At 59.2% G+C, this 57,671-nt stretch carries 43 protein-coding genes and 2 pseudogenes (1 of these 45 running past the window's edge); 20 read left to right on the forward strand and 25 right to left on the reverse strand.

Annotation, left to right across the window (positions count from 1 at the left end):
* The 3 genes from GC165_05550 to GC165_05560 form a co-directional block, all read right to left on the reverse strand.
* Nucleotides 1–3,192 (reverse strand): hypothetical protein (locus tag GC165_05550; GenBank protein ID MBI1332325.1); only part of this gene is annotated, 3,192 nt, incomplete at its 3' end.
* 151 nt (nucleotides 3,193–3,343) lie between these two features.
* On the reverse strand, nucleotides 3,344–4,057 hold the full coding sequence (locus tag GC165_05555) for a hypothetical protein (GenBank protein MBI1332326.1): 714 nt from the start codon (nucleotides 4,055–4,057) through the stop codon (nucleotides 3,344–3,346).
* Nucleotides 4,058–4,218: 161 nt separating this feature from the next.
* A complete protein-coding gene (locus tag GC165_05560) occupies nucleotides 4,219–5,595 on the reverse strand; it encodes a DUF58 domain-containing protein (protein MBI1332327.1) in 1,377 nt (458 codons plus the stop codon).
* A 41-nt stretch (nucleotides 5,596–5,636) separates the two neighbouring features.
* Here GC165_05560 and GC165_05565 point away from each other — a divergent pair, with 41 nt between their 5' ends.
* The 4 genes from GC165_05565 to GC165_05580 all read left to right on the forward strand — a co-directional run bounded on the left by GC165_05565 (nucleotide 5,637) and on the right by GC165_05580 (nucleotide 10,033).
* On the forward strand, nucleotides 5,637–6,392 hold the full coding sequence (locus GC165_05565; GenBank protein MBI1332328.1) for a hypothetical protein: 756 nt from the start codon (nucleotides 5,637–5,639) through the stop codon (nucleotides 6,390–6,392).
* Between the two features lie 209 nt (nucleotides 6,393–6,601).
* Complete coding sequence (gene recF / locus GC165_05570; GenBank protein MBI1332329.1) at nucleotides 6,602–7,696, forward strand: DNA replication/repair protein RecF; 1,095 nt, start codon at nucleotides 6,602–6,604, stop codon at nucleotides 7,694–7,696.
* Nucleotides 7,693–8,103, forward strand: a complete 411-nt coding sequence (locus GC165_05575) for a DUF721 domain-containing protein (GenBank protein MBI1332330.1) — start codon at nucleotides 7,693–7,695, stop codon at nucleotides 8,101–8,103. Before recF ends, GC165_05575 begins: the two co-directional genes overlap by 4 nt.
* 190 nt (nucleotides 8,104–8,293) lie before the next feature.
* Nucleotides 8,294–10,033, forward strand: coding sequence for a hypothetical protein (locus GC165_05580; protein ID MBI1332331.1), 1,740 nt, complete (start codon nucleotides 8,294–8,296; stop codon nucleotides 10,031–10,033).
* Between the two features lie 65 nt (nucleotides 10,034–10,098).
* Here the strand turns inward: GC165_05580 and GC165_05585 are convergent, their stop codons facing one another.
* The 4 genes from GC165_05585 to GC165_05600 all read right to left on the reverse strand — a co-directional run bounded on the left by GC165_05585 (nucleotide 10,099) and on the right by GC165_05600 (nucleotide 13,959).
* Nucleotides 10,099–10,968, reverse strand: coding sequence for an ABC transporter permease subunit (locus tag GC165_05585; GenBank protein MBI1332332.1), 870 nt, complete (start codon nucleotides 10,966–10,968; stop codon nucleotides 10,099–10,101).
* Complete coding sequence (locus GC165_05590; protein ID MBI1332333.1) at nucleotides 10,914–11,807, reverse strand: ABC transporter permease subunit; 894 nt, start codon at nucleotides 11,805–11,807, stop codon at nucleotides 10,914–10,916. The genes GC165_05585 and GC165_05590 overlap by 55 nt, the downstream gene beginning before the upstream one ends.
* A complete protein-coding gene (locus GC165_05595) occupies nucleotides 11,804–12,787 on the reverse strand; it encodes a hypothetical protein (protein MBI1332334.1) in 984 nt (327 codons plus the stop codon). The genes GC165_05590 and GC165_05595 overlap by 4 nt, the downstream gene beginning before the upstream one ends.
* Nucleotides 12,788–12,855: 68 nt before the next feature.
* Nucleotides 12,856–13,959, reverse strand: coding sequence for a DUF4172 domain-containing protein (locus tag GC165_05600; protein MBI1332335.1), 1,104 nt, complete (start codon nucleotides 13,957–13,959; stop codon nucleotides 12,856–12,858).
* Between the two features lie 96 nt (nucleotides 13,960–14,055).
* On the opposite strand from GC165_05600, the gene GC165_05605 reads away from it, so the two are divergent.
* The 4 genes from GC165_05605 to GC165_05620 all read left to right on the forward strand — a co-directional run bounded on the left by GC165_05605 (nucleotide 14,056) and on the right by GC165_05620 (nucleotide 18,150).
* Nucleotides 14,056–14,508 carry a hypothetical protein gene (locus tag GC165_05605; protein ID MBI1332336.1) on the forward strand — a complete coding sequence of 151 codons (453 nt, stop codon included), beginning with the start codon at nucleotides 14,056–14,058 and terminating at the stop codon, nucleotides 14,506–14,508.
* Nucleotides 14,487–15,917, forward strand: coding sequence for an extracellular solute-binding protein (locus GC165_05610; GenBank protein MBI1332337.1), 1,431 nt, complete (start codon nucleotides 14,487–14,489; stop codon nucleotides 15,915–15,917). The genes GC165_05605 and GC165_05610 overlap by 22 nt, the downstream gene beginning before the upstream one ends.
* Before the next feature lie 158 nt (nucleotides 15,918–16,075).
* Entirely contained in the window at nucleotides 16,076–16,474 is a 399-nt protein-coding gene (locus tag GC165_05615; protein ID MBI1332338.1) for a hypothetical protein, read from the forward strand.
* Nucleotides 16,459–18,150: a hypothetical protein gene (locus GC165_05620; protein ID MBI1332339.1), complete on the forward strand. Its 1,692-nt coding sequence runs from the start codon at nucleotides 16,459–16,461 to the stop codon at nucleotides 18,148–18,150. Before GC165_05615 ends, GC165_05620 begins: the two co-directional genes overlap by 16 nt.
* A 32-nt stretch (nucleotides 18,151–18,182) precedes the next feature.
* Here the strand turns inward: GC165_05620 and GC165_05625 are convergent, their stop codons facing one another.
* The 6 genes from GC165_05625 to GC165_05650 all read right to left on the reverse strand — a co-directional run bounded on the left by GC165_05625 (nucleotide 18,183) and on the right by GC165_05650 (nucleotide 27,544).
* Nucleotides 18,183–19,331: a heavy metal-binding domain-containing protein gene (locus tag GC165_05625; protein ID MBI1332340.1), complete on the reverse strand. Its 1,149-nt coding sequence runs from the start codon at nucleotides 19,329–19,331 to the stop codon at nucleotides 18,183–18,185.
* 226 nt (nucleotides 19,332–19,557) lie between these two features.
* Nucleotides 19,558–20,262: a copper homeostasis protein CutC gene (locus GC165_05630; protein MBI1332341.1), complete on the reverse strand. Its 705-nt coding sequence runs from the start codon at nucleotides 20,260–20,262 to the stop codon at nucleotides 19,558–19,560.
* Nucleotides 20,252–23,263: a hypothetical protein gene (locus GC165_05635; GenBank protein MBI1332342.1), complete on the reverse strand. Its 3,012-nt coding sequence runs from the start codon at nucleotides 23,261–23,263 to the stop codon at nucleotides 20,252–20,254. Before GC165_05635 ends, GC165_05630 begins: the two co-directional genes overlap by 11 nt.
* Nucleotides 23,264–23,384: 121 nt before the next feature.
* Nucleotides 23,385–23,903 (reverse strand): hypothetical protein, encoded by a 519-nt coding sequence (locus GC165_05640; protein ID MBI1332343.1) that lies wholly within the window; start codon nucleotides 23,901–23,903, stop codon nucleotides 23,385–23,387.
* 195 nt (nucleotides 23,904–24,098) lie between these two features.
* Nucleotides 24,099–24,866: a DUF922 domain-containing protein gene (locus tag GC165_05645; GenBank protein MBI1332344.1), complete on the reverse strand. Its 768-nt coding sequence runs from the start codon at nucleotides 24,864–24,866 to the stop codon at nucleotides 24,099–24,101.
* Nucleotides 24,867–25,003: 137 nt separating this feature from the next.
* On the reverse strand, nucleotides 25,004–27,544 hold the full coding sequence (locus tag GC165_05650) for a hypothetical protein (GenBank protein ID MBI1332345.1): 2,541 nt from the start codon (nucleotides 27,542–27,544) through the stop codon (nucleotides 25,004–25,006).
* A 347-nt stretch (nucleotides 27,545–27,891) separates the two neighbouring features.
* Here GC165_05650 and GC165_05655 point away from each other — a divergent pair, with 347 nt between their 5' ends.
* A complete protein-coding gene (locus tag GC165_05655) occupies nucleotides 27,892–30,510 on the forward strand; it encodes a Bacterial alpha-L-rhamnosidase (GenBank protein MBI1332346.1) in 2,619 nt (872 codons plus the stop codon).
* A 10-nt stretch (nucleotides 30,511–30,520) separates the two neighbouring features.
* Nucleotides 30,521–31,435 carry a hypothetical protein gene (locus tag GC165_05660; GenBank protein MBI1332347.1) on the forward strand — a complete coding sequence of 305 codons (915 nt, stop codon included), beginning with the start codon at nucleotides 30,521–30,523 and terminating at the stop codon, nucleotides 31,433–31,435.
* A 136-nt stretch (nucleotides 31,436–31,571) separates the two neighbouring features.
* Here GC165_05660 and ruvA read toward each other — a convergent pair whose 3' ends face one another.
* From ruvA to GC165_05690, 6 genes are all read right to left on the reverse strand, one after another.
* Entirely contained in the window at nucleotides 31,572–32,294 is a 723-nt protein-coding gene (ruvA, locus tag GC165_05665) for a Holliday junction branch migration protein RuvA (GenBank protein MBI1332348.1), read from the reverse strand.
* Nucleotides 32,159–33,205, reverse strand: a complete 1,047-nt coding sequence (locus tag GC165_05670; protein MBI1332349.1) for a M20/M25/M40 family metallo-hydrolase — start codon at nucleotides 33,203–33,205, stop codon at nucleotides 32,159–32,161. The genes ruvA and GC165_05670 overlap by 136 nt, the downstream gene beginning before the upstream one ends.
* 341 nt (nucleotides 33,206–33,546) lie before the next feature.
* On the reverse strand, nucleotides 33,547–34,323 hold the full coding sequence (locus GC165_05675) for an ABC transporter permease subunit (protein MBI1332350.1): 777 nt from the start codon (nucleotides 34,321–34,323) through the stop codon (nucleotides 33,547–33,549).
* Nucleotides 34,320–35,237, reverse strand: coding sequence for an ATP-binding cassette domain-containing protein (locus tag GC165_05680; protein MBI1332351.1), 918 nt, complete (start codon nucleotides 35,235–35,237; stop codon nucleotides 34,320–34,322). Before GC165_05680 ends, GC165_05675 begins: the two co-directional genes overlap by 4 nt.
* On the reverse strand, nucleotides 35,238–36,248 hold the full coding sequence (locus GC165_05685; GenBank protein MBI1332352.1) for an ABC transporter permease subunit: 1,011 nt from the start codon (nucleotides 36,246–36,248) through the stop codon (nucleotides 35,238–35,240). It lies immediately after the preceding gene.
* A complete protein-coding gene (locus GC165_05690; protein MBI1332353.1) occupies nucleotides 36,245–37,174 on the reverse strand; it encodes an ATP-binding cassette domain-containing protein in 930 nt (309 codons plus the stop codon). The genes GC165_05685 and GC165_05690 overlap by 4 nt, the downstream gene beginning before the upstream one ends.
* Before the next feature lie 282 nt (nucleotides 37,175–37,456).
* Between GC165_05690 and GC165_05695 the strand changes: the two genes are divergently transcribed.
* On the forward strand, nucleotides 37,457–38,725 hold the full coding sequence (locus tag GC165_05695; GenBank protein MBI1332354.1) for a hypothetical protein: 1,269 nt from the start codon (nucleotides 37,457–37,459) through the stop codon (nucleotides 38,723–38,725).
* Between the two features lie 6 nt (nucleotides 38,726–38,731).
* On the opposite strand, the gene GC165_05700 is transcribed toward GC165_05695, so the two are convergent.
* Nucleotides 38,732–40,057: a hypothetical protein gene (locus GC165_05700; protein MBI1332355.1), complete on the reverse strand. Its 1,326-nt coding sequence runs from the start codon at nucleotides 40,055–40,057 to the stop codon at nucleotides 38,732–38,734.
* A 198-nt stretch (nucleotides 40,058–40,255) separates the two neighbouring features.
* On the opposite strand from GC165_05700, the gene GC165_05705 reads away from it, so the two are divergent.
* Entirely contained in the window at nucleotides 40,256–40,708 is a 453-nt protein-coding gene (locus GC165_05705; protein MBI1332356.1) for a hypothetical protein, read from the forward strand.
* A 92-nt stretch (nucleotides 40,709–40,800) separates the two neighbouring features.
* Nucleotides 40,801–41,586: a TIGR00282 family metallophosphoesterase gene (locus GC165_05710; GenBank protein MBI1332357.1), complete on the forward strand. Its 786-nt coding sequence runs from the start codon at nucleotides 40,801–40,803 to the stop codon at nucleotides 41,584–41,586.
* 376 nt (nucleotides 41,587–41,962) lie between these two features.
* Here GC165_05710 and GC165_05715 read toward each other — a convergent pair.
* Nucleotides 41,963–42,052, reverse strand: a pseudogene (locus GC165_05715) (energy transducer TonB).
* Nucleotides 42,053–42,191: 139 nt separating this feature from the next.
* Here GC165_05715 and GC165_05720 point away from each other — a divergent pair.
* The 3 genes from GC165_05720 to GC165_05730 all read left to right on the forward strand — a co-directional run bounded on the left by GC165_05720 (nucleotide 42,192) and on the right by GC165_05730 (nucleotide 44,485).
* A complete protein-coding gene (locus GC165_05720) occupies nucleotides 42,192–42,722 on the forward strand; it encodes a PKD domain-containing protein (protein ID MBI1332358.1) in 531 nt (176 codons plus the stop codon).
* A gap of 161 nt (nucleotides 42,723–42,883) precedes the next feature.
* Complete coding sequence (locus GC165_05725) at nucleotides 42,884–43,483, forward strand: hypothetical protein (protein MBI1332359.1); 600 nt, start codon at nucleotides 42,884–42,886, stop codon at nucleotides 43,481–43,483.
* A 228-nt stretch (nucleotides 43,484–43,711) separates the two neighbouring features.
* Entirely contained in the window at nucleotides 43,712–44,485 is a 774-nt protein-coding gene (locus GC165_05730; protein MBI1332360.1) for a hypothetical protein, read from the forward strand.
* Nucleotides 44,486–44,712: 227 nt separating this feature from the next.
* Here GC165_05730 and GC165_05735 read toward each other — a convergent pair whose 3' ends face one another.
* A complete protein-coding gene (locus GC165_05735) occupies nucleotides 44,713–47,355 on the reverse strand; it encodes a valine--tRNA ligase (protein ID MBI1332361.1) in 2,643 nt (880 codons plus the stop codon).
* A gap of 85 nt (nucleotides 47,356–47,440) precedes the next feature.
* On the opposite strand from GC165_05735, the pseudogene GC165_05740 reads away from it, so the two are divergent.
* Nucleotides 47,441–47,749, forward strand: a pseudogene (locus GC165_05740) (hypothetical protein).
* Here the strand turns inward: GC165_05740 and GC165_05745 are convergent.
* The 3 genes from GC165_05745 to GC165_05755 all read right to left on the reverse strand — a co-directional run bounded on the left by GC165_05745 (nucleotide 47,746) and on the right by GC165_05755 (nucleotide 49,616).
* The gene (locus GC165_05745) at nucleotides 47,746–48,744 is read right to left on the reverse strand and encodes an ATP-binding cassette domain-containing protein (protein ID MBI1332362.1); all 999 of its coding nucleotides are present in this window, start codon (nucleotides 48,742–48,744) and stop codon (nucleotides 47,746–47,748) included. The pseudogene GC165_05740 and the gene GC165_05745 overlap by 4 nt on opposite strands.
* A gap of 27 nt (nucleotides 48,745–48,771) precedes the next feature.
* Nucleotides 48,772–49,005, reverse strand: a complete 234-nt coding sequence (locus GC165_05750; GenBank protein ID MBI1332363.1) for a hypothetical protein — start codon at nucleotides 49,003–49,005, stop codon at nucleotides 48,772–48,774.
* Nucleotides 49,006–49,208: 203 nt separating this feature from the next.
* Complete coding sequence (locus GC165_05755; GenBank protein MBI1332364.1) at nucleotides 49,209–49,616, reverse strand: hypothetical protein; 408 nt, start codon at nucleotides 49,614–49,616, stop codon at nucleotides 49,209–49,211.
* A 405-nt stretch (nucleotides 49,617–50,021) separates the two neighbouring features.
* On the opposite strand from GC165_05755, the gene GC165_05760 reads away from it, so the two are divergent.
* The 3 genes from GC165_05760 to GC165_05770 form a co-directional block, all read left to right on the forward strand.
* On the forward strand, nucleotides 50,022–53,981 hold the full coding sequence (locus GC165_05760; GenBank protein ID MBI1332365.1) for a DUF4981 domain-containing protein: 3,960 nt from the start codon (nucleotides 50,022–50,024) through the stop codon (nucleotides 53,979–53,981).
* Entirely contained in the window at nucleotides 53,974–55,845 is a 1,872-nt protein-coding gene (locus GC165_05765) for a family 20 glycosylhydrolase (GenBank protein ID MBI1332366.1), read from the forward strand. The genes GC165_05760 and GC165_05765 overlap by 8 nt, the downstream gene beginning before the upstream one ends.
* Before the next feature lie 104 nt (nucleotides 55,846–55,949).
* Nucleotides 55,950–57,671, forward strand: the start of a protein-coding gene (locus tag GC165_05770) for a hypothetical protein (GenBank protein MBI1332367.1). The gene runs 3,045 nt beyond the window's last position; only the first 1,722 of its 4,767 coding nucleotides appear in the window; the start codon lies at nucleotides 55,950–55,952; the stop codon falls past the right edge of the window.

Raw genomic sequence — 57,671 nt, forward strand, 5'->3', positions numbered from 1 at the left:
GTCTCCCAAGCGCTGAATCAGCGCATCCACCACCGAAGCCGAGGCGGAGCCAAGCCGGCCAAGGCTCTGCGCCGCCACATAGCGAACGGTTGGATTCTCGTCTCCCAAGCGCTGAATCAGCGCATCCACCACCGAAGCCGAGGCGGAGCCAAGCCGGCCAAGGCTCTGCGCCGCCACATAGCGAACGGTTGGATTCTCGTCTCCCAAGCGCTGAATCAGCGCATCCACCACCGAAGTCGAGGCGGAGCCAAGCTGGCCAAGCGCCCCAATAGCTGAAGCGTTAGGTTTTTGCTTTAAGAGTTCAGTCGCAATCGCCTCTCCCGCCATCGTTGACCGTAGGAGCTGGACGAGGTTGGCCACAAAGTCATGGTCCGGGCTGGCCCCCCAGACCGAGACCGCTTGCTTGGCGATTTCATCTGCCAAGTCAGGCGCGATCGATGTGCAGTCGCTGACGCATTCGCACGCCAATTCAAAATCCCGATTCAGCTCGGCCTCCAGCCTAGATGGTACGTATCCAAACTCCTCGGCCTTCTCGGTTGGACACCAAATGGCGGAGCGGATGAGTTGGGCCGCATCGGCTTCCGACCGCGAAGCCACTGCCAACCGAATGACTTCGCGGAATCGGGGGTCCTTGCGATGCCATCGCACCAGTTCCGCCATCTTCGATGAGTCACGCACCAACTGCCTTGCCGCCCAATACTCCTCAAACGTGAGGTGAAGAAAGGCGTAATGATCGTCTCCCCGATCCACAAAAACGCTGGTGTCGTAAGTCAGCTTTCGCCAGATCGTGTCCACGTCCCGCAAAACATCGGGATCGTCCTGACTTTTCCGATGCCGGGCCGCCGAAATCTCGAAGAGAATCTCCCGAGCCTTGTCCCTGTGAATCAATCCGTTGCTAAGATGCTCGTGCATCCACTCCGCCAAGGGTGCCAAATAGATATCCGCTTCGTCGAGAGAGATGGCCGAAGCGCTATTCCCGGTTTGTGCTACCCGCCAGAAGGTCAAGAGGATTTCTGATGCAACCTTGTAGAGTTCGACCCGCCGCTGTGGAAGCGCTTTGTTATTGCGGTGGATCAGGCAGAGAATCGTGAGGAGCAACGGATTGACGGACAACCGTCGCACTCCCTCATTGGTCTCGATGGCTTCGAGAATCTTGTCGATTTCGTCCTTTGCGGCCCCGTAAAGGCGACCAGGATCGTAAATTCCCGACTGGCTCTTCTCGAAGACCATGATTCGGCGCGTGATGAACTGCCGGATCTGCTCCGAGTCCATGTCTAGAATCTTGCAAACCTCGAATGAGGTGGTCGGGCGTGCTTTCTCGAAACCGGCCTCTCGGCTCGTAACCAAAATCGGACACAGCTTTCCGCCACCTGAGACAAATTCATCGATGCGTGTTGAAACGGTCGAACGAATTCCGTCATCGGTCACTTCATCGAGACCATCGAGAATGACGAACGCACCGCCTTTGCCAATGGCATCCTCGAAGAGAGATCGGAGTTCGGCTTCCGACGCCTGACAGTCGCCCACGCCGACCGTCAGGAAGCTGGATAAAGACTGAGTACTATCCTTCTTCAGGGCCTCGGAAAATTCGCTAACTCGCACGAGAATCGGGAGGCGAGTCTTGCCGTAGTCGTAAGAAACAGATTCTTGGACAAAGCCATCCTTTTCGTCGCACCGAAAAGCTTCTTCGACGATGACCCGCTCTGCGCCTGCCGACAGTGATTGCGCATAATGACGCGTCACAAATCTCGCCAGAGTCGTTTTTCCCGCGCCCGGATCACCCAAAATCACGGTTCTGTGGCCATCGCGGATCAGCTCGGCCAAGTTGATCGATTTATTCGGCGACTCCTTTCCCACAAGACCAGAGAGCTTTCCAAGCTCCTCGTCGACTTCGGCAGCCCCTTCGATGGGAACCGCATCGTACTTCCCAACCTCCATGAGATATTGCGACCGGTCGAGCAACGCCTTATAGCGTTCCTGGACATCGGTGTTCCGGTTCTGATTGGCGCTCAGCGAAATGTACACCGCATCCAGCTCAATCGACTTCTTCTGGTCTCCCTGCAAGATTCCCCGTTGATCCAAGTTGCGGTAGCGACCAACGATCGACTCCAAGTACGTTTTTCGCACTGCATCCAGGTCGACCACACCGCTCTTCGACATCGGTTTCCCAACCGGCTTTAGCGCTTTGTAGAGGTCCTGGCATTTCGACTTAAGCGTGAAAGTCCGCGTGCCACCATCCTCGGGTTTCGTGAACTTATCACCCCCATAGTTAAGGCGGCGAACAAAGATCCGGCACTTGCCCTTCGCCAGTTCATAGGAGCCGAAGGTGTACGTGTTCGCATTGATCGGGTGGCTGGCTATGCGGCGATCGTAGGTCGCCCCTCCGTTGATCAGAAGGTGATTGACACGTTCGCCATCGCTTGCACTGACGACCTGCTCGTGCTCGTGACCCATCAGAACAACCGTCGAATTGTCCCGAAAGAGTTTCTGGATCGGTCCCTTTTCAAATTCGGTGAGCCAACTAAACGGGTGATGCACTAGCCCAAACACAAAGTGACAGTCATCAAGCGGCCGAAGCAAGGGCCTCAGTTGCTCCTCGCTCACCGTTAAGTTGCCAAGGTCATCGACATCCACGGCACCATCGGGCCACGTTTTCTTCTCGCGCCCGCACATCAGCGCGCTATTGCACCCGAAAACTCCGATCAGCGCTTTATCGATGGAGTAGGTTTGATACCCGCCAAACGCCCCAAACCCAACGTGCCCAAACGCCTCAGCAAATTCCTCGTAGGCATCGAAAGGAAGCGGGAGTTGCTTCAAGAGCACTTTATTGCCGAGAACCTTCGATTGCTCCGAGAGGTCTTTAAATCGATGCTGGAGCACGTCTGCCAAAAACGGTATCTGACTCCGATCAATGTCGTGATTGCCTGGTATCGTCACGACCCGGCTCTTGTCGATCCCCAGGGCTTCTGTAACCGGATTGAGAAACTCCTCAACCGCCGCTACATACTCGTCCTTCGCCCCCTTGAACGCCAAGTCGCCGGTGAAGAACAGAAAGTCGATCTTCGCCAGATCGGGGTGGATCTCTTGCCGCTTGCGAATATCATCCATCAGGGCATCGCGCACCACCGAGCGATTGAAGTCGGTCCGGCCCTGGTGCCAGTCGGTTAAGTGAAGCCAGTTGAGATGCGGCATCGGTCCCCACAAAAAGATAGGGCCCAACTGAATGCTGTTAGCCCAATTCGCCCGGAATTATATCATTGCCGATGTGATATTTTGAAGTCTAGAAGGTTTATCGTGTGGATCACTCAAGCAAGCATCAGTCACTCAGACTAAGCAAAAACTTCTAATCCACCGACGCACGCAGCCGGGTCAGCTCCGACGCCACTTCGCCAACCGGCGCGATCCACAACTGGCCCCGCTTCCGATTCACGTTCTCCAAAATCAGCCGATGAAGCAGGATCGACGAATTCGACTCTGTAAACAACCGGCGGAAGGGAATGATCACCCACGTCAGCCGATCCGACGCACCCAGCCCCGAAAGCCAGTTCGACGAGTAGCTCACCACCGGCGTCACCGCCAGACTCTTCACGTTCGCGTCAAATCCGTTCATCCCCTCGTTGCCGGTCACAATGTGCCGGAAAAGGTTGTGCGAGATCAAGCTTGCGTTGATTCCATCGATCGCCAGCGCCGGACTGCGGTGCGCCAGCCCCCGGGGCTCCACATCGAAGAAGTCCCGCACGAAGTCCTTCGCCAGGTTCAGCTCGTCGATCAGCGCCGGGCCGGTCCACCCGTATAGGTTCCCGTCAAACATCTGCGACTCGAACGGCGAGCACCCAAACTCGTGCTTCGAGCCCACCATCGTCTTCCACAAAGCCGCCTCTTCCAATACGCTGTCGGGATCGACATAGAACGAGGCGCGGAAGCCCATTTGGTTCAAAATTGTCGGGGCCAGGTCCACATGTTCGGCCAGGCCGCCGATGTAGGCGAAGCTCACGGCGCACTTTGATTTATTCGGCCAAGCGATGGCGGCGTGCTTCCGATTTGCTTCTTGCTCCAATAGCGGAAAGATAGTGTCAAAGGTAGTCGTAGAAGGGGCTCCTACTCTCTGATTTCCATCGTTTCCTTTGTTCCACATGACAAAGACACTTGGATTGCAAACGTCATGCCGAATGACGATAAGTCCTATCGACAAAAACAAAACGTGACTGAAATACTGGCTTACAGCTTCCCGCGCGCCTTGATATCCAGATAGAAGTTGACCAAATCACCGGCCAGATCCTGCGGCTCCGAGTCCAAAACGTTGATGTTCGCCGTCCTCAGCATCGTCGCCGCCTGCCGCCGCTCGTCGGTCAGGTAGTGCGCACTGGCAAACCGGAAAAGCTCCTCCGCGTTCTCCGGCTGTTGCCGCAGAATCTCGCGAAACTTCGGATCGCTGATGTTCGCCAGCAGGGCGATGTGGTTGCGCGTGAAGTTGCCAAACGACTGAATCACGTCCTTCGCCTGGTCGCGGTCTTCCACCGCCGTAAAATTGATCACCAGCGACCGTCGCTTGTGCCGCCCTGTCAGGTACCCGAACGCGCGCACTGGGTCGGATTCCACCGGCTCCGCCACCAGGTTGTACGTTGCGTTCAGCAGCACGCCCAGTTGCCGGTGCCCCTTCTTGGGCGAGATGTACCGGATGATGTCGCCGCCGTACGCCAGCAGGCCTACGTTGTCGCCCGCCGCCAGCGCCGATTGAATCAGCATCAGCACCGAGTCCAGCACGAGGTCCAGCTTGCGCACCCCGTCGATCTCCGCCATCATGTGCCGCCCGCAGTCCACGCACAGAATCACGGCCTGGTTGCGCTCCACTTCGTACTCGCGCACGATCACTTTGCCGCGGCGCGCCGTCGCCTTCCAGTCGATCTTGCGGAAGTCGTCGCCCTCCGAGTACTCGCGCAGGGACTCGAACTCCGTGCCCATGCCCTTCATGCGCGACTTGCGCACCCCCGCCTCGCGCAGGCGTCCGCGCTGGTTCAACAGCTCAAACTCGCGCAGAGCCAGGATGTTGGGATACACCTTCACGTCCTGCTCGGTATTCAGCCGAATCTGCTTCTGCACCAGCCCAAACGGGCAGTTGAGCCGTAGAAACGTGGCCCGAAAGAACTCTTCGCCCCGCTCCGGCGGGACCAGAAAATAGTCGTAGATGAACTTCTGTCCGGGCCGAATCGAGAGCTTGGTGCTCGGCTGATCGGCCGTAAACGTCGCCGGAAACTCGTCGCGAATCTCGCCGGAAAGAGGGAAGTCGCCGTCGTGCTCCAGCTCGATGCGGATTCGGTTGCGCGCCCGCACCGACAGCACGGCGTCCATGCGCCGTCGGAACCGCAGGTCCCGGCTGTTCGGCCCGTAGTAAAACGTGATCAGCGCCGCCGCCAACAGCATCAGGTTGTAGAAGTACGCAAACCAGAAGAACCCGACGAACCCCGCCAGCCAGATGAGCGGAATACCCAGCGCCACCAGCGCCCACAGCCGTTTGGTCGGCACAAACTGGCTTCGAACCACCTGCGGCTCAAAGAACTTGTCCGATTTCCCAAACTCGCTGAGATTTTCCTGCATTTCGCGCGGCTCTTTCGTTCGTCTAGTACACTTCTCTCGACGTGCCTCTGGATATCGCCATCCTGAGTCCTGAAAAGACTGTTTTAACTTACCGCCTCGCCGGGTTGGGAAGTCGTGCTTTGGCGCATTTTATAGACGGCATCATCATCGTTGGGTTCATCTTCATCATGTCGATGTTCCTCGGCCTGCTCGGCTTCACGTTCGGCCAAGAAGGGTTAGAACTCGTCAACGGCCTCATGATGGTCGTCTTTGCCCTGCTACCGTTCGCGTACTTCATCTTCTTCGAAGGGCTCTGGAACGGCCAAACGCTGGGCAAAAAGATGGCGGGCATCCGGGTCCGCATGGCCGACGGCACCCCCATCACCTTCGCCGCCGCCACCGGCCGAAACCTCCTGCGCGTGGCCGATTTCCTCCCCGTCATGTACTTCATCGGCATCATCTCGATGTTCGTGAATCCCAAGCTCCAGCGGGTCGGCGACCTGGTGGCTGGCACCATCGTCACCCACGAAGTCCGCGTGGTCGATCGCTTCAGCGTCGCTCCTCACCGTGTCGGTATCCACCCGCTCGAACATCTCGTGGGCGAACTGCGGAACATGACCGACGACCAGTACGGCGTCCTTCGTCGCTACTGCGACCGCTTTCCCGAGCTCCCGGCCAAGGTGCAAGACCACCTCACCCAAAGCGTGTGGCTTCCCATGGCCGACACCCTGGGCGTGAAGATGCACCACGACATCCACCCGCTCTACCTAGCCGAGGCGACGGTCATGAAGTACGGACGTGTGCGAGGGCTGTTGTAAGGTTTGGGGATGCAATGGGGAAAAGTGCGAACAACTTGGGAGAATCGCAAAACCTCACAAATGACTCGATGTTTTCCCGATGTTTTCCGCACGAAAGGGTTGAGTCTGGCTCAGGTTCAAAGCGGGGTGGTTATTCCCCATATCCCCACCCCTAATAAGAACAATAACCTCTTCTTTCAAGAAAAGGTTTTGAAAGAGAGGAGTGTGGAATGAGCTTCGCCGTGCGCCGTCTCAAGCTTGCCAACTTTCGGAATTTCGAAAGCCTTGAGTTGGAGATTCCTCCCGGATTCACGATCTTGGCGGGCCAGAACGCCCAAGGCAAGACATCGATCCTCGAAGCGCTTTACTGGCTATCCACCACGCGAATGCTCCGCGGAGTGCGCGATGCCGAGGCCATTCGGCAGGGAGCCGCCGGTTGCATGGCCGAGACCGAGCTCGAAACCGGCACGACCGTGTCTGCCACCCTCGAGGCAGGAGCCCGCAAGAAGTTCTTTCTGAACGGAGCGTCGTTGCCCAGAGCCGCCGACGTGATCGGCCGATTGCCGTCTGTCGTTATCTCGATCTTCGACCTGGAGATCGTGCGCGGAGACCCGTCTGATCGGCGACTCTTTCTCGACATCGAACTCTCCTCGCTCTCGCCCGCCTATCTGCGCCACCTCACCGTGTATAAGCGCGCTCTGGAACAGCGAAACGCCTTACTGAAGATGGCCCAAGAACGGTCGGTTGACGCCTTCTCCTTCGACACCTGGGAAGAGCCGTTGGCCAAAGAGGGAGCCGAGCTTCGTCGTCTGCGAAACGAGTACATCGCCGGTCTTGCGCCCAGGGTCGCGTCGCTTCATTCTCAACTCAGCAGTCGCCCCGAACAACTCGGACTTCGATACGTGCAAAAGGATGAGGCAATCGATGCCGAAAGCCTACTTCGTGGCTATCAGCAGGGCCGCGGCGCCGATATCCATCGAGGAGCCACGCAGACCGGTCCGCACCGCGACGACGTGGAAATCCTTGTCGATGGCCAAGAAGCCCGTCTGTACGGCTCTCAGGGCCAACAACGCACCGCTGTCATCGCCCTCAAGCTCGGCACATTGGAATCGGCCAAGGACGTGTTGGGTGAGGCTCCGCTTCTGCTCCTGGATGACATGCTCAGCGACCTCGACGCCGAACGGCGCGCTCGGCTGTGCCATGTGGTCGCCACCGAGGCCGGACAAGCCATTCTCACGTGTACCGAAGCCCGCGCCGCCGGAGACGAAATCCTCGACCGCTCACGCGTATACTCAGTACAGCAGGGAACGGTGAGCCAGGCATGAATCCGATCCATAACTTTGTGAACTCTGGCATTGTGCCGCCCGAGGTCCTGCGTGCCGCCCGCGCGATCTCCGTGATGAAGAAGTGGGAGCAGGTCGTCGGAAAAGAGATGGCCGCCCGAAGCTGGCCCGAACGCTACGACCATGGCACCGTGTGGGTGGCCGTCGTCGGCTCGGCCTGGGCCCAAGAACTTCGGATGCAGAAGGACGAGATCCTCGCGCGGCTAAACACCATCGCCAACGAACCGACGCTGTTCGTCAACGCTCGCTTCGGCGTCCGGCCCTTGAAAAAAGCCGTGATCAACACTGAACCGGAAAGGGAAGAGGACGAATTCAAAACCCTCACGATCCGTGAAATCGCCGAACGCCGCATGCGCGAATGGCACAAGGACGACGAGTTGAAAGAGTAGCAGAACTGGGCACATAGGCATCATGCATATGTAAAGAGCTCAGGCGAGATCTTCCTCGCTAGTACGGACGAGGGATCAACGTACTCCTAAACCACTAGCTATTTAAGTCACAAATGAACGTGACTATTGAGCGTTGATAAAATCAATTAAAAACTCCCCTTTTTAAGGTCAATTTCTGTATGATAAGAAAATGCTTTGCAAGACTTCGCTCTCTATCGCATCGGTCCTGCTTTCTTCGTGCATGTGGGCCCAACCAGCATCGAATGGGTCAGATTCGAAAGCAACGACCATTTATTATCGCGTAACTAACCTCAAAATGCGCGAGTTGGCCGCCCTGAAGGAAATTCCAAACGTAAGTGCCGGCAGTGGGAACAATGGACAGCCGCCACCTCCCCAACTGCCCGCCGGTAATGCCGCCTCATCGGCCTTGGACGAGCTTGCAACCAAGATACAAGAGTCAATCGGCAAGGGCCTTGAAGTAAAAGCCGATGAAAACGGATTTTGGCTCTCTGGTTCTCAAGCGTTAACGCTTCGGGCTCGCGAACTGCTGGCCTGCCACATAGATATCCCCCAGCCACAAGTCAAGATGACCATCTATGCTTACCGGCTGAATCAATCTCTTAACGCCGAAGAAAATCCACAGGTCGAGCTATTTCGCAGGATCCTCGAAAGGATTCGAGTGTACGAAGCAATGGCAATTGCCGAACTGGCTCAAAGAACTTGCGAGCGCGCGAAGATCACCGCTTTACTGGCCAAGGATGACCCTTGGCTCAAACGATTCCGTGCAGCTCTTGCTGGCGTCCATATCCTGAACGACAATCGCGAAAATACGCTTATTGAAGCGCTTGACATGCCTAAGTCACGAATGGAAGCGGTCTTGTATTCCAATCTAATGAAGATTGATCCTAGCTCGCCAGTTACCCTGCCCGGCGTCGCCGCCCTTATCGACCAGGAATCCAAAACCCTGGCCAATGGAGATCCGAAAGCGAAAGCAATGCTGAAGGACATTGCATCGAAACTGCACCGCGGCACGCCATTCCCACTGTCCTCCAGTTACTATATTCCTAGCTCGGAAGGTGCGAATCAGGTTCCTCAAAGCGTGAGGACAGTCACGTTATTTTTAGAGGCGTGGCTAAACAAGAATAAGGAGCCAGAAATCGCTAAAGCTGCCAGTTACAAGGTCGATTTGATTCTCGACCAAGTCATGAATGCCTTGAATGAGGACTTGCGAACGATCTTTCAACGCCCGTTCATCCAGTGGGCTAATTCGACGCTTGGTCGAAAGCCGGGAAGCCAAACGGGTGCCGACTATCTAGGCGAACTCACGGTCGGGACCAGCAGTCGTTATCCCGTTTCCCTCATGGGAATGGCCACCAATTCCTTCAAGCGATCGGTTCCAAAGACCTCACTAGACGAAACCGCCGACAGCGATCTGGGCAAGACGCTCACCGACAAATTCAAGCTCCAAGGCCTCTCGCCGCAGCTCAACTTCCTAATGGGTGCGATGGAAAATCGGAAGGATGTCTACTTCACCCTCGCGCCAGGAATTAGTTTTTCGGCCAATCCAGTAGTGACGCCAGACGGATCTGCGGCCCTTTTGGAGTTGGAAGTCATGGATGCGATCAGCGCTCACGACCTCGACGCAGATCACGCATTTACCGACAAAATGGACAATGTTCAGATGTCGCCGGTCCGATCTCAGGTGGTCGTGAACGCCCACGACCTGTTCGAACTCTCCACCTTCAATACCCAGATCACTGCCAAAGGTGATCCTCGCTGGCAGATTCCGGGCCTGAGCGACATTCCATTCTTCGGCAACTGGTTCCGGGGGCGAAGCACGTCACAGCGCCGAAATTCTAGCGCAACGCTCATCGTCGGTGTGACGATCGTGCCCCGAGTGATCGACCTCATGAACGGCTACAACCCGTAGCCCAAACGCCTCTCCCTGAATGTAGCCATTGGCGAGGCGTTCAGGGAGATTTCGCCGCTCGAAGTCTAACCCTTCAAGGCACCAGCGAGCATGGTTTTTTGAATCTGCTCTCGGAAGATCAGGTACACGATCATGACGGGGAGCATGACGATCACGATTCCGGCGAACAGCGCCCCCCAGTCGCCCGCATACTGCTGATTATTGGTCAGCGTGGCGATGCCGATCGGTAGGGTGCGGACGTTGTCGCTTTGCGCGAGCACAAGGGCCAGCGGGTACTCGTTCCAGAGTCCGATGGCGTTGAAGATCGCCACGACCAAGATGCCCGGCTTAGCGAGCGGGAGCATCACCTTCCAAAACGCCTCGGCGTGGGTGCACCCATCGAGGAACGACGCCTCGATCAGCTCGTTCGGCAACTGCTCGAAAAAGCCGCTGAGGACGAAGACGGTGAATGCCAGCGAGTAAGCGATGTAAACCAGGATCAGGCCGAGTTTGGTGTTGAGCAGGCCAAGGTCCTTCAGCAACACGTAGAGCGGGATGATGACGAGGAAGTTGGGGAACATCAGCCCGCCCATAAATGAATTCAGGATGAGCTTGGAGCCTTTGAACGGGTATTTGGCCAGCACGTAGGCAGCCATCGACCCGATGGGCAAGAGGAACGCCAACGTGCCGACGGTGGCGACGATGGAGTTGAAGAACGTCGCGCCGATGTTGCCTTGCGACCAGGCGCGGGCGAAGTTGCCGAACTGCGGGCTCTTGGGCGGCGTCCAGGGCGAAGCGAAGATTTCGTTGCCGGTCTTGAGCGACGACATCAGCACCCAAAGGAACGGAACCAGGATCGAGATTCCGAACGCGATGAGCAGGACTTTGCCAAGGAAGCGGTTCAAATCGCCGCCGACCTCCGCGGGTTCTCGGGGTTGCGGCCGATGACACGCCATACGAGCGCGCCCAGCACCATCGCGATGAGGAAACTATAGACCGCGATCGCCGACGCTTGGCCCATCTTGTTCTGCTCCCACCCTTTCTTGAACATGTAGGTGAGCAGGACCTGGGTGGCGTTGTCGGGACCGGCGTTGGTCAGAAGTTGGACCAGCGCGAAGGTTCCCATGACGTTCGAGACGACGTAGATGACGGCCACGCGCTTGACCGACCACAGGAGTGGCCAGGTGATGCGTCGGAAGCGGGTCCAACCCGCGGCGCCGTCGAGCTCGGCGGCTTCGATGACTTCGCCATCGATGTTGCGAAGTCCCGCGCCGAAGAGCATCACATAGAAGCCGATGGCCTGCCAAACGAAGGCGAGCAGCACAGCAAGACCGGCCCATCCTTCAACGCCGAGTACGCCGTCCTTGGGGATCGGGATGTGGGCATATCGGCACGCGGAAATGAGCAGGCCGTAGCGCGGGTGGAGCATGAACTGCCAGATGACGCCGACTACGACCATCGAGACGACCTGCGGGAACAGCATGATGGCCTGGATGCCCTTGGAGAGTTTGGACGGCACCAGCAGGGCGTGGGCGATGGAGACGGCGAACATCATGATCATGAGGCCGCCGCACACCAGCAGCAGGGCCTGATTTTTGCCCGCCGTGATCATGATTGGGTCGCTGGCGTACTGCACCAGGTTCTTGGCTCCGACGAACGTCTTGTGGTTGGAGGTCGCCCGCCAGTTGAAGAGCGACAAGTAGAACGACTGCACCAGCGGCAGACCGACGAGACCGACGTAAAGGAGAAGCGCCGGGCTCAGAAACCCGATGATGAATCGGGTTCGCGCCTTCATGCTCCCGCTCGTTTCTTGACCTGGGCGATCTCGTCGAGGGTGAGGCGGAGCGACTGGATCGACGTGTCCGGCGTGGTCACATCGAACGGCTGACCCGAGGTCACCCGATCGACGAAATGGGCGATTTCGTGATAGTAGCCGCCGAGGTCGCTAATGTTGCCGCCGCCCTTGGCTTCCATCTTGGGAAACTCAGGGACGACCGGGTCCTTGCCGACTTCGTAGATGGTCATCGGGCCGCCATCCATGATGATCGCGCCTTTTTCGAACACGGCTCGGAACGCCATCTTGAACGGGGTTCCGGGAGGCATATTCCAGCCGCCTTCGAGGTGGCACACAGCGCCGTCGTAGACGAAGGTCGAGAAGATGTGGCTGACGCCCTTTTCATCAACGCTCCCTGAGCTGAACATCTCTTTGGGCTTGCCCAGAATGTACAAGGCGTAGTCGGTGTCGTGGATGTGCATGTCCAGCGCGCCGCCGCCGGCCTTGGATTCATCGGCCAACCAGTTGTTGCTCCCCCAATGCGGGAACTCGCCGTAGCGGGTGAGGTTGATGGAGAGGAGCTTGCCCAGGCGGCCGTCGTCGACGATCTGCTTGAGCAGGGCGTACTCCGGCCAGAACCGGATGCAATGGGCGATCATCAGTCGCACACCGGCCTCTTCGCATGCCGCCTTCATCTTTTCGGCGTCCTCGATGTTCAGGGCCATCGGTTTTTCGCACAGAACGTGTTTCTTTTGGGCCGCAGCGCGGAGGGTGAACTCGGCGTGGCGGTAAGTGGGGAGGCAGATGTCGATGACATCGACCTCGGCGGCTAGCGCGTCGAAATCGGAAAAGTAGCGCGTGCCGTGCTTCTCGGCAAAGGGCTGGCCGCGTTCAGGCGAGGCGTCGAAAACGCCGACCAGTTCGGCGTTCGCAAGCTGTCCGTAAACGGTGGCGTGCATCTGCCCCATGAAGCCACAACCAACAAGTCCAACGCGTAACATGTGGGCTAAAGATAGCAGGAAAAGGAGGGCGAATGAAACCCCCAAACGTTTGCCAAATGAGGGTGTCGTTAGTCTAATCGCGTGAGTTCGTAGGCGGTGCTGCGCCCGCCTGCGCCGTCGAGTTGGAGGACTTTCTTGGCGACTAGGTCGCCAAGGTCGCGGGTAGCCGTCGCATCCGAGCAATCGGTTAGTCGCGCATACTTTCGATTAGTCATGCGACCTTCCCAGCCCATCAGCATGCGGGACACGGCCTTTCTTTGACGTTCGTTTAACTCGACATCTTTGATTCGTTGCCAGAATCGGGTCCTCCTGATCGCCTCACCAACTTCCGTTGATGCCGCTTCGATTGCCGCCGAGAGAGTTTCAAGGAACCACACGAGCCACTCCGTGTAGTCCAGAGTCCCTTTCTGTTGTCGCTCCAGTTGATTGTAGTACGACTCCCGATTTCGGTGGATTTGGGCCGCAAGACTGTACGGTCGATGCGGCTTTTGGTCGGCCCTTGCTAACAAAAGGTCCATGATGTTTCGGCCGATGCGCCCGTTTCCGTCGTCCAGCGGGTGGAGTGTTTCGAACCAAATGTGAGCAATCCCGGCCTTCAGGACCAGGCTGGTTTCGTTGTTTGCCTCGAACCAATCCAGGAATTCGACCATTTCGAATTCAAGCCGGTCCGCCGTTGGTGCCTCGAAGTGAATCATTTCGCGCTTGCCGCGTTGAGATGCAACCACCATAGGTCCTTTTTCGTCATCTCGCCAACCGCCCACTTTGACACGACCTTGGGCATTGCGCCCGGTCGGAAACAGAGCGGCGTGCCAGTTGAAGATGCGGTCTGCTGTCAAAGGCTGGTCGTGTCGTTGAGCGGCATCCATCGCCATCTCGACAAGACCATCGACATAGTGATCCGTACCAGCGATGCCCCCTTGATCGACTCCCAAACGGCGCGCGACCGAGTTGCGAACCGTCTCTAGATCGAGCCGTTCGCCTTCGATCGCGCTCGACTGCACCAGTTCCTGCGTAATCGCCTCGATGTCCTGCTCTTGGATGCCTTCAAAGCCGATTGCTTCAAGCATTCCGAAGAGTCGTCCACGCTTGGTCGTTGCGTCCTCAAGGCGAGGAAGGAGGGCGTCGGCATCGTACCTGTAATGGGGCCAATCGGGGCGTTGGTGGATGTACATGCGCAGAGATGAGGCGATTATATCACTTATTCGCCTCAGGTTTTGAGGCGAATAAGGTGGTTAATCGCCTCACATGCCTTGTCATACTCAGAACAAATGGAACCGCTCCTCGAAACGTGGGACATCAACGCTCGGCTGAACTTGTATCTTTTGGAAGCCATTGCCGACGATCAGCTTAAAATCAAGCTCGAAAAGGGAAAGACGGTGCTGGGAAACTTCACGCACGTCCACAACGTGCGGCTGATGTGGCTGAAGTCAGCGGCCCCGGACCTCCTAGAGGGCATGGAAAAGCTGGACGACACCGCCGATCGGGCCAGTGTCGTGGTGGCCCTGACCGCTTCGGCGGCCGCGATTCGAACCCTCATCGAGCGGGCGGGAACACCGGACGGCAAGGTGAAAGGCTTCAAGCCCCACGCCACTGGGTTTGTCGGCTACATGGTGGCTCATGAGGCATTCCACCGTACCTGCGCCGAGGTGGCGCTGCGCCAGGCCGGGCAAGCGTTGAGCGATAAGGTGGCCTATGGTCTATGGGAATGGGGTGTTCGATGACGATTCCGGCTAGAATAACGGTTATGCGGTGGAGCATTCTCGGACTCGCGCTTTTTTCGATCGGATTAGTAGGCTGCGGCAACAACGGCGGCAGTGGCGGAACGGCGACCTCGTCGGCGACTTCGGCCGCTCAGGAGGATGACGGCTCGGTCACCATTCCTCAGGCCCCCGCCGATGCTCCCAAGGTCGGTCCGCTGGAGGTCCAGGCGTTCAAGGGCGGTTACGACATCGACTTCTACCAAAAGATGGCGGATGCCTACAACAAGGCGCATTCCGGCGCGGCGGTGAAGGTGAGCGGCGACCCCAAGGTTTGGGACCAGATCAAGCCGCGAATGGTGGCCGGCAACCCGCCCGACTTCATGTTCCCGGGTTGGGGATTCGACCATTGGGCGGCGGCCGAGGACGGCCAAATCTTCCGTCTGGAAGACGCCCTGAACTCGCCTTCCGCGGACGGCAAAACCCCATGGAAAGACACTTTTGAGCCGGGCATGTTGGAGCTCGGTCAGTTGGACGGCAAGCAGGTTTGTCTGCCGTACTACCTGATGATGTACGGCTGGTGGTACGATCCCGACGTCTTCGCCAAGAACGGCTGGACGCCGCCCAAAACGTACCAAGAACTGCTCGACCTCAGCGCCAAGATCAAGGCAAAAGGCATGGCCCCGATCACGTTCCAGGGCAAGTACCCGTACTACCTCCTGTACGGCATGCTCATGCCGTGGACGATTTCGTCGGGCGGCATGGGGGCGTTCAACGCCTGCCAGAACATGGAACCGGGCGCGTGGAAGTCGCCCGCCGTGCTGAAGGCCGCGCAGATGATCCAGGAGCTTCGCGACAAGGGCTTCTTCGAGGACGGATGCGTCTCGATGACGCACACCGAAGCCGAGCAGGATTTCTTGAACGGCAAGGCCGCGATGGTCCCCTGCGGCACGTGGCTGAAGGCGGAAATGAAGGATTCGATGAAGCCGGGCCAGAAGGTGGCATTCTTCCTACCGCCCGTATTGGCCGACGGCAAGGGCGATCCCACCGCGATCCAGGTCGACATCGAGCCGTGGATGATCCCGGTCAAGTCGAAGAATCCGCAGTTGGCGATCGACTTCTTCAAATTCATGACCTCTTCGGACAACGCGAAGGCGTTTGTGAAGGAGAAGGGCACGCTGATGACGATCAAGGGCGCGAACGACATCGATCTGCCGGACGAACTGAAGGCTCCCGCCGCTGCGCTGAAGAACAGCAAGGCGGTGTACTCGATCCGCTTCCGCAAGTGGTACGAGACGTTTGAGCAGGAAGTCGAGGACAGCATCACCGCGCTGGTGACGAAAAAGCTCGACGCACAGGCGTTCGTAGATCGTCTTGAGAAGGCGGCGACAACCGTCCGCGAAGACGACGCGATCAAGAAGTATCGCAGCTAGCCGCCCGAACCCAAGCGCCTCCGTTCTTGTCTGGAACGGGGGCGCTTCTCTGTGTCGACTGATAGAGTCTGCTCCAAATTGTTATCAACACCTCATTGACTTTGGACTAGTTCGTTTGTAACATTCAGTGTCCTGTATTTAGGTGAGGTTATTTGGAAATGTCAGACGAAGACAACACAGCAGATGAAACCCCAACGAGCATCGTGCTCGACGACGACGTAGACAAGGCCAAAAAGGAATTTGATGGTCTTTTGGCTCAGAATCCCCTTGGGATCGTGACGGTTCTCGGCAACGACGGCCAGGATTCCTTCGATATCGCTTCGGGAATGACCGACGGTTTGGACGCCGATATCGTGGCCGTATGGGCCAAGAATCGTGCCGCCGTCCAAGACTCGATCAAGAAGCTCAAAGGTGGAAGCGATGTCGATTTCGACGAGCAGAACGGGCATCGACTGGTGAGCATCGACATCCACCGAGCCGTCTGCCGCAAACTGAACAAGGCGGACTCGGTTTCGCCGATCAAAGTCATGGGGGCTGTACTATGCGCGGCCGGTTAGCTCTGATCTTGTGCTGTTTGGTCGCCGTCGCCTCGGCTGACGACACTGCGATCAAGTCGGTGGTGGAAACACCGAGCAAAGACGTCCTCCAAAACGGCAACCTACTGCATCTGGGATCGGGCTTTAAGGTCACCATCGATAAAGCCTATCTGGCCCAGCATGTCGATCCGCAAAAGACGCAAAAGCTTCTCAATCAGCTTGCCGTCGCCGATAAGCTGACCGACTATTCCAAAGATGGTCTGTCGGCTATCAAGGAACTCAAGGATTCTTTTTCGGAGGCTCCATCGGTTGGGCGGCTCCATCGACTCACGGTTCTGCAGAAGGTCGCTCCGATGTATGAATATGTACTTGGAAAGCTGGAGCAGTATCCGGCCGATGCGCAGGCCATCGACCAGCAGTTTCGGGCCAACCTGCGCGACCCCGTCAAGCAGTTGACGATCTTCTTTGAAGCCGCCGATACGCTGGCGACCAAGGTTCGAACCGAGGTCGATCAGTCCCTTCCCCAGGCCCAAGTGCGTCTCGTGCAATACCGGACCAAGGACACCAGTCGGATCCCAGACCAGCCGTTCGGCTATATTCCCGCCGACGCAGAGCAGCGGGTCAAGGACTTGGTGGCCAAACTGGCCCCGAACGCCACTGACCCTCAGCCGGCCGATCTCTTGAACGGACTTCTATCCGATCTCAAGACCAAGGCAAAAGAGGGCTTCGACAAACTGAAAGGCGACTTGGACAAGATCGCGCAAGACTTCCAGACCAAACTCCAGGCCGTGATCGATCTGCCACAGTCGAATGACACTAAATGGAAGGACCTAACGGTCAACTACCAGGAGATTGTCGCCTTGTCGGGAACGATCAAGGACGAAGTGACGGCGCTTTCCGGCGCATCCGGGGCGAATGATGCGACCACGAAGGCAAGGTCTCTGCTCAGCGATCTGACCAGCTTGGTCGCCAAGATCAATGCTCTCGCCTTGACGGCCAAAGACCTGGCCACCGCGGATGCGATTACCGAGACCGCCCAGTATAAGGCTCTGGTCGCGCTGACGAAGGACATCCCGAAGGAGGTTTCCGACGATCTGCAAGGCGTGGTCACCGATATCACAAACAGCGTTCAATCGGTGCTCAATCTGCTCAACCTGACCCAGGATTTGGCAGCGATCGGCCAGGTTCTCTCGAATGCTGACAAGGACGGGGTGGTGACCTACCTGTGCAAGAAGGGCAATGTTCTGATTGGACCGGACGGGAGCGTCGGCGACTCTAGCCTGACGCTTCAATCGTACGATAAGTTGAACCTTTCGGTGGTTGTTCCCAATCCAGCCGATGCCACCAAGCCGACGGAGATTGGCCAAGACTTCGACCTAACGGTCTGGGATACCGACCGATGGGATACCGTTGTGGCGGTGGGCTACTACCACCAAACCAGTAATCATTGGACGAACGTCCCCATCGTGGGGCAACTGCACAAGACCTATGCGGGTCGAAGCCTTCGCGCGGCGGCTTCCACGCCTACCTTCGGCTACTCCCTGCTCACCGTCGACTCGGACAGCAACGGCCAAACCGAGTTTGCCGTTGGCGGCTTGATCGGGCTATTCGACGATCACATCGTTGGCGGATATGCCTACAACACGGGCGGCAAGGGCGCATTCTGGTACGTCGGCTACCGCTTCGCCATTAAGTAGCTGTGATGAGCCGGGGCTGCGGTCCCGGCTCTTTACCGCCTTCCGATCTTGTTTCCTTCGTTGAGGTTGGTGCCCACCACCGTGTCGGCGACGTTGAGGAACGTGTCCTTGTCCTGCATCACGGCCTGGGGCGGTAGCTGCTCGCTGTGCGTCTTCAGACCTTCGACCTTCTTAACCGCCGTGCCGATGGCGAGGAACTCGATGATGCCCGAGCCGAGCGAGTAGACGTAGGTTTTGATGCCGACCACGTCGTCTGCGCCGCAGTGCACGGCGTTCTCCATCAGGCGGGATAGGGCGCGTTCGCGGGCGTGGTACACCAACTCGGTCAGCTCGCTAATCTCGCCTCGGGCGAACGACTTGACGAACGCCGAGAGTCCGCCGGCGAAGCCGATGGAGTACACGCTGACGCCGATAACGAGTTCCAGCGGAACGTAGCCGACGTGGATCATATTCCACATCTCCTCGCACGTCATGTCGCTCGTGGCGGGCTTCATGTCGTACTCTGGCCCATAGGCGGGGTGTCGGCTGGCGGTGCCAAGCATGACCATTTCCTGCATGCCGCCGAACTTGAGAATGCTGGTTTTGATTCCCACCACACAGTTTGCGCCCTTCTGGACGGCTTCTCTTTGAATTCGCTCGAGAGCCAGGTGGCGGGTGTGGTAGAAGACGTTGCTGAACTCTTTGATCTCGCCCCGCGCCAAGCTGCGCAGGCTGCCCATGATGCCGCCGCCGAGGCCGACCGAGTAGGCGACGTTGCCGAACGCGAAGCTCATCGGCGTGAATCCGGCGTCGAGTTGGCAGAAAAGCTCTTGCCCGTCGGCGCTGCTGGTGAACTCGAGCGCGGTGGCGTCGTAGCCGTCGCGGTGCACGGCCGAGCCGACGCTGAGGAATTCGATGTTGCCGCTATGGATGACAAGCTCGTTGGTGACGCCAGTGATGCCGACGGCTCCGTGCAGGCCCGTCCAGGCTTCCATACGGTCGAGCGCCGACTTGCGGCCCTGGTGGATGATATCGGTGATCTGCGTCACCTCGCCGCCGGCGATGGTCTTGAGCGCGCTTCCAATGCCGCCAAGGAACCCGACGGACCAGACCGAGTTGCCAATGACAAGCTCGCCGGGGGAATAGCCCTTTTTGTGGAGGCAGTAAATCTCGTTTCCGTTGAAGCCCGTGTTGATCGGCATTGTATTGGGTTAGTACGGACGAGCGGTGGTTTAGGGTGCGGTGCGGCAATTGCGGGCTTTTGGTTCTCGGTTTCCTATCCTTCTTATGCCCCTTTTAGGAGGAAGCGTGGCTAAGTAGGCTTGAGCATTCCCAATGAGGCTGACATTTCGCGATGTTTCGTGAAATTCTAGAGGGCGTTTCTTATCATCGACAAGATGCTGACCCTTCCAGGGGGCTAACCTCCTTTTAGGCGCTGCGCGCCGCACTGACGAAGGCGCGGACTTTGTCGGCGCTAACCCGCAGGGTGGGGCCGAAGTCGACCTTTCCCGGCACAGGGGGAGGGTTGTCGCCGAAGCACGACGCGTGGACCTGTTTCACACCCGTCGCCTTGATGATCTCGGCCACGTTATACGGTCGGATGCCGACGGCGGGCATGATCTCGATTCGGCCATCGGCCTGGTCGACGAGGTTGGCGATGACATCGAGACCCAACTGGGCGGTGGGAGCTTGGCCGGAGGTGAGCACGCGGTCGAAGCCGAGGTCGATCAGTTGCTCTAGCGCAACCATTGGGTACGGCGTAAGGTCGAAGCACCGGTGGCACGTCAGAGGCACGCCTTTGGTCGCGCGGCGGATGGCGCGCATGCCGGCCAAATCAAACTCATTTTGGTTATTCAGCACGCCGCTAACGATCTGCAGATTGGGGAAACGCAGATCGAGAATCTGCTCGATCTGGCTGAGGACGGTGTCGGTGCCATAGTTGAACCCGCCCGGTTGCGGGCGCACCATTACCGAGACGGGAAAAGGGGCGAGCGCCCCCATCTGCTCGGTGGTGACGAGGTAGGGCGTGATCCCGCCGACCTCCATCGCCAGGCAAAGCTCCACCCGATCAGCGCCTGCCTCCCGCGCGACAACAGCGTCGGCGAGAGAGCAGGCGATGACCTCAACGAGCATTGGCCGTCAGTTTAATCGATCGGAGGTTCATGACCGCACCCTTCGGCATCATGCGAGCCTTGACGGTGAGTTTCGCCGCGCCGGACTTGGATATGGTTAGCGTCCCTACGTCGACGGTTTTGAAGTTGGACCATCCACCGGTGCTCTTGACAACGAACTGCTGTTCCTGGTTTTCGAAGTAGACCGAGACGAGTGAGTCTTCGGAGGCAGGGTCGCAGGCGTACTCGACGGAGACTTTGTAGGTTCCGGGCTTGGTGGCCTTGAACTCCCAGTCGACGGAGTCGCTGGTGTCGGTCCAGTAGCCGATAGCCTTGTTGGCGTCTTCGAAGCGGGCATGGCCGCCGTGGAGATTAGCGTCCACCGCCATGAGGGTCAGGGAGCCATCCTTACCTTGAGTCGGCAGGGTGATATCGACGTCCGGCTCACCTGCCAGCGTGACCTGAACAACGATGGGTTCGGTACGCTTCTCTTGAGGCAAAACGAGAGCAGGACCTTCCGGAGTTTGCTCTACACCGATTCGCTCCCGAACTCCGAGAATCGATGCCGAGATGATCCTCGTTTTGAGCCCAGAAAGGACAGGCATGAACTCGTCCTTGTCGAAGACGATGCAGTAGAGCGTTTTGCCTTTGCGGGTGACGCGCCCCCACGGCATAGGTCGCGGGAAGGGGCTGGCTTCGGTTCCGTAGAGCGCTTCGGAGTTGGCGTGAACCCATTTGCCGACGCCTTCGAGCCGGTCTACCGACGCTTCGGGAATGACGCCCAGTGAGGTCGGCCCGACGTTCAGGAGGTAGTTGCCGCCCTTGGACGCGCAGTCGATGACGTTGTAGATGAGGGTGTCGATGGACTTCCAGTTGGTGTCGTGGGCGTGGTAGCCCCACGAGCCGTTCATGGTCATGCACGACTCCCAGTCGTCCTTGATGCCGTTGGCGGGTATTTCCTGTTCAGGGGTGCCGAAGTCTCCGACGGCTCCGGCGGCGGTGGACATGCCGTTCATGCCGGCCCGACTGTTATCCACGCGGTTGTTGATGATGATGCTCGGCTTCAGCGACCGGCAGTAATTGTAGAGATCGACGCCGCGGTCGTGGTTCCAGGTGTTCTGCCATTCGCCATCGAACCAGATCACCGCCGGATCGTAGTTGGTGATGATCTCCTTGAGTTGCGCCTTCATGAACGCCACGTAGCGATCGAAGTTCGCGTGTTTGGTGTCGCGCGTATCGTACTTCTCGTGCGGGTAGAAGTCGGGGTGGTGCCAGTCCATGATGGAGTAGTAGGTGCAGAACTTGAGGCCCTGCCGCTTGCACTCCTCGCTCAGTTCCTTCAGCGGGTCGCGTTTGAACTGCGTATGGCCAATGTTCCAGGTGCCCTGCTTGCTGGGGTACATCGCAAAACCCTCGTGGTGCTTGCTGGTGATGACGATGTACTTCATGCCCGCGTCTTTGGCGGTTTGGACGATCTTCTTGGCGTCGAAATCGACGGGGTTGAACTGCTTTTGGAGCGGCTCCCAATCCTTGGCTTGAATCTGGGCGGAGTAGATCAGCCATTCGGACGCGCCGGGGTAGATCTTGCCGTTCCAGGTTCCGGCGGGGATGGAGTAGAGACCCCAGTGGATGAACATACCGAAGCGCGCGTCGCGCCACCAGGCCATACGCGCGTCCTTCTGTTCCTTGGTTTCGTGAGTGAAATCCTTGCCGAGATGGGGCGAGGCGTAGACCCCGAATTTGCTGATGTGGACGTCGCCGGGCTGAGCGCCATGGGCGAGGCGGAGAATCTTGATTTGGATGTTGGTGGCGGTGACGGGGGCGCACCGGATGAGGCGCTTTGCGCCGATGGTGGTTCCGCTAGCGATGGGGGTCCACTTACCGTTGATCTCGGCTTCGACCGAGAACGCGGCGACGTTTTGACCCTTCGAGATGTCCTCGCCGAGTTCGATCACGTCGAAGGTCGCGGACTTATAGATATGGTACGAGTTGGGACCCTCCCCTTTGATGATCAGGTTGTTGGCGAAGGTCTTTTTGATGCGGTCGTGGAAGTCGTTGAGGGCCTTGATGTCGGCGTCGGAGATGAGGCCGCGGGTGTCGGCGGGGACGTTGAGCAGGAGCGAGCCGTTGCGGCCGACCGAGTTGTAGTAGAGGTCTTCGAGCTGTTCGCCGGTTTTGACCTTGCTGTTCTCGGACTTCTTCCAGAACCAGCCCGGGCGGATGCTGACGTCGCATTCGGCGGGTACCCAGTCCTTGCCGTCTTCAGAACCCTCGCCGAGTTCGGCGTAGAGCGGGGTTCCGGGCTTGTAGCGGTCGCGGTTGATGGTGGACCAGTTGGTCTCGGAGGCGATACCGGCCTCGTTGCCGACCCAGCGGCATCCGGGGCCATTGTCGCTGAAGACGACGGCGTTGGGCTGGAGTTTGTGAACCGTGTCCAGGTAGCGCTTCCAGTCGTAAACCTGCTTTTTGCCGTTGGGGCCTTCGCCGTTAGCGCCATCGAACCAGACTTCGAAGATCGGTCCGTAGTTCGAAAGCACTTCGTGGAGCATGCCGTCGAAGGTGTCGTTGTACTGATCGGTGCCGTAGGTGGGGTGGTTGCGGTCCCACGGCGAGAGGTACACGCCCATCTTCATGCCTTCCTTCTTGCACGCCTCGGAGAGTTCCTTGAGGACGTCGCGCTTGAACGGCGACTGGGCCACGGTGTGGGTGGAGTACTTCGAGGGCCAGAGGCAGAAGCCGTCGTGGTGTTTGGCGGTGATAATGACACCCTTCATGCCCGCCTTTTTGAACGCTTTGACCCACTGGTCGCAGTTCAATTGGGTGGGGTTGAAGGTGTCGGGATTTTCTTTTCCATTGCCCCACTCGTTGCCAGAGAACGTGTTCGGCCCGAAATGGACAAACGCGTAGGTCTCCATCTTTTGCCATTCGAGTTGGGGACCGGATGGGACGGGCCTCGACGGCGAGGTTTGCGCAATACACATGGCAGAAAGCAATGCAAAAGCTACGGCGGACACGCAGTGCATGGGCTGATTATATTTGATTCGGTTCACTGGGAACCTGCCAAAAGCACTGGGAGGTGGGGCTAAAAAGTGAAAAAACCTCGCGGGGTACCGCGAGGTTCATGTCGATTTTGGGGCGCTCGGGTTAGTTTCCGAACGAGTACATCGCCTGGAGGCGGAGACCGCTGAAGTCGAGGCCCTGGAGCTTCGGCATGAGCAGGTACTGGGCAGAGACGGTGACGTGCTTGCTGAGGACGACGCCCGCTTCGGCGGCGGTGAACTGTCGGAAGACCTGATCCTTGAGGTTGGTGGCGCCAATGTTCATGTTGTAGTCGTAGTAGCCGATGCCGGAGCCGATTCGGGCATAGGTCATGGCCTCGGTGCCTTCCCCGCTCTGGACTTCGAAGCCGTAGGTGACGCCGACAGTAAAGAACCGGTTGTTGGTGGCCGAGAGCGAGAGTCCGGCGATGTCGAAGCCGCCGCCCGCTCGGTGAGCTCGGTTCGCGCTGCCGATCCCAAATCCCCAGGCAAACGACGACGAACCAAAGATGTTTTTGATCGTGGCGTCTTTGGGCAAATAGGTTCCCGCGCTGATGCTAATCTGAGCCATGGCTGCGCCGCTGAGGCTGGCGAGGGCTAGTCCAAGAGTAATCCCGCGATTCATTTCTTTTCCATTGTAGCTATAGAAGCCACGTATTTATTCTAGGTTACGAAAGTTCTTTCCTTAGGTTTGGGGGTTTTGAGGCGGATTTTTGGGCTGGCTGCTTGTTGGTTTTGGTGAGTTGAGAATTTTGCGGATTGTGGACTGGGACCTGGGCGCATTTTGAGGCGGGCATTTTGCCCGCCTCAAAACATGCTACTACTGCACAACCGAAGCTTCGCCACCGGCGTCGGAGGATTGCCAGGTCGCCGCGATGCCCGCGTTGGCCAGCTTCTTCGCCATATCCGCGGTCACCACGGCTTGAGCCTTCGTGTCTTTGCCGGAATTGGTTTGCGAATCGTATTCGGCCTGTTCGCGATGGTCCTGGTCCGAGACTTGGCGATACAGTTCGCGGAGTTTGGATTCCAGGTCGCGTAGGGCGTCGTCCTTAGTCACACCAGCGCCTTCCGGCTTGTTTTGGGCGATGAGGCCAGCGAGGGTGCGGGCGGCGAGTTCGTTAATGTCCTGATGCCCTTGCTCGTGCTGGAGGTACACCGACGGATTCGTGAATCCGCTTCGTCGCCATGAAGTCTTGGTGTCGAAGCCGGACGCCACGTGCGCCTCGGTGAGGATCGCTGTCGTATGGTTGCGGTCGATCGTCACAAAACGGCACCGATAATCGAGGTTGATGAACCCGTCAGTGAACACGCCGTCGTTGGAGGCAACCTGGTCGTCAACCCGGAAGTCGTTTCCGGTCAGCCGGTGGTAAGGCAACTTACCGAAAACCATCCGCGCCTTCCAAGCTGGAGAATCGTAGTTATCGGCCACGTACTTGCGGCCTTGGCGGTAGAAGTCGGCGCTTTGAGTGCCGAGCGCCTTTTGGGTGTCGAATCGATGGAGTCGCAGACCGGCGCCATAGACGGTCACGAGCAGGGCGGCGGTGAGCAGGGTCGCCGTGGCGTATCGGAAAGTCGCGGGAAATCTCATCGGTAGTCTGTTATACAGGCGCGCCGATGAAGGACGTATGAAGAACGATTTGTACCGGAGGCAGGTTCAAAAACCTCGTAAAAAAAGAGCGGGCCCGGGGAAGTCGGGGCCCGCTTAACCACGCTTTGGATGGCGTTTTAATTGCCTATTCTCTTCTGTGTTTCGGGGGTCAATTCTTTCTTCTGGCGTTCCATGTCGGCTTGGGCGTCGGCTGGGGTGCGTACGATGCGGGGTGTGAGGAACACGAGAAGCTCTGTCTTGGAGTCCGACCGACTGGTGGACTTGAACAGGTTGCCGAGGAGCGGTAGATCGCCCAGGATCGGCACCTTGTTGGTGGTCGAGGTCACGGTCTTGCCCATGATGCCGCCCAGCACCACCGTGTCGCCGTCCTTCACCGAGACGGTGGTATTGGCCTCGCGCTGATTGACGAGAGGCGCGTTGAAGGACGTGTAGCCGGTTAGCTCGTTGGCGGTCTGCGTCACCTCCATCGTCACCATTCCCGCCGGGCTGATCTGCGGAGTGACGGTGAGCACGATGCCGACATCCTGGAAGGCGTAGTTGAAGACCAGGTTGCCGTTAGTGTCCTCGCGCTGGCTGGTCACGTACGGCACCGACTGGCTAATGTTGATGCTGGCCTGCACGTTGTTGGACGTGAAGATACGCGGGGTGGAGAGGACGTGGAACCGCTGGTCGGTTTGGAACGCGTTGAGGTACGCGCTGAGGTTGCCGCCCGTGAGGGTGTATTTGAAACCTTGGTTGGAGGAGTCCGCGCTTCCCAATCCGTAGTTGGTTCCCACCTTGCCGGTCGAGCCGGTCACGCCGAACGCCTTCGGTTGGGCGAGCGACCATTCGATGCCGAGCTTGGATTCTGAATCGAGGCTGGCCTCGACGATCATGGTTTCGATGACGACCTGCTGGGGAATCTTGTCGAGTTGGTCGAGGATGACCTTCAGGCGTTCGACGGCGTCGGGGTCGCCCACGACGATGAGGCTGTTGGTGTTGGGGTCGGCGACGATGGTCACGCGGCCGGTGAGGTCGGTGGTGTTGACCACCTTGCCCTGGGCGTCGCGGCTGATCGAGCTGTTGCTAGTTGAAGACGTAGATGACGTTCGATTGCTTTGCTGGCCAAAGTTGCCGAACCCGCCGATGCCCTGCTGGACCGTCACATTGGCGGCGAGTTCGCCAGACTCAGCGGTCGGGTCCTTCATCTGCACGTAGAGGCTTTGCGGATCGGTCGTCGAGCCGCCCAACCCGCCACCAGTGTTGTTGGTGCGTTGGGTGTTGGTCGAAGTCGTGGACGACGTTCGGGAAGTCGTGCCCGTGCTCGTGGTGCGGTTGGATCCCGACCGGGAGCCGAAAGCCTGGTTGAGGAGGGTGGCCATGTCCGTCGCCTTAGCGTTGGCGAGCGGGATGACCGCGCTGGCGTCCAGCGAGACCACTTCCTTGTCGATGCCCTCGATCAGTTGCTTAACGATCACCTGGTTCTGCTCGGTGGTGGTCACGATGAGCGAGTTAGAGCGTGTCTCCGCCGCCGCAGTGCCAGAGTTGGCCTGGGTGGATTGGGTTCGGAATGGTCCGAATCCCTGGGTTTGCGTCGAGGTTGATGCGCCGCGCCCAGTCGGGGCGTTTGCCGAGAGCACGCTTTGGATCGGCGTCACCAGGTCCTGCGCTGAAGCATAGGTGAGCGGGTAGAGCTTGGTCACGAGCGGCTGTTTGACGTCAACGTCGATCTTCTTGATGAAATCGGCAACCTGCACTTGGAGCGAGAGCGGGGCGTACACCATGACGGTGTTGCTGTACTCTTCGTAAGAGGCGCGCACAAGGCCCTGGGAGTTCGAAGCGGTGTTGTTACCGCCGCCGGGTCCGCCTTGGCCAAATTGTCGTTGTCGCTGGGCTACTGGTTCGGCTGGCTCGGCAAGTTCGTCGACGAGGGTGAGCAGGACGCTCGGGCCGTTTCCGCCACCCGGTCCTCCCCCTGGCCCCCCGCCGGGTCCACCGCCGCCGGGCCCTCCGCCTGGGCCACCACCGGGTCCGCCACCATTAAAGCCGCCGTTGTTGAACCCGCCGCCATTGAAACCACCGAACGTACTGGAGCCGGACTGCGCGAAGGCGTCGTTGATGGCCTTCGCCACCGAGGCTGCGCTGGCGTACTTCAGGGTGTAGGTTCGAAGTTCCGATTTGACCGTCGAAGAGCTTTGGCTGGCACCGCCGGGAAAGCTCGTGCTTCCGCCCCCGGGGAATGCATTCGCGCCGCCCGGTCCGCCGCCGGGAAATCCGTTCGCACCGCCGCGGCCAGTAGCCGCCTTCGGCTTCGCTTTGATGACAAGGAAGCTGTCCTGCTTTTGGAACTGAAAGCCCTTAAGGTCGAGCGCGGCAGAAAAGACGCCGAACGCATCGCTAAGGGAGACCTCGTTGGGCGTCAGGATGCTCATCGTGCCGGTCAGCGTCGGGTCCTTGATGATGGTGACGCCCGCGGTTTGGGAGAAGAACCGGAGCACGAGGTCAATGTTCGCGTTGTGAAAATCGAGCTTGACCTTTTTCTTCTTGTCGAGCTTGAGGTCAGCCCATGGCTTGGCGGGCGCGGCAGTACCGAAGTCGTCGAATTGGGCCGGCGAAACGCACACCAAACTCAAGGCGGCTAGGGAAAGCAGGGTCGGTAATGTCCGTCGGGTGATCATCGCTTCCTCGTGGTATGGGTGCTTACACGATGGAGGATAGAAGAATGTTCTGAAGACGATATGAAGATGCGTTGATTGGGTGAGGTGGCGCGTTTAACGACGCCTGCGAAGCAGGGAGCTAAACGTGTTAATGCTGGACAGTTAGCACTGGCGAATCCCAGCTTCGCAGACGTCTTTACCGGTGCTACGACTAGTTTATCTTCGTTTTGTTTTCTGCAAACCGCCAACCCTCTTCGTCCCTTGCCCTAGCGAAGCGAGCCCCTTTTGCCCTGAATAATGTCCAACCTCGTGCCGAGTCGATGACGTAACCGCCCATTCGCCGTTGCATCACGGTAAATTACAAGTCGATGAGCGCATTGCTTGCCGCCTTCGTCGCCATGAGCACTCCGTCGAATTCCGCCCTGAACCTGGCCAACCTGCGGTGCGAGTACCTTGCTCATCCGCTCGCGGTCGAGACGACGTCGCCGCGCCTTAGTTGGATAACCGAGACGTCGACGTCGAACTGGCGGCAGTCTGCCTACCAAATCCTTGTCGCCTCGACCGCCGACCTGCTCAAGGGCGACAAAGGCGACCTTTGGGACACCGGCAAGGTGGCCTCGGACGCCAGCACTCAGATCGCCTACGCTGGACACGCGCTGAGTTCTCGCCAGCCGTGCTTCTGGAAGGTGCGGGTGTGGGACAAGGACGGCAACGCCTCGGGCTGGAGCAAGCCCCAGGAATGGGAGATGGGCCTGCTTCACAACGAAGACTGGGGCGCGAGCGAATGGATCGGCATTCCGGGTGAGCCGAAGGTCAATCCGGCCCCTTACTTGCGCAAAGAATTCACCGTTTCGGGCCGCATCAAGCGCGCGCGGCTGACCGTGTGCGGCTTGGCGTACGCCGACATGAGTCTGAACGGAAAGCTCGTGGGCGACACCGAGCGCGACCCAGGCTATACCAATTTCGATAAGCGCGTGCTGTACGTGGTTCACGACGTGACGGCCGCCCTGCACAGCGGTAAAAATTGCCTCGGAGCGGTACTGGGCACCGGCTGGTACGACGTGCATGACCTCGCCACGTGGCGGTTCGAAAAAGCGCCGTGGCGCGACCGTCCGAAGCTTCGGGCGGTGCTGAGGATCGAGTACGCGGACGGCAAAGCCGAGGACGTGGTGACCGACGAGACGTGGCGCGCGACCACCGGCCCGATCCTGTTCGACGGCATATACACCGGCGAGGTGTACGACGCCAGCAAGGAACTGACGGGCTGGGACAAGGCCGGATTTGACGACTCGGCTTGGGGTAAGGCCAGCGAGATGGCGGTACCGAAGGGCGAGCTTCACGCTCTGCCGTGCCCACCGGTCCGCATCACCCAAACCCTCAAGCCCAAGACGATTTCGGAACCCCAGCCGGGCGTGTACGTGCTGGACTACGGCCAAAACCTGACCGGCCACGTGCGAATCCATGGCAGGTTCGACGCGGGCCAAAAGGTGAGCATGCGCTATAGCGAGCGCATCGACGCGAAGGGCATGATCCACCGCGACGAGATCGACGTGTACATGGACAAGGCGACCCCGCCCCAGCCGTTCCAGACCGACGTCTACATCGCCAAAGGCAAAGGAACCGAGCAGTGGGAACAGCGATTCTCGTACTCCGGCTTCCAGTACGTCGAGGTGACGGGCCTGAAATCCAAGCCGACACCGGACATGTTCGAAGCGCGGTTTGCGCATACGGACTTGGCTAGCGCGGGCGAGTTTTCGTGCTCCAACGACCTGCTGAACAAGATTCAGCATGCGACGCGGTACTCGTACCTCAGCAACGCGCAGAGCATCCCGACGGACTGCCCCCAGCGCGAGAAGAACGGGTGGACCGGCGATGCGCACCTGGCATGCGAGGCGGGCCTGATGAACTTCGATTCGGCGTCGTTCTACACCAAATGGCTGGGCGACTACGCCGACGATCAGAAGCCAAGCGGGGCGTTCAGCCTGATTATTCCCAGCGGTGGATGGGGCAACGGCGCAACGCACCCGTCGTGGGACAGCGCGTTCGGCATCATCGCCAACGACATGACGAACTACTTGGGCGACGAGCGAATTCTGCGGCAGGCCTACCCGCACGTGAAGCGGTACCTGGACCACTTGTACGGCATGGCGAAGGACGAGGTGGTGGACTTCGACAGCCTGGGCGACTGGCTTCCTTGGAAGACGGAGACGTCAAGCAAGCTGACGTCGTCGGTGATGCTGTACCTGGACGCAACGATCGTGGCTCGCGGCGCTCGGCTAAGCGGCGAGACTGCCGAGGCTGAGAAATACGAGGCGATGGCGGCGCGGGTAAAAGACGGTATCGACCGTCACTTCTACGACCCGGCGAAGTTTGGCGAGGACACGCAGACGGCGCTGGCCCTGGCGATCTACTTCGACTTGGTCCCGGCCGACCAGAAGCAGGCGGCGTTGGACGCACTGGTGAAGAACGTAGAGTCGCAGGGGCATATCGACACCGGCATCATCGGTGCGAAGTTCATTCTGCGGGCCCTCAGCGAGAACGGGCGGACCGACGTGGCGTACAAGATCGTGAACCATAAGGGCCAACCCGGCTGGGGCTGGTGGATGGAGCAGGGCGCGACCACGCTGTGGGAGGACTGGAAAGGCGAGTTCTCGATGAACCACATCATGTTTGGCGACGTCAGCAACTGGTTTATGCAGTGGCTGGCCGGCATCGGTCTGGACCCGGCGACGCCGGCGTTCAAGCACATCCTGATCCGTCCGACGCCGGTGGGCGATCTGACGTGGGCTAAGGGCGCGCATCTGTCGCCGTACGGCTGGATCCGGTCGTCGTGGACGAAGGATGCGAAGGGATTCCGGTTGTCGATCGAGATTCCGGCGAACACGACGGCAACGGTGACGCTTCCGAGCGGGAAGACGCAGGAAGTGGGCTCGGGCAAGTGGTCGTTTGCGGAGCAATTGGTGGGATCGCTACATGCCTCCTTGTGATTGAAGCGGTATGAGGAAGGTTTTCGTTTTCGACGGACGCAAGAAGCGGCGATGGGCCGTGTTCACCTTCGTCATCGTGGCGCTGATGGTTTTCGGCGGCGTCTTGGGCTTACAGAACGACCTGCAGAGTCACAAATCGCCGATGATGTCGGCCTTCATTGTGCTTTTTTCCCTGATGGTAGGCGCGTTTGGCGTGTATGAGCGGCGGGTACTGCGCAAGCGGTCGATCGTCATCGAAGGAGGGACGCTTGGGCTGTATGGACCTGAGGGTGAGGAGAAGTTCGTGCAATCGCTTGATTCCGTGTACCACCTGCATATGCTCCGCCCTTTTTGGTCGCCGATCCTGCCGACCACCTATCGGGTGTACTTCAACGACCGAAAGCAGGCGGCCTTCGAGTCCACTATCGACGGGGCCAGCGAACTGGTGGCGCTGATCGAGGACGCCTCGGGGAAGAAGTTCGTCGAGGGCTTACCAACGAATCCTCGCCCGCAGGCTGAGCCGTTCGATCTCTCGGTTGCGGAGGAACGGTTCGGCCCGACGTTAGTCGGCTCATGGTCGGAGCCTAGCTTCGGCAGTGAGCCCCTGGAGCAGAAGGTCATCGTGTTTCCCGACGGTTACGCCGTGATGTTCTGGATTCGGATGTTTGGTTCGACCACGAACCAATTGTTTCGGTGGCGGCAGACCGAGCCATTTGTGATCGAGGTGTTGGAGGTGACTCCTGGGCTGGAAGAGGAGCAAGCATGGCAGACCTGCCCGTACAAAGTGGAGGAGTTCAAGATGTTTGAGACCTCGCGGGGCGAGGCGGCGACGCGTGGGTTCTGGGGTTCGCTGATGACGTTCAGCGGGCCGCTGCTTGAGGGGATGACGTACGAGAGATTTGTGGCCGAACACCCGCTAAATTTTGCTCTTGATGAGGATGAGTAATTTCGTTTCCCGCATAGCTTCCGGCTACACGTGACAACCGAGCACTGATGACCCAATCTTCCTCAATTGCTAGGAGAGGACGTTGTTGCGACAGTGGACCGCATCATTTAGTGATGGAGAACTCCGCTCCCCGGCCTCAGCCTTTTTTCAGCAGCGAGAGGGACTGTTTGATTCGTTCGTCCAACGCCAAACCGGCGTCGACTTTGCCGACCACCGCTTCCGCGTCCTGGCGTCGGTAGCCGAGCGTCAGCAGGGCTTCGACAAGGTCGCGATCTGGGCTGGAGACCACCGCCATTGCCGCGCTTCCGCCCAGCACCAGCGTCCCCTTTTCGATCTTGGGGCGAAGCTCGAGAATAATGCGTTCGGCTAGCCGCTGCCCCACACCCGAGGCGCGGGAGAGGGTCTTGGCGTCGCTCCCGACGATCGCGGCAGAGATTGCGTCCGCGCCGACCTGGCCGATCAGGGCCTGAGCTACGCGTGGCCCGCACCCTTTCACGTCCAGCAAAAGGTCGAACACGCGCCGCTCATTGCGATCCAGGAACCCGCACAGCGTCACCCCGTCCTCGCGGAAGATCTGCCGTGTATACAGCGTGACTTCGGTCTTGGGACCCAGGCGACCCAGGACCGAATCCGGCACGATGACTTCGTACCCTACGCCCGCCACTTCGACGAGAGCGAGGTTCCCCTCGACCTCGACGACCACCCCGCGAAGAAGTCCGATCACTATTCGTCGATCAGGTACTCGGCGATGAGTTGGGCGGTGTCGCGCAGGGCGTCGATGTGGGTTCGTTCGTAGCCATGGCTGGTGTCCACGCCGGGGCCGATCAAGGCGACCTCCGCGCCGCCGCCAGACCGCCAATAGGCGCTTCCGTCGCTTCCGTAGTACGGGTAGATGTCGGGCTTCAGTTCGATGCCGCGCCGCTCGGCGAGGTTGCGAATGCGGTCGGTCAAGTTCTTGCTGTAGGGGCCGGAGCTGTCGGCGGTACAGATCGAGCAGTTGAGCTCGGTTCCATTCTGGCCGACGCCCACGCACGCCATGTCGAGCACGACGAGTTCAGCCAGGTCGGGCGGCAGGCCGTCCATTCCACCGTGGCCGACCTCTTCGAAATTAGAGAACAGCACGGTGGTGCGCTGGACCGGCGTTAATTGGCTCTTTTTCAGGGCCTCAAGGGCGGCGATGGCGCAGGCGACGCTCGCCTTATCGTCCAAGAATCGCGAGCGGATGAAGCCAGATGCCGTGATCTCGGTGCGCGGGTCCAGGTACACGTAGTCGCCGACCTCGATACCGAGGAAGCGGGTCTCTTCGGCCTTTGTCGTCAGTTCATCCAGGCGGACCTCCAGGTTCTCCGAGTTGCGGGCGGCCACGGTGGCGTCCTTGTTCACGTGGGCGGCACCGTTCTCGAACACGATCGAGCCGGTGATCTGCCGTCCGTCGCGGGTCGAGATGGTGACGACCTGGCTGTCGACGGTCGGCCACATGATGCCGTTGAGCGCCTTCAACTTGAGTCGGCCGTTCGACTTGATCTCTTTGACTTGGAAGCCGAGGGTGTCCACATGGGCGGTCAGCGCCTTCGGGGCGCTGTCGCGCAGGCCCTCGAGGTGAGCCAACAGTGCACCCTTGGTGGTGCGGGTGGTAGGAATGTCGAGGTTCATCAGCTCGCCTTCGATGAGGCTGATCGCATACTCGGTGTCGCCCGTTGGGCTGGGCGTCTGCAGAAGGTCCACCAGGAACCGCTTGAGGTAGTCGTCAGAAATTTCGAATCGTGCCATGAATTCGCTCTGCTGGAAGGTTTACCACGATGAGGGGTGGCTGGTGTACGGTTTCCCTGCGTCGTTGGGTTATGGGGCGGAAAATCGGGTGTGATTTAGCGGGAGGGACTGCGATAGGAAAGCAAGGATCTGGGTGGCGCGTATATGGGGACACAGACTCAGCGTTGCAGGTTGTGCACTCCCAAATGGATGTCCCGCCTTGCCCCCTCCATCCCTGCACCCTTCCTTCCCCTCGGGAGGAAGGGATTCAATTCTCTAGCAGAAAGCTGAAGGCAGGAAGCAGAAGGCTAAGACTTTACGCCCTTGCCTAGCAAAGCAAGCCCTTTGCCCTGAAAGGAGCCCTACTCCGAATCTTCGCGGGGGATGTATTCGTTCGTCGTAAACCAGTACGCGCTGAGGCCGACCATGACCACCGAAAACACGATCAGGGTGAACGCCGACGACGCGCCGGACAGGGTGTTCTCACCCAGCACACCCGAGATGGCTTCCAGGAATTTCTTGCCACCCTGCGAGTCTGGATGGTTCGCGATCGCCTGCATATGCGCCAAAATCGACAGCTTCTGCAGACCCGCCGACAAGTTCGGCACCGAGCTTTCCCACCCGAACGCGAACAGCACGCAGACGATCAGCGCGCGGTTGAAGACAAGCGTCACGAATAGGAACAGTGAGCCGTACGCCGCCGCACCCAGGAAGATCGCCAGCAGGTCGCGAGGGAACGCCACATGCACCTGGCCAAAGCCTCCGGCGCCGAGGATCGTGGCCACCATGCCGATGAGCGAGATAATGAGCACGGCCGTCACCGTCGCCATCCACCGCCCGACCAGCAGTTGCCATCGGTCGAGGGGGCGCGTCAATAGGTACACGATGGTCTTTTGCTCGACCTCTTGGCTCACCACCATGGTTGTGTAGATCGCCGAGGCCAGCGGCAGAAGCCGAAACACGAGGAGGTTGACGACGTTGACATACCGGTCGGTTGCCGTGATGGGTGTCTCGCTTCCACGCGACAGATAGTGCCAGCTAGCAGCCAGGGCAAACCCGGCGACGGCGAGGATGAGCCACGCCACCAGCTTGCGGAATCGCAACGCGTCGCGGAGCAGAAATTGGAATGGAACGATCATCCTTCCACCAAGTACTGGAACACCGATTCCAGATTGTTGTCGGGGCTGTTGAAGCTCAGGATAGGCATGTTTTGTTCAAGAACAAGGGTGGAAAGTGAGTCATAGAAGACGTTGGGATCGCGGACCTCAAGCTGAATCTCGCCGTTGCGCTCGTCGATCTTCGCACTGACGATGTTTGCCATTTCGGTCAACTTCGAGGCCACCAGCCGGGGCTCGGTTGTCTCGATTCGCACCTTGTGCGGGTACTTGTCGATGAGTTCGCGGATGACCGTGAGGTCGCCGGTCGCCAACAGTCGTCCACGATGGAGCAGCAGGATCGAGCGGGTCATCTGCTCGACCTCGTAGAGGATGTGCGAACTGACGAGGATCGTCTTGCCGTTCCGGGCCAGTGACTCCAGCACGCCCAAAAACTCATGCCGCGCCACCGGGTCCAGTCCGTTCAGTGGCTCGTCCAGTAGGATAATGTCGGGGTCGTGGACCATCGCTTGCGCAAGCTTGATGCGCTGGCGCATGCCCTTGGAATACCCCTTGATCTTTCGGCCCGCGCGCTCGGTCATTCCCACGTGGGCGATCATCTCCTCGGAGCGGCTCTTGGCTTCGGCGGGGCTAAACCCGCTCAATCGCGCCATGTACCGCACGAACTCGAAGCCGCTCATGTACTCGTAGAAGTTGTCGATCTCGGGGCAATAGCCGAGGTGCTTAAACACATCCGGGTTGCCGAATGGCTCGTGGCCAAAGACCTTGACGCCGCCAGTGGTGGGCCGCAGTTGCCCGGTGATGAGCCTCAGCAGAGTGCTTTTGCCCGCGCCGTTCATGCCCAGCAGGGCCGTGATTCCCGGCCCGATCTCGCACGTAATGTCGTTCACGCCGATGATCTGCCCGTACCAGCGCGAGGCGTTCTGAATTTGAATCATCTAGACCACCTCCACGGCCTTGACGCGGCTCCAGGCGATGAGGAATCCGGTGGTGACGAGGAAGAAGAACAGCGGCACGATCCACGCCGCGTGGGGCGCGCCGATGATGAGGTCTTCGGGGTTGAAGCGGCGTTCACCGCCAAAGTCCGGTCCGCGCCTTCGACCGGGCCCGCCGTTCATGCCGGGGAAGATCTGCGATCCATCTGTGCCCACGATCAGCTTGGCCATGCCGATCTGAATGCCGTCGATCGAGCAGTAGAACAACTGGCGAATGGGGCCGAACGGCTTGCTTCCGCCGAACACCGCCGCTGAGTTGAAGCCAGCCATGATGACGGTGAAGATGTACGACAGGAAGTACATTCCGGCATACGTCGCGCCCGCCAAGCGGCCTTGGTTGAACAGCGAACTGACCCCCAGTGACAGCGACGCGTGGAGTGAGCCCGCCACCGCCGACACCAAGATCAGGCGCAGGAACAGCCACGGCGACTGGCTCCAAAACCCGTAGTCTTGGAAGCTCATGTACCCATACAGGTAGAACACCATCATCGGCACCAGCGACACGCCGGTGATGAGCAGGAACACGCCCAGCCACTTGCCGAACACGTAGTCGAACCGCGTACACGGCTTGCTGAGGTACACCAGCAGGGCGTTTGAGCGGTTGTCGTTGGCGATGGAGCTCGCCCCAACCAGCAGAGCCACCACCATCAAAATCATCTGCGAAAACGAGAACGCGTGGACGAACTGATCCTTCCAAACGATCTGTTTGAGGAAGATGCTGGAACCGGCCGCGCCACCGCCGCCGAGGATGTTGTCGACGAACCAGAAGACCGCGAGCAAGATGATGTACCACCACGCGCTGAAGATCGACCAGCCCCAAAAGCCGCGCTTCTTGGTCGCCATCTTCATGGTCATCTTGGCGATGGACCACCAGCGGGCGACGGGCGACTCCAGCGGGCCGTCGTAGTGGCGGTAGCTGAGGTCGGCGATGGGGGAATTGACGGGGGCGCTCATTGTTGGATCGCCTCCAGAAAGGCTTCTTCGAGGCTTCTTTCGGCGAGTTTCACGCCGCGCACTTGAGCGCCGGACGTCTTGGCGATGCCGAGGATGGTGGCCATGGCGTGTTCGCGGGTGCCGGAGACTTGCACTCGGTAGGTGGTGTGCTTCATCGCCGCCGCAAGGGCGCCGTTCGCGCGAAGCTGTTCGAGAAAGAGGTCGCTAGGCTCGCGGAGGTCGACATCCAGCGGTTGGCCTTCGATCGCCTTCAGGTCCTTGATTCGGCCCTGGGAGACCAACTGGCCCTTCAGCACGACTACGACGCGATCGCACACTCGCTCGATATCTGGGAGCAGGTGCGAGCTGATGAGGACGTTGACGCCTTTGCCGTGCGAAATGTCCTTGATGAGGTCGAGCATCTCCTCGCGCCCCTTGGGGTCGAGGCCGTTGGTTGGCTCGTCCAAAAGCAGGAGCTTCGGCCCGTGGATCATCGCTTGGGCTAGCTTGATGCGCTGTTTCATGCCGGTCGAAAATGTTTCGACGTTTCGGTAGCGTGCTTCGCCCAGGCCGGAGTACTCCAGCACTTCGTGGGCACGGCGCAAAGCCTGGTCGGCGGGCATTCCCGCCAGTTCTCCGGCATAGGCGACAAATCCGACGGCGGAGAGGCCGGGAATGTGGCAATCCTGCTCCGGCATCAGGCCAACGCGCTGGCGGATCTTGCGGCCGTCGCTGTGCAGGTCGAGGCCGAGGATGTCGCCCGTCCCGTTTTCGGGGCGGATAAATCCGAGAATCGTCTTTAATAGGGTCGTCTTGCCGGCACCGTTCGGACCCAACAGACCGGTGCACCCCTCTTCGATGTCGCAAGAGAAATCGTTGAGGGCGACAAACGACCCGTAACGCACGGTTAGATTTCTGATGGACACTAGTGGCACGGTCGAAACCATCTTACTCAGGAACGGACAACAAAAGGCGATGGTTCTGGGTTCCGCCTTTAGTCCTGGGTGAGTTAGGGCTGGTACATGTGCGGGGATGGTTGACCTTTAGAGGCGGCACCAGCCTTGGGTGGCCCATGCTAAGGAATAGTTGTGAGTCGGCAGACCGGCCACGTTCCTTCCCGGGCGAGGCGTCTTCCGCTCTTAGCGGAAGACGGTGGGGAGGTAAAAGCGCGAGGAATCGTTCACAGGAGTCTCAACCCACGCCAACCCCAAACGGCCTATAATGGCGACATGAAACAGGGTTGGCGATGGCTCTCGGCCATCCTCGCGATCGCGGCCTGCGTCACTGCGTCCGCGCAAACTTACGAAACGTTCGATGGCAAGGAACAGAACGCCGTTCAGTTGTTCAACCATCTCTACACCAACCTCCGCGAATCCAAGACGCCCGGCAACATCATCCGCTCCTTCGCCTTCTCGTTCCGAAACCGTTCCAAGCGCGAAATAGGCGAAATCGACATTCGCATGGTGATGCGGGAGAGAGGGACCAAGGCCGTGGTCTACGACTGCGGCGTCAAGACCATCAAGTCGTTTGCCAGCTCGCAAATTCCCTACGTCGGAAGCCTCCTGCCCGAAAACCAGAGCGCCCTGCTGGAGTCGTTCGATTGGGAAATGCCCAGCAGTAGCTGGCGCACCGACACCTACGAATCGTTCGAGATCGCGAAGGTCCGGGCTTACAAAAACCCCACCGACTACCACCAAATGGGCCACCTCTACACCCTCATGCGCACCGCCACTCCCGACGAGGTGCTCTCGGTGCTGAAGAAGGACCCTACCCTCTGCAAGCTCAAAAACGACATCAACCTCACCAGTACGCACCTCGCTTTTGCCACCAGCGGCAAAGCCGTCATCGACTTTGTGCTTGCCCACGGCGGATCGCTATCCGACAAGACGACCCGTGGCGGCACGATCCTGGATTACGCCCCGATTTCTACCGATACCGCCGCCCTCGAGATCGCGGTCAAGCAGTTTGGCGGCGATGTCAACCACCAAAACGCCCTCGGCATGGCGCCTATCGAAAAGGCTGTCAACTGCGACAACCGCAAGGCCGTTCGCTGGCTGATCGACCACCACGCCAACCTCGATATCCAGGATAACTCCGGCACCACGCCCGGCATGGCTGCGATCGGCGCCGGCTACCCTCCTTGCCTCAAACTGCTCGTCGATGGCGGAGCGAAGCCAAACTTCATCAACCGAAAGGGCTGGGGCTGGCTCCACCAAGCGGTGCTCAACCCCGGGATGCTGGACTACGTCGATGCCTACAAGGTCCCAATCGATCAGTCCGGTCCACCCACCCAAATGACCCCGCTCCTCTTAGCCGCCTCCATGGGCAAAAACGATGCGGTTCGGTGGCTGGTGGCTCACGGTGCCAACACCAAGGCAAAATCGGCGGATGGCAAGACCGCCAGCGAATTGGCCAGCAAATCCAATACGCTCGGAACAGATCGCTTCTACCTCGAAGCCGTTCAGCAGGGCCTCGCCGACCGCAAGAAGAAAGGTTAGTCTGCCTCAGACCTTCGCGGTCTTTGCCTTGCTCGCTTCCTTGCGACCGCGTTTCACGGCGTCCCAAAAGAACGAATCGGTGCCCAGCGTGTTAGCCCTCTTGGAGTAGTCCGCGCCCGTCTTTCCGCCGACATCCTTGGCATTCGGGTTCGCGCCGTGGGCCACCAGCCACTGCACGACCTCGTTGCGGCCGTTCTGCGCGGCAAAGATCAGCGGCGTCGTAAGGTTCGTCGGCGGGTGCGTCTGGTCCACCGGCACGTGGTACTTGGCCACGTACGGAAGCATTCCGTAGTTCCACACCGCATAGTGCATCCAGCCATACCCACTGACGTTCACGCGCAGCGGGTCGGCCCCCTTGGACACCAACAGGTCGAGAATGTCCCAACGCCCGCCGGTGATCGCCATCGTCGCTGCTGTGTCGCCCCGCTGGTCCTCATGATCTGGCTTGGTTCCGTGGTCGAGGAGCCACTTCGCGGCGTCATAGTTCCGAGCCATGACGGCTTTCTGCAACGGCGTCTGGCCCACGGGGTTGATGTAGTTCGGCCCGCCGTTTTGCACCGCTACGTCCAGCGAGGTCGTATCCGGCGAAAGAGGCGCATAGTCGAGCACGGTTCCACCCGTCTTGGTCCGATCGCGGATCGAGCCGCCATGCTTCAGCACGTACGTAATGACCTCTTCGCCGCTGGTGGCAAAGGCGGCGTGGGTGGCCGTCAGATTGTTCGTGCTGGCGGCGGTGCATAGGGTTGGGTCGCTTTGAAACAACGCCACCGCCTCCTTTGACGTGCTGTTGGCCAGCTTGGTATAGAGGTGGCCAAAGTCGTGCAGGTCCTGCCCATCCTTGAAGACCTTCACCTCCGTGATGGTGAAGCTGTCGTAGGTATCGGCCCGCCACGCCCCGACGGGCAGATCGAACCGGATCGGGATCGAATAGGTCGAGATCAGGTTGGGCAAAATGCTCCCGTGGTAGGGAATGGCGAGGTTGGAAAACATCTTGGCCGTGCCCGGCTTGCAGGCGTACACCAGCTTGCCCGAGGGCCACTCGCGCGTCTCCAGTTTCACCGAGATCTCGGCGATCTCGCGCTTGGAGTTGTTGATGAAGGCGAAGCTGAAGGCTCGAAAGATCATGCCGCGCTGGGCCGCGTTGCCAATGCCCTCGCCACGCTGGTCGAAGATCTCGACGAGCTTCTGGTCCTTGCCCGGAATCGTCTCGAGCTCGCCAGAAGGAGTCTTGGGCTGTGTGGCGGCGGTGGCTGGCGTTGGCGACTCGCGCTTTGGTCCGCACCCAACCGCGATCACGCTTAGACAAACAACCGCCCACCATCGCCGGTCCATAGCCACATTATAAGGTTGAAGCGCCCCGAGGGCAAAAAACGTAACGCCTTCATCTCTCCGCTTGAGGATCGAAGTCCCTTCCTCCCCGGGGAGGAAGGGTGCAGGGATGGAGGGGACAAACGAGGGACATCCATTTGTGAGTGCCCAATCCTGGTTGAGCTTTGGATTGTTGCTGGACCCCGCTATAATGACATCCGGGTGAGGGACTACAAGGAAGCCAATTTTGCGATGAAAGCGGCGGCAAATCGCATGATTTACGCAGCGGCTATCATGATGGTTTTCACTTACTTGATCAATTTTGAGGGCTTGACGAGGAGCTACCGAGCCTGGCCGCTCAACTATTTCAATTTCAATGTTTTTGGTGCGATGACGACGTACTTCGTTACTACCAATAGTCCTCCGGAGAACGATCCCTCCGCCATCCCGAACATTGGGTTCGCCAAGGGGATGTACGAGATGACTCAGCACTTCTTCCTACCCAGTCCCATCTCGAACAAACTCCCATACCGAATTTTTCGCGCCTTCCTCGGGACCTTTTGGGGTCTGATCGTCGGCGCCTATGTCGTGACGCTCCTACCACTCATTGCGATCGAGTGGGCCTACTGCACCATCGTCCGCCGCTATCATCCGATAACCACCGCTGAAAGTTAGCCGAAACGACCGAACGGGCCTAATGAGAGGAAGGGTCCGCAACGAAATCCAGACACCGGAAGTCCCCCGCCCGTAACCCAAGAACTGCCATAATGACCTCCGTGTCCGAATATACGATCCTCTTTCTCGGCGACGTCGTCGGGCGGCCCGGTCGAACCGCCGTCAAAGAGGGTCTACCCGGCCTCATCGCCCAGTACCAGCCGCTTTTCACCATCATCAACGGCGAGAACACCGCCGCCGGAATCGGCATCACCAGCAACATCGCCGAAGAGCTTCTCGGCTACGGCGCCGACGCCATCACTCTGGGCAACCACGCCTTCAACAAGCGCGAGATCGAGGCGTATCTGAACTCCGGCAAGCCGATCGTGCGGCCCCACAACGTCGCTCCGACGGTCCCCGGCAAGGGCCTCATCCAGATTCAAAAGCAGGGTATCCAGCTCGCCGTCATGAACATCTGCGGTCGCGTGATGATGGACCCGATGTACGACGACCCGTTCCGCGCCTTCGACGAGTTGACCGCCAACCTCCAAACCCCGCACCGATTTCTGGACTTCCACTGCGAGGCCACCAGCGAGAAAATCGCGATGGGCTATCACTGCGAGGGCCGCGCCACCGCCGTCGTGGGTACCCATACCCACGTCACCACCGCCGATGAAAAAATCCTCGCCGGAGGCACCGCCTATATCACCGATGTGGGCATGTGTGGGCCCGTCAATAGCGTCCTAGGCATGGATCGAGACATCATTCTTCGCCGCTTCCGCACCGGTTTGCCCGAGAAATTTGAAGTTGCGAACGAACCTGGTGTAATCTCTGGGGTACGGATTTGCGTCGAAAAAGATACAGGACGAGCGAAATCTATTGAACGTTTTCGCGTCTAACGTTACAATTCACGCTTGGAGAATCAAAATTGAGCAGCATCTTATTAGCATCACTGGTCACGCTGATCGCGGCCCCGCAGGACGGAACCACGCTCTATCGGCCCGGAATCTCGATCAAGGATCAAGACATTTCCTTGAGGAGCTGGGGCAGCGGCATCTGTTCCGAGACCGAGGAGGATGCTTATGAGGGCACGACCTCCATTCGCGTCACCACCAAGAATCTCTTCCAAGGCGGCATCCTCACATGGATGAAGCCGGTCGACCTCGCTTCGGCCTACGACGACAAATCCAACCTGCTTCGCATCACCTTTAAGTCGCTCGACGCAACCGTTTCGAGCGGTGGCAGCGGTAAGGCCGGTGGCCTTCCGGGTGCTGCTGGCACGGGCACTGGCGGCGGCGGTAAAGGCGGCGCGGCAGGCGCAGGCGGATTCGGCGGCGCAGCGGGTGCCGGTGGCTTTGGCGGCGGCGGACAGCGCGGTGGCGCTCCCACCGGCGGCGGTGGACGACAGGGTGGACCGGGCGGATTCCCGGGCGCTCCTGGCGGATTCGGCCAAGGCGGACCGGGTGGAACCTCAAGCTCGGCTTCCGATGACACCCTCAAGACCATGCGGCTGATCATCAGCACCACCGACGGCAAGAAGAGCGAGGCCCTCATTCCGGCTTCGACCACGGTCGGCGTGGAGCGAGGATGGAAGCAGGCGGGTATCCCGCTTCAGGCCATCAAAGGCTTCGATAAGACCAACAAGGTCATCAAGGACATCAGCTTCAGCGGCGACGTCTCGACCGCCTTCTATGTAGGCGACCTCCGAGTCATTAGCGATCGAACCCCGATTCGCGCCGAACCGAACTTCCGCACCGCGGTCTGCAGCGTCAACAACACGCTAACATTCTCTGCAACCGGCTACGGCGGAAGCAGCGTCCTCAAGTACACGTGGGACTTCGACGATGCCGACGGCATCCAAGTCGACGCCGAAGGTCAATCGGTCAACTACCGGTTCCGAACCGCCAGCAACGACCTGAAGAACCCGGCCACCATGCGACCGAACGGCGAGTTCACGATCACGCTGACGGTCTCCGACGAATACGGACTGAAGACGCCGTACACGACGACGATCAAGGTCAAAGTCAATCCTTAAGTAAGGCAGAATCCCTGTTCCTGGTACCAAGGAACAGGGAAATTCCCACATTTGCACCCCTTTTTCGTACTGGATAGCGAATTAGGGTGGTTATTCGCGTATTTTATGAATAGACTAACAAAAGCCAATTATTCTGGATTGGCGACCTTTGTGATAGAGATATGATGCGAATAGCTGTGTTTTCGAAAGAAAGGCTCTTCCTCGATGCCCTATCGGGCCTGCTGGATAGACGAGGAAGCCTGCAGGTCGTGGCGCGAGAAACGACGGCCAAGGGCCTGGTTTCCAGCGCTAAACAAGCGAGCGCCCAGCTCCTGATCGTCGATAGCCAAGAGTTGGATGTCGATGAAGTTCAGTTCCTTCTCGGTGCCCGAGCCGTGGGTGACTTTGTGCTGGCGATGATCGGAAGCCAAAGCGATGAGGCGGACGAATCCAACGTCGACGCCCTCATCTCCCGCTCCGCCTCGGCCGAAGACCTGTACGAGTCGGTCTCCGCGCTGTCCTCCCGCGTTCCTGCCCGCACCAACCCGCGCGAAGGCAAGCGAGCGTACCGCAAAGGCAACGCCCTGACCCGCCGCGAATATGAAGTCGCCGAACTGGTCGCCAAGGGAATGTCTAACCGAACGATTTCCGAAGTCTCGTCCCTGCGCGAGCAGAGCGTGAAGAACCTTGTCAGCGTGATCATGCGCAAGCTGAAGTGCGAAAACCGCACCCAGGTCGCGCTGAAGCTGATCAACGCCGAAGTCGAACAACCGACAGACTAACATCCCCTCTCCTAATTCTCCGTAGGAAATTGGGAGAGGGTGTCGCCTGACCTGTGTCAGGTGACGGGTGAGGGCCAATCCACTAACTCGAACAAACGAGGAAGGCCTAGTAGGGACTGTAAAGCCTTACGAAGTTCCCGCCGAGCATCGCGAGGGAAATGGCTTTTGAGCGGTGAGGTAGGAAAAGATGAACGTGACCAAACCCCCTACTCCTTGTAAACTAAACGCGTGAAAGAACGAGTCCTCACGGCAATCGTGCTCCTAGCCATTGTCGTGGGGGCTCTTTTTCTCGATCCCACCGGATGGGCGACCCGCATCCTCGTCGTCCTCATCGCGGGCGTGGTCGGTTCCGAGCTCGGCAAACTGATCCGCGTCCCACTCCTCTGGATTCCTCTCCTGCTCGCCGTCGGACTCTCGATCTTTCTTGCCGGACCTACTTTGTCGATTCTGGTAGTTGCCTTTCTCGTATCGATGCCGCTTCTTTGGTACGGCATGGCAAAAGACAGTCGATTCATCGCCGGAGCCGCCGGCTTCTGCTGGGTGTATTGCTCGCTCGTGCCCTTCTTCCTGCTGGCATCGGCCAAAAACCCCGCCTTCTGGCCGCTCCTGATGACCGCTGCGATCCCGATCTGGTGCGGTGACACCGCCGCCATCTTTGTTGGTAAGGCGATCGGCAAGCACAAAATGGCCCCCGATATCTCACCCAAAAAGACCTGGGAGGGCGCGGCCGGAAACTTCCTCGCTTGCGTGCTCGCTGGCCTTGTGCTCGGCGTTATTTTCCACTACCCGCTCGCCTGGATGGCGCTCCTGGGCCTCAACTGCGGCGTCCTCGGTCAAGCCGGCGACCTCTTCGAAAGCTGGCTGAAGCGCAAGGCCGATGTGAAAGATAGCGGCACGATCCTGCCCGGTCACGGAGGAGTCCTCGATCGAATCGATAGCCTGATGGCCACCGCCCCCATCTCCCTCCTCATCCTCCAATCCCTCCTCCCAGTCACGAAGTAGTTGGATACGGGTGGAGTTGTAAAGTCCCTCTCCAGATTGTCCGTAGGAAATCTGGGGAGGGTGTCGTTCCGATTCCTAGGAACGACGGGAGGGGAAAATCCGCAGATTTAGCCGTACAAAGGAGTTATGCTGGTTTGTGTGCAAAGCGGAGATTTACCAGTGACCAACACCAAGTAGGAACCAACGAAATCCCCTCCCGGAAGGAGGGGTAGATGATTCGTGAGGCCCTACGCCTCCAACAATGCCTGACGAGCCTTCAGCTTTTCCATCCGCTGATTTAGCTCCTCCAGTAGCGCCCGATCCCGCTCGATGATCTCCGGCTTCGCCCGTTCCACAAACTGCGGATTATCCAGCCGCGACTGCAGGCCCGCCGCATCCTTCGCCGACTTCTCTAGGTCGCGCTTGATGCTCTCCAGAACCTTGTCCAGGTCGATCAAACCTTCGACCGCGATATGGAAATCTAGTCCGCCCGACGTCGCCGAGACAAATCGCCCCGACGGACGACCCGGCTGAAGGCTCTGAACCCACGCCTGAGACGACACGATGCCCTCGTTGCCCTTCAGGTCGCCTTCGTAGAACACCGTCTCGATCTGCTGAAGCGGCTTCAAGTCGATCTCGGCCCGCAATGCCCGCAGGGCTCTCGTCGCGGCAAACACAGCTTCGATCTCCTGCTCTGCCTCGGCGTGCGCCAGATCGTCGCCTAGCGCCGGCCAATCCGCCGCCATGATGAACGGCGACTTACCCTCCAGCGGCAGACGGGAATACAGTTCCTCGGTGATGAACGGCATGACCGGGTGAAGCATCTTCAGAAACGCATCGAACGCCGTCAAAAGCACCCACTGCGGGGTCCGCTTCTGCGCATCATCCTGCAGGCGCGACTTCGAAATCTCGATGTACCAGTCGCAAACCTCGCTCCAAAAGAAGCGGTAAAGCGCCTGACACGCCGACTGCAGATCGAACCGATCGTACGCCGCTCGGACCTCTTTTTCCGTCGCCACCAACCGGCTCAAAAGCCACTTGTCGACCGTTTGCAGATTCTCGGGCTTGCTTGGAACGCTGTCCACGTTCATCAACACGAAGCGCGTCGCATTCCAGATCTTATTGCAGAAGTTCCGCGCATCCTGCGTCTTCTTGTCGCTATATCGAAGCTCCTGGTTCTCACCCGTCTGGCTCAGAAGCGTCCAGCGCAGAGCGTCGGCGCCAAGCGTTTCAATCACGCCCATCGGGTCGATGCCCGTGCCCAGCGACTTGCTCATGCGTCGACCATCCTCGCGCATGACCGTCGCATAGATCATCACGTCGCCAAATGGCTTCTCGCCCACCAGGTCGTAGCCCATCATCAGCATTCGCGCAACCCACAGATTGATGATGTTTCGGTCGGTGATCAGCACGTCGGTGGGATAGAATGTCTTCATATCCTCCGTCGCCTCCGGCCAACCAAGCGTCACAAACGGCCACATGCCCGAGCTAAACCACGTGTCCAGCACATCGTCGTCCTGCCGCACGATCGGCTTATCGCCCGCCATTTTCTGCGCCTCTTCCCAGGAAACGGCCACAAAAACGTCGCCGTCCTCCGCGTAGAACGCGGGAACGCGGTGCCCCCACCAGAGCTGACGCGAGATATTCCAGTCCCGAATGCTCTCCATCCACGCCAAAAAGATGTCCTTGTAGCGCGCTGGAGTGAACTTCACCTCATCCTTCTGCACGGCCTCGATGACCGGCTTGGCCAACTCGCCTTGCCGCGCAAACCACTGCTCACTCAACAACGGCTCGATCACTTCGCCGCTTCGATCGCTGATGATGATCGGAATTTCGTGGTCCTTGATCTCCACCAAAACGCCTGCTTCTTCCAGATCAGCCACGATCTGCTTACGAGCCTCGTATCGATCCATGCCCTCGTACTTTTCGATCGCTGACACGAATTCAGGTTCAAATTCACGGTTCCACGCCGCCGAAATGCGAGCATCGAGATTCAGCGCGACCGGCATCGCCAAGTTGTGTCGAGCCCCCACCTCGTAGTCATTAGGGTCATGCGCAGGCGTGATCTTCACCGCGCCGGTACCAAACTCAGGGTCGGGGTACAGGTCGGCGATCAACGGAATCTCGCGACCAACCAACGGCAAACGAAGCTTCTTGCCGATCTTGCCCTCATATCGCTTGTCCGAAGGGTGCACCGCCACCGCGATATCGGCCAACATCGTCTCCGGCCGCGTCGTCGCAATCACGATCGAACCCGAGCCGTCTACGAAGTCGTAACGAATATGATACAGATGCCCTTTGCGCACCTCGCGCAAGGTCTCAATGTCCGAAACACTGGTCTTCAGCTTCGGGTCCCAGTTCACCACCCGCTTCCCGCGGTAGATGAATCCCTTGTTGTACCAATCGACGAACACGTGCAGAACCGTCTGCGCGTAATGCTCGTCCAGCGTAAAGCGTAGCCGCGACCAGTCAAATGCGCAACCCAGCGCCTTGAACTGGTTCAAAATCGTGCTTCCCGACTCCTCGCGCCACTGCCAAACCCGCTCGACAAACTTCTCTCGACCAAGCTGAGCGCCACTCGAACCTTCTTTGCGAAGCTGTTTCTCAACTACGGATTGCGTCGCAATACCCGCGTGATCTTGTCCGGGTAGGATCAAAACCCGCTTACCAAGCAGTCGCTGATATCGACCGAGCACATCCTGCAACGGGTAGCACAGCGCGTGCCCCATGTGGAGCGAGCCGGTGATATTGGGTGGGGGAATGGTGATGCAGTACGGCTTTTTCGTCGTGTCGGGGCTGGGGGCGAAGAGATTCGCTTTGTCCCAGGCGGCATACCATTTCGATTCAACATTCGTCGCCTCATACCGAGGCGGAAATTCCATCTGTTCCATGTGTGTTTTTGCACACCTCCCTGTCTTGGGGTGCAAATAAATGATACCAAATGCCAATGTTTCACGTTAAAATGTTCAGTGAAACATGAATCAGGTTGAAAAAGGGTTTGTCTTGGGGTTCTTTGCTGGTCAAGGGAGCTTCGGCGGTGACGGTCGCACACCCCATTTGACGCTGAGGATGAACGTTCAACACGAAGGACTCCTCCAGCGTCTCTGCCAAATCCTTCCCGGAAGCTTAATCTACGGCCCCTATGCTCACGGCGACCGGCACTACTACCAATGGATGCTCCGCGGAGACGACCTCGCGAAGGTGGTCGAAGACGGCGTGTTTGAAGAACTAGAGCAGTGGGACGAGCCGAGCTATGCCCGCTACCGGGAAATGGTCGACCGCTATTTCGTATCCGGCAAGCTGAGGTTTCGATCCAAAAAGAGGCGGCGAATCACGTCCTCTAGCGGCGGCTCTTCGACCGAAAGCGTCTGAACCGGAAACGCCCCCAGGATGCCCGATAGCGCAGCCGGAACCTCGGCCCGCGCAACCGTCAAGCACGCCGTGTTGCCCTCCACCGACGACACCGACCCAAATCGCGCAAGGTCGGCTTCAGCCACATCGCGGTCAAATTGAAGCTGAATTTGGCTCTCTCCCGAATCCATTTGCGCCAATTTCTCCAGCGATCCATCGAACACGAGCGTCCCGTGGTCGATGATGACCACCCGCTGACAAAGCTCCTGCACATCCTGCATATAGTGGCTCGTCAGCACGATCGTCGAGCCATCCTGCTCATGAAGCTCCTGCAGAAACTCCCGAATGCGCTTCTGGCTCACCACGTCCAGACCCAGCGTGGGCTCGTCCAGAAAAATAACTTTCGGTGCATAAAGCAACGCCGCCACCAACTCGCACTTCATCCGCTCTCCCAGCGAAAGCCGCCGCACCTGCGTGTCCACCTTGTCGGCCAACTGGAGCGCTTCGATCAACTGGTCCAGGCGCTTTTTGAACAGATCATCAGGCACCTCGTACAGCTCCTTGAACACCAAAAACGAGTCCATCGCCGGCAGGTCCCACCAAAGCTGTTGCTTGTTGCCCATCACCAGCGAAATTCGCTTCAGCATCTCCGGCTTTCGGTCCGTGGGCCGGTACCCCATCACGTGGCACTCGCCGGAGGTCGGATACAAAATCCCGGTCAGCATCTTCAGCGTGGTCGTTTTACCCGCGCCGTTCGGACCCAAAAATCCGACAATTTCGCCTTCCTCGATGGTGAGGTTGACGTCGCTGACCGCCTTTACTTCCGTCCGCTCGGGCCGAATCAGGCTCTTGATCGCGCCGCCAAACCCCTTCCCCCGCTTGGTGGTGAGGTAAGTCTTGCACAGATGGGTGGCTTCGATGATCGGCACGCGTCGGTAAGGTTTACCCGCTTCGGATTAAGATTGCGTCGCCGGTAGGTGGGAACGTAGTTTGGCGAGAAGCTGGTCCAGGTTTTCGAGGCTCGGGAAAATGGCGAGCGTTTTGCCGTTAGAGAATGTGACGAGATAGTGGTCGAGCTTTCCGCGCTTGTAGTAGGGCACCAGCGAGACGATCTCTCGCATGTCTTCGTGGATGGTCAGCGCGTTGCTGACGTAGACCGAGACATGATTGAACCGAGTCTCGATCCTCATTTTGTATAAGGGTTGCCAAAAGTAAGGAAAGGTTAAGAATATTCCCAAGAAATACACGAAAGTGTAAATCTTTCCCGCAATAAACGGCCCTAAGATGATAAGAGTGAAGCCCAAAAAGGCAAGTCGAAGGAGCCAAGGATTCCGACGATAGTGGTAGACAGCAGGTTCCTCGGCCCACCAATGCGGGTTCGGGGCAACCGTCATCATGACCGATTTCTCTCTCGGCTAAAGACGCCAAGCAGCCCGGGTCCGAAGTGAAAGAGCGCGAACGGCAATACCATAACATACATGATAAGACCCGTCGAAACAAGCTCTTGCCACGACGCCTTCGTCGTCCGAAGGCTATCGAAGACCTGCCACACAAAGCCAAAGAGCACAACCCCCGCGATGGTCAGCGACGAACGAACCGACAAAACGCGCGACGGCACCCGCTGCTCAAGATATCGAAGCCCGGAGTACGCCCCAAGGGTGAGCAAAGCCATGAACCACGCCATCGCGATATTCTTGAATGCGATGGCAACGGTCAAGGTGATGAGGATGGCAAGGATCGGCCCGAAAGCCCAATCGCGAATCGCCCACCGCTCCCAGTTCACCGCCTCTCGACCAACCACCGTAGTGTCATTGTAACACGGCCCTTGTAAAACGGCTTTAAGGGTGCGGACTCCAAGCCCTCGAAATCCGATGAACGAAGTTCAACGTTTTGGGAAGGTGGGCATCACGAAGTTCCCGCCATAGGGAAATGTCTACGATTCCGAGAGGCGAAGCAGAATCGGACAGCCAAGCGAATCGGGATTACCTACCAAAAAGGAAGCCCCCGGGAGCTATGAGCATCACGCTTACCTAGGTGGTACCACCTACCTCACCTCTTCGCAGACTCCTATCGTCGCGCGAAGATCCTCTCCTAAGAGGAGAGGAATCGGGCTGTCGATAAACTCCCCAGCATGCCCACTAACCCCGCTACCCACTTGTGGAGGATGAGCAGACCGTAGGCGAATCGGAGGGAAAGAAAGCGGTCAATGGAAGTCAAGCTCCTGGGAAGGTGGGCATCTTGCCCACCAACCACCCCAAATCAGGAAAGCGCTTTCCTGATTTCGCAAAAAAACCGCGAAAACCGCCCGCCACACCTTCAAAAACCCCGCCTAATCAGGCAAACTTTTCCAATGGCGGCTCTCTCGCTGATGTTCCTCCTCGCTTGGCAAGGCGCCAAGCCCCAACCGACCCAGATCCTGCCCCCCAACCTTCTCGAGTGGCAAGACCCCCAAGTCGTAGGCGTCAACAAGCTCCCGCCGCGCGCCGAGGCTATCCCCTTTGCCGACGCCAATTCCGCCATCGAGGCCGACCGCGACAAGTCGCCATTCTACAAATCCCTCAATGGCAACTGGAAGTTCTGGTGGTGCGGACGCCCCGCCGATCGTCCCGTCGACTTCTATAAAACGGACTTCAACGACAACACCTGGAAGACCATCCCCGTCCCTTCCACCATGGAAATGCAGGGCTACGGCGGCCTTCACTACACCAACGTCCGCTACCCGTTCCCCGCCAATCCGCCCTTCGTCGATGAGAACTACGACCCCGTGGGCTCTTACCGAACCTCCTTCGAGGTCCCGGCCGACTGGTCCACCCGCCGCACCATCATCCGCTTCGGCGGCGTCTACGCCGGCTTTTACATCTGGCTCAATGGCCAAAAGGTCGGCTGGAGCGAGGACAGCAAAGGCCCCGCCGAATTCGACCTCACCAACTTCATCAAGCCCGGCAAAAACCTCCTCGCCGTCGAGGTCTACCGCTGGACCGACGGCTCCTACTTGGAGGACCAAGACATGCTCCGCTGGAGCGGCATCTTCCGCGATGTCGCCCTCATGAGCACACCGAAGAGCTACATCCGCGACTTCAAAATCGACGCCAACCCGCTCAACGGTAGCGCCGAAGTCTCCATTTCCGCCGACGTCCTCGGCGTCGCCACGAGCTCGCTCACGCTCGACGCCGACATCTACGACGCCAATGGCAAGCAGGTCTCCAAGTCCGAAATCAAGGTCAGCGGCGGCCCCGTCCAGCCTCAAACCGAAAGCAAGCCGACCATCCGAACCGTGTTCGAAAATGCCAAGCTCTGGTCCGCCGAAACTCCCAATCTGTACACAGCCGTTCTGCAACTGAAGGACGATACCAACCACACCATTCACACCGTCTCCACCAAGATCGGCGTGCGCAAACTGGAATGGAAGGATGGAATCTTCAAGGTCAACGGCGTACCCGTCAAGCTCCTTGGCGCCGACCGCCACGAGGCCGACCCGCACACCGGCATCGTCCTCTCCCGCGCCCGCATGGAGCAGGACGCTAAAATGTACAAACAGTTCAACCTTAACGCGGTCCGTTGTTCGCACTACATGAACGACCCGTACTGGTACGAACTCTGCGATAAGTACGGCATCTACGTCGTCGATGAGGCCAACATCGAGTCGCACGGCATGGGCTACAACCTCAATCGCACGCTCGGCAACCAGCCGATCTGGCAGAAGGCCCACCTCGACCGCACCCAGCGCCTCGTCGAATGCCACAAGAACCACCCCAGTATCGTCATGTGGTCCCTCGGCAACGAGGCTGGCTCCGGGGTCAACTTCGAAGCCACCGCCAACCTAGTCCACCAGCTTGACCCCACCCGACCGGTCCACTACGAACGATACAACGAGGTCGCCGACGTCGAATCGGTGATGTACCCCAGCGTCGACTACGTCCGCTCATCCGGCCAAAAGTCCGACAACAAAAAACCGTTCTTCCTCTGCGAATACGCCCACGCCATGGGCAACTCCGTCGGCAACCTCCGCGAGTACGTCGAGCAGTTCGACGCCTACCCGCGACTGATGGGCGGATGCATCTGGGACTGGGTCGACCAGTCCGTCGAGCAGATCGGCCCCGATGGCCGACCGTTCTACGCCTACGGCGGCGACTGGGACGACCAGCCGAACGACGGCCCCTTCTGCGATAACGGAATCGTCCTCCCTGACCGCCAAATCACACCCAAGCTCTGGGAAGTCAAAAAGATCTACCAGCGCGTGGCCATCACCTCCGATGAGCCCGGAACCGGCAAAATCCACGTCCAAAACAAGTTCGCCTTCACCAACCTCAACCAGTACGACTGGAGTTGGACCCTCAGCGAGGACGGCAAGCAGATTTCCGGCGGCACGATTCCCTCCCCCGACATCGCCCCTGGCACGACCAAGGATGTCCAAGTCCCCATCGGCATGACCATCAAGAAGCCGGGCCGCGAGTACTTCCTCCGCGTCTCGCTCAAGACCAAAACCGACACCGAATGGGCGAAAGCCGGCCACGAAATCGCGTGGGAGCAACTGCAGGTTGCCAACCCGCTGATGGCCCAAGTCGCCCGCCTGGACACCATGCCCGCCCTAACGGTCAACGAGTCCGACCAAAAGGTCGACCTCACCGCCTCCGGCGTGTCCATGTCCTTCGACAAGGATTCCGGACTCCTCTCCAGCTACAAAATCGATGGCAAGGAAACCCTCGTCCGTGGTCCGTGGATGAACACCTTCCGGGCGTTCATCGACAACGATAATTGGTTCCAGGGTGCCTATTGGGCGTCTGGCCTCGGCTCGATGGCCCACCGCGAAATCACCACCAGCGTCGAAAAGCTCAGCGCCGTTGCCGCCCGTGTCACCGTCCTCATGGACTGCCGGGGCTTCAAAGGTCGGGGCTTCTTCCACAAGGCCACTTACACCGTCCTCGGCGATGGCTCCATCACCGTCGATAACGACTTCACCCCCGTCGGCGACCTGCCGCCGCTCCCGAAGATCGGCCTCGATCTTCGCATGGGCGCGCAGTACGACACCTTCACATGGTTCGGACGTGGCCCATTCGAGAGCTATCCCGACCGCAAGGATGCCGCCGATGTCGGCCTCTATTCGGGCAGCGTCGAAGACCAGTATCAGCAGTACGTCCGCCCGCAGGATAACGGCAACAAGGAGGACGTCCGCTGGGCCGCCCTCACCGACTCCGAAGGCACCGGCCTGATGTTCCAGGCGTGGGGTCACCTCGCCGTCACCGTCAGCAAGTTCGATCCGCGCGACGTCGATAACTCGCGCCACGAAAACGGCGAGCCACGCAAGAACATTCCGTTCTATCCGCGCAACGAAACCATCGTCAGCCTCGACGCCCAGCAGATGGGCCTCGGCGGCGCGTCGTGCGGCCCCGGCCCGCTTCAGCAGTACCTCTGCAAGCCCGGCGCACGAACCTGGCGCGTGGCCTTCAAGCCCGTCCGCAAGGGCGAGTTCGGCGATGGCCGCGTGGTCATCCCCGTCGCCCCGGTGCCAACCGTCTCGCGCAACGAGGAAGGCACGCTCAAGATCGGCGATATCGACCCCCGAGGGCGAATCTTCCGCATGAACGGCCAGGCCACCGAGTCGATCGCACCCGAGTCCGACTTCGCCAAGGGCGGAACCATGAGCGTGTTCCAGACCATCCCCGAATGGGTCCCGAGCCCGATGGTCAGCAAGGACTACCCGCTCCTCGTGCCCGTCTACCGACTGGCGCAGAAGGACATCCGCGTCCTCACCTTCGATAGCGAAGAGCCCGGCGAAGGCGTGGTCTCCCATCTATTCGATGGCGACCCCTCGACCTTCTGGCACACCAACTATAGCGACGGCGTGCACCGGCATCCCCACTTCGTAGTGGTGGACCTCGGGCGAGAAGTCGATCTCTCCGGTCTCGACTATCTTCCTCGGCAAGAGCAGGCCAATGGCCGCGTCGGCAAGTACGAGATTCGCGCCGGTCTCATCCAGGACCAGCTCGCCCTCGTCGCCAGCGGGACGTTTGCCAACAACGCCAACCTCCAACGGGTGACGTTCGACAAGCCCGTGAAGGCCCGCTACGTCGAGTTCCGGGCGCTAGATGAGGTCAACGGCAACGAGTGGACTAGCATCGCCGAGCTGAACTTCCTCACCGACAAGAAGGAGAACGCCGGTGGTTAGCCTCTTTGCCGCCGCCCTCGCGACTGTCCAGTATCCCATCATCCCCGAGCCGGTCACGGTGATCCAACAGCCGGGCCACTTTTCCTTCAACGAGGGCACCGTCCTCGTGGCCGACAAGGGCCTGAAGAAGGTCGCCGACATGGCCCGGGGCTACTTCCATCTCCACGATGGCACCGGCAAACAAAACGCCGTAGTTCTCAAAATCGACAAGTCTTTGAATTTGAATGATGAAGGCTATCGTCTCATAATCGACAAAGACACCGTCGAAATCTCCGGCAAATCCCCGGCCGGCGTCTTCTACGGCCTCCAAAGCCTCCGCCAACTCGTCCCCCTCGAAGGCTGGAAGGGCGCGACGTCCTACGATGTTCCCGCCGTCATCATCGAAGACGAGCCCCGCTTCAAGTGGCGCGGCGCGATGCTGGACACTGGGCGAAACTTCATGCCCAAAGAGTTCATCAAGAAGTTCATCGACACACTCGCCCTCCACAAAATGAACTCGTTCCATTGGCACCTGACCGAAGATCAGGGCTGGCGATTGGAAATCAAGAAGTATCCAAAACTCACGTCCGTCGGTTCAAAACGTGCCAAAACCATGCTCCGCTACAGCCCGGCCGAGTACGACGAAACCCCCTACGGCGGCTTCTATACGCAGGAAGACGCCAAGGAAATCGTCAAATACGCCGCCGATCGGTTCGTAAACGTGGTGCCGGAAATCGAGATGCCCGGCCACTCGCAAGCCGCCATTGCCGCCTATCCCGAGCTTGGCAACACGGGTGAACAGCTTCCTGTCGCGACCACGTGGGGCGTCATCAAGCACGTCTACAATCCCGAAGAGAAGACCATCCAATTCCTTAAAGACGTCCTCGACGAGGTCATGGCGATCTTCCCGTCCAAGTTCATCCACATCGGCGGCGACGAGTGCCCCAAGGACGAGTGGAAGGCCAGCCCGCGCGTGCAAGAGCTCATCAAGGAGCGCGGCCTCAAGGACGAGCACGAGATGCAAAGCTGGTTCGTGAAGCAGATCGACCAGTACCTGGCGTCGAAGGGACGCCGTCTCATCGGCTGGGATGAAATCCTCGAGGGCGGCCTCGCCCCCGGCGCAACCGTCATGAGCTGGCGTGGCGAAAAGGGCGGCATCGAAGCCGCCGCATCTGGCCACGACGTAGTCATGGCCTCCAACGGCGCGTTGTACTTCGACTACTATCAGGCGGACCCCAAAACCGAGCCTCACGCCATTGGTGGCTTCCTGCCGCTCCGCAAGGTGTACGACTTCGACCTCGTGCCTGCCGCCGTCCCCGAGGCCAACCGCAAGCACATTTTGGGCGGCCAGTTCCAACTCTGGACCGAGTACATCCGCACCCCCGAATACGCCGAGTATATGGCCTTCCCGCGCGGCCTCGCCGCCGCCGAAATCTTTTGGACTCCCAAGAACCGAAAGAACTTCCGCGACTTTGTCGACCGCCTCCGCGTGGACCTCACCAAGCTGAACATCAATGCTCGCCCGCTGGACGCCAACCTCGGCCTTCCGACGGCGGAATGGAAGGCGGGGCAGGTCTCGAACGACTACCAAACCAAGACCTGGGACATCACATCCGGCGTCTCCGGCGACGGCTCGTACACCATCCGCTTCCAATACACGTCCGGGGCCTTCCGCCTAGATGTCGATGGCATCGAAATCCTTGCCAACGGCAAAGTGGTCGGTGGCGATAGCCACTACGGCCGAACCGGCTCGGAGGATGTCGATAACGTCTGGAAAGTGAAGCTGACCGGCGTACCCGTGGGTGCAAAAATCGAGATCCGCGCCAAAGTCCGCGCCGACGGCGGCTCCGACTCGAACGGCGATATCGTCGTGACCAAAGGGTAGCTTGGGAGCGGGAGCTTCTAGCCCTTGCAAGTTCAACGCTCCCAACTTTTGGGACCCAGGGTTGCACTCGCCTTGGCGAAGCGTCGTATCCTATAGGCAGCGGAATGTGGAATGTACCCATACGATTCTTGGTGATGGCCGCCCCGGTAACGGTGGTGACTATCGCGGGCGGAATCTATGCGTACGAGTGCCTCGACACTCTTCTCGCCCCGGGCACCGGGTTCACCATGGACTACGCTACCCCGGCGGGGCCGCTCAAGATCGAGTGCGAGCACTACTCGGTTGACCTCATTCAGCAAACGCTTTTCGCCACCAAGGTCTCCATCAAAAAGGAAGACGGCACCCTCGTAGCCAAAGTGCCTTCGCTAACGGTCAAGGGCCTCTCGGTCGACAGTCTCGCGCCGAAGGTGCAGATCAAGGACGGTGAACTGTGGGTAAGCCGGCTGGCCAACGGCGAAATCGACCTCACCAAGTACTTCGGCCCGTCCGAAGGTGGGCAATCGCAGCAACCGTGGCAGATCAGCCTTCGCGATACCAAAGTGCATTTCCGCGACTGGACGACAGTTGGCGGGCAAAAAAACGATGTGACCATCAGCTCCGGCAACTTTGTCGGCCAGGGCGATACCAGCGAAGGGACAGCCAATGTGGAAGTCGATGGCCTCGCGAAAGGGGTGGTGACCTTCCACAAAAAGCCTGGACTCGTGTCCATCACCGGCAAGCAGCTTGAGGCAAACGTCGCCTCGGTCCTGTCGCGCCTTCGCCAGGGGCAAGAAAAGAAACAGCTCGCCCCTATCGAGAAGCTGAAGGTGGCGGGCGGAATCGTGAAAGGCAACTTCCGGTTTGAGGTGTCCGAGAAAGGGAAGACCCAGTTCACAGCCAACGTCGATTCCGATGTTCTGACGCCGGAGTGGGATCAGTACCGGGCGGATCGGGTTCATTTTGCCGGTATCGTGACCGAGCAGGGTCTGACCGGGAAGGCGGATGTGGACTATCGCGGGCTGAAAGGGCAGGTGGACGGCACCGTGGCCTACGACCCCAAAGTGTCGTTCGGTGCCAACGTGCAAGTGGCGGGTCTGACGCCTGCGCAGATCGAATCGTTCAAGGTCAAGATTCCCAAGGACGTGTCGTTTGGGTCGGCGGATGTGAAAGGTTACGTGACCTACGCCAACGATAAGATCGGATGGAAGGGTTCGGCGACCGTTAATTCGCCCGCCGCGTACGGCCTCAAGTCGACGCGGATGGACGTCGATGTAGCGGTCCAGGGCGACGACGTGCTCGCAACGCTGCATCCGGTCTCGATCGGCTCGACGGTGGTGACGGGCGACTTCGGCTACAACCTTAAGACGCAGGCGATCAAAGGCGCGGTCTCGACCCCCATGGCGAGCGCAAAGGACTTTTCGAAGTGGCTCCCAGCCGAAGTCATGGGAAGCAAGGCCCAGGTGGCGGCGCTGATCGACGGCACGGTCTCGAAGCCCAATGTGATGGTGAAGGGCATGGTCGATCCGCATATCAAATTGGCGGATCGAAAGCTGGACCTTAGCCGGGCCGACTTCGCGCTTCGGTTCGATGGCGACGTCTTCCACCTCGACCGACTGTCGCTGAACGACCAAGTGGGATCGCTATACGCCTCGGGCGACATCGACCTGAAGAAGGGAATGAACGTGCGGGTTGTGGGCAACGGCATCGACCTAGGGCAACTTGCGACGGACACCGAGGGCAAGGTAGACGTTCAGGGGCAGGTTCTGGGCACGCTGGACGCGCCGCACTACATCGGCAAAATGCAGGCCTACGGCGTCGGATATTCCGGCGTGCCGGGCAAGATCATG

Source organism: Armatimonadota bacterium, assembly GCA_016125185.1.
Lineage (GTDB): Bacteria > Armatimonadota > Fimbriimonadia > Fimbriimonadales > Fimbriimonadaceae > Fimbriimonas.

What these genes read in the sequence shown, in the direction of transcription:
- GC165_05655 (MBI1332346.1), top strand. Translation starts at nt 27,892, where the DNA reads ATGAGCGCATTGCTTGCCGCCTTCGTCGCCATGAGCACTCCGTCGAAT.
- GC165_05580 (MBI1332331.1), top strand. Translation starts at nt 8,294, where the DNA reads ATGCTTTGCAAGACTTCGCTCTCTATCGCATCGGTCCTGCTTTCTTCG.
- GC165_05605 (MBI1332336.1), top strand. Translation starts at nt 14,056, where the DNA reads ATGGAACCGCTCCTCGAAACGTGGGACATCAACGCTCGGCTGAACTTG.
- GC165_05710 (MBI1332357.1), top strand. Translation starts at nt 40,801, where the DNA reads ATGACCTCCGTGTCCGAATATACGATCCTCTTTCTCGGCGACGTCGTC.
- GC165_05725 (MBI1332359.1), top strand. Translation starts at nt 42,884, where the DNA reads ATGATGCGAATAGCTGTGTTTTCGAAAGAAAGGCTCTTCCTCGATGCC.
- GC165_05760 (MBI1332365.1), top strand. Translation starts at nt 50,022, where the DNA reads ATGGAAGTCAAGCTCCTGGGAAGGTGGGCATCTTGCCCACCAACCACC.
- GC165_05630 (MBI1332341.1), bottom strand. Translation starts at nt 20,262, where the DNA reads ATGCTCGTTGAGGTCATCGCCTGCTCTCTCGCCGACGCTGTTGTCGCG.
- GC165_05645 (MBI1332344.1), bottom strand. Translation starts at nt 24,866, where the DNA reads ATGAGATTTCCCGCGACTTTCCGATACGCCACGGCGACCCTGCTCACC.
- GC165_05615 (MBI1332338.1), top strand. Translation starts at nt 16,076, where the DNA reads ATGTCAGACGAAGACAACACAGCAGATGAAACCCCAACGAGCATCGTG.
- GC165_05635 (MBI1332342.1), bottom strand. Translation starts at nt 23,263, where the DNA reads ATGCACTGCGTGTCCGCCGTAGCTTTTGCATTGCTTTCTGCCATGTGT.
- GC165_05620 (MBI1332339.1), top strand. Translation starts at nt 16,459, where the DNA reads ATGCGCGGCCGGTTAGCTCTGATCTTGTGCTGTTTGGTCGCCGTCGCC.
- GC165_05675 (MBI1332350.1), bottom strand. Translation starts at nt 34,323, where the DNA reads ATGATCGTTCCATTCCAATTTCTGCTCCGCGACGCGTTGCGATTCCGC.
- GC165_05670 (MBI1332349.1), bottom strand. Translation starts at nt 33,205, where the DNA reads ATGGCACGATTCGAAATTTCTGACGACTACCTCAAGCGGTTCCTGGTG.
- GC165_05590 (MBI1332333.1), bottom strand. Translation starts at nt 11,807, where the DNA reads ATGAAGGCGCGAACCCGATTCATCATCGGGTTTCTGAGCCCGGCGCTT.
- GC165_05650 (MBI1332345.1), bottom strand. Translation starts at nt 27,544, where the DNA reads ATGATCACCCGACGGACATTACCGACCCTGCTTTCCCTAGCCGCCTTG.
- GC165_05735 (MBI1332361.1), bottom strand. Translation starts at nt 47,355, where the DNA reads ATGGAACAGATGGAATTTCCGCCTCGGTATGAGGCGACGAATGTTGAA.
- GC165_05610 (MBI1332337.1), top strand. Translation starts at nt 14,487, where the DNA reads ATGGGAATGGGGTGTTCGATGACGATTCCGGCTAGAATAACGGTTATG.
- GC165_05685 (MBI1332352.1), bottom strand. Translation starts at nt 36,248, where the DNA reads ATGAGCGCCCCCGTCAATTCCCCCATCGCCGACCTCAGCTACCGCCAC.
- GC165_05640 (MBI1332343.1), bottom strand. Translation starts at nt 23,903, where the DNA reads ATGAATCGCGGGATTACTCTTGGACTAGCCCTCGCCAGCCTCAGCGGC.
- GC165_05560 (MBI1332327.1), bottom strand. Translation starts at nt 5,595, where the DNA reads ATGCAGGAAAATCTCAGCGAGTTTGGGAAATCGGACAAGTTCTTTGAG.
- GC165_05660 (MBI1332347.1), top strand. Translation starts at nt 30,521, where the DNA reads ATGAGGAAGGTTTTCGTTTTCGACGGACGCAAGAAGCGGCGATGGGCC.
- GC165_05700 (MBI1332355.1), bottom strand. Translation starts at nt 40,057, where the DNA reads ATGGACCGGCGATGGTGGGCGGTTGTTTGTCTAAGCGTGATCGCGGTT.
- GC165_05750 (MBI1332363.1), bottom strand. Translation starts at nt 49,005, where the DNA reads ATGAGGATCGAGACTCGGTTCAATCATGTCTCGGTCTACGTCAGCAAC.
- GC165_05600 (MBI1332335.1), bottom strand. Translation starts at nt 13,959, where the DNA reads ATGTACATCCACCAACGCCCCGATTGGCCCCATTACAGGTACGATGCC.
- GC165_05585 (MBI1332332.1), bottom strand. Translation starts at nt 10,968, where the DNA reads ATGGCGTGTCATCGGCCGCAACCCCGAGAACCCGCGGAGGTCGGCGGC.
- GC165_05595 (MBI1332334.1), bottom strand. Translation starts at nt 12,787, where the DNA reads ATGTTACGCGTTGGACTTGTTGGTTGTGGCTTCATGGGGCAGATGCAC.
- GC165_05720 (MBI1332358.1), top strand. Translation starts at nt 42,192, where the DNA reads ATGCGGCTGATCATCAGCACCACCGACGGCAAGAAGAGCGAGGCCCTC.
- GC165_05625 (MBI1332340.1), bottom strand. Translation starts at nt 19,331, where the DNA reads ATGCCGATCAACACGGGCTTCAACGGAAACGAGATTTACTGCCTCCAC.
- recF (MBI1332329.1), top strand. Translation starts at nt 6,602, where the DNA reads ATGAGCTTCGCCGTGCGCCGTCTCAAGCTTGCCAACTTTCGGAATTTC.
- GC165_05575 (MBI1332330.1), top strand. Translation starts at nt 7,693, where the DNA reads ATGAATCCGATCCATAACTTTGTGAACTCTGGCATTGTGCCGCCCGAG.
- GC165_05680 (MBI1332351.1), bottom strand. Translation starts at nt 35,237, where the DNA reads ATGATTCAAATTCAGAACGCCTCGCGCTGGTACGGGCAGATCATCGGC.
- GC165_05690 (MBI1332353.1), bottom strand. Translation starts at nt 37,174, where the DNA reads ATGGTTTCGACCGTGCCACTAGTGTCCATCAGAAATCTAACCGTGCGT.
- GC165_05695 (MBI1332354.1), top strand. Translation starts at nt 37,457, where the DNA reads ATGAAACAGGGTTGGCGATGGCTCTCGGCCATCCTCGCGATCGCGGCC.